General features: G+C 37.4%; 60 protein-coding genes, 1 rRNA gene, 1 pseudogene and 1 riboswitch. Of the genes and pseudogenes, 50 read left to right on the forward strand and 12 right to left on the reverse strand.

Annotated features, from left to right (window positions below):
- Both rrf and ACK4M9_RS11190 read left to right on the forward strand, forming a co-directional pair.
- Positions 1–86, forward strand: a 5S ribosomal RNA gene (gene rrf / locus ACK4M9_RS11185); the annotation flags it as partial.
- Between the two features lie 688 nt (positions 87–774).
- Complete coding sequence (locus ACK4M9_RS11190) at positions 775–1,278, forward strand: GNAT family N-acetyltransferase (RefSeq protein WP_409850404.1); 504 nt, start codon at positions 775–777, stop codon at positions 1,276–1,278.
- A 279-nt stretch (positions 1,279–1,557) separates the two neighbouring features.
- On the opposite strand, the gene ACK4M9_RS11195 is transcribed toward ACK4M9_RS11190, so the two are convergent.
- Positions 1,558–2,652 carry a polysaccharide deacetylase family protein gene (locus ACK4M9_RS11195; protein WP_409850406.1) on the reverse strand — a complete coding sequence of 365 codons (1,095 nt, stop codon included), beginning with the start codon at positions 2,650–2,652 and terminating at the stop codon, positions 1,558–1,560.
- Positions 2,653–2,879: 227 nt separating this feature from the next.
- On the opposite strand from ACK4M9_RS11195, the gene ACK4M9_RS11200 reads away from it, so the two are divergent.
- The 14 genes from ACK4M9_RS11200 (at position 2,880) to purD (ending at position 17,154) form a co-directional block, all read left to right on the forward strand.
- Entirely contained in the window at positions 2,880–3,386 is a 507-nt protein-coding gene (locus tag ACK4M9_RS11200) for a DUF2179 domain-containing protein (protein WP_409850860.1), read from the forward strand.
- Between the two features lie 6 nt (positions 3,387–3,392).
- Positions 3,393–3,596, forward strand: coding sequence for an NETI motif-containing protein (locus ACK4M9_RS11205; protein ID WP_409850408.1), 204 nt, complete (start codon positions 3,393–3,395; stop codon positions 3,594–3,596).
- 89 nt (positions 3,597–3,685) lie between these two features.
- A riboswitch (purine riboswitch) is annotated at positions 3,686–3,787 on the forward strand.
- A gap of 361 nt (positions 3,788–4,148) precedes the next feature.
- On the forward strand, positions 4,149–4,637 hold the full coding sequence (gene purE / locus ACK4M9_RS11210) for a 5-(carboxyamino)imidazole ribonucleotide mutase (protein ID WP_409850410.1): 489 nt from the start codon (positions 4,149–4,151) through the stop codon (positions 4,635–4,637).
- Positions 4,634–5,782 (forward strand): 5-(carboxyamino)imidazole ribonucleotide synthase, encoded by a 1,149-nt coding sequence (gene purK, locus ACK4M9_RS11215; RefSeq protein ID WP_409850412.1) that lies wholly within the window; start codon positions 4,634–4,636, stop codon positions 5,780–5,782. Before purE ends, purK begins: the two co-directional genes overlap by 4 nt.
- Positions 5,779–7,074 (forward strand): adenylosuccinate lyase, encoded by a 1,296-nt coding sequence (gene purB, locus ACK4M9_RS11220; protein ID WP_409850414.1) that lies wholly within the window; start codon positions 5,779–5,781, stop codon positions 7,072–7,074. Before purK ends, purB begins: the two co-directional genes overlap by 4 nt.
- 34 nt (positions 7,075–7,108) lie before the next feature.
- Positions 7,109–7,873, forward strand: coding sequence for a phosphoribosylaminoimidazolesuccinocarboxamide synthase (purC, locus tag ACK4M9_RS11225; protein WP_409850416.1), 765 nt, complete (start codon positions 7,109–7,111; stop codon positions 7,871–7,873).
- Positions 7,861–8,115 (forward strand): phosphoribosylformylglycinamidine synthase subunit PurS, encoded by a 255-nt coding sequence (gene purS, locus ACK4M9_RS11230; RefSeq protein WP_409850418.1) that lies wholly within the window; start codon positions 7,861–7,863, stop codon positions 8,113–8,115. Before purC ends, purS begins: the two co-directional genes overlap by 13 nt.
- The gene (gene purQ, locus ACK4M9_RS11235; protein WP_409850420.1) at positions 8,112–8,795 is read left to right on the forward strand and encodes a phosphoribosylformylglycinamidine synthase subunit PurQ; all 684 of its coding nucleotides are present in this window, start codon (positions 8,112–8,114) and stop codon (positions 8,793–8,795) included. The genes purS and purQ overlap by 4 nt, the downstream gene beginning before the upstream one ends.
- Positions 8,779–10,998, forward strand: coding sequence for a phosphoribosylformylglycinamidine synthase subunit PurL (gene purL / locus ACK4M9_RS11240; RefSeq protein ID WP_409850422.1), 2,220 nt, complete (start codon positions 8,779–8,781; stop codon positions 10,996–10,998). Before purQ ends, purL begins: the two co-directional genes overlap by 17 nt.
- A complete protein-coding gene (gene purF, locus ACK4M9_RS11245) occupies positions 10,983–12,407 on the forward strand; it encodes an amidophosphoribosyltransferase (protein WP_409850423.1) in 1,425 nt (474 codons plus the stop codon). The genes purL and purF overlap by 16 nt, the downstream gene beginning before the upstream one ends.
- Before the next feature lie 205 nt (positions 12,408–12,612).
- Positions 12,613–13,653 carry a phosphoribosylformylglycinamidine cyclo-ligase gene (gene purM / locus ACK4M9_RS11250; RefSeq protein WP_409850425.1) on the forward strand — a complete coding sequence of 347 codons (1,041 nt, stop codon included), beginning with the start codon at positions 12,613–12,615 and terminating at the stop codon, positions 13,651–13,653.
- Complete coding sequence (gene purN / locus ACK4M9_RS11255) at positions 13,650–14,237, forward strand: phosphoribosylglycinamide formyltransferase (RefSeq protein ID WP_409850427.1); 588 nt, start codon at positions 13,650–13,652, stop codon at positions 14,235–14,237. The genes purM and purN overlap by 4 nt, the downstream gene beginning before the upstream one ends.
- A 6-nt stretch (positions 14,238–14,243) precedes the next feature.
- Positions 14,244–15,776 carry a bifunctional phosphoribosylaminoimidazolecarboxamide formyltransferase/IMP cyclohydrolase gene (gene purH, locus ACK4M9_RS11260; protein WP_409850429.1) on the forward strand — a complete coding sequence of 511 codons (1,533 nt, stop codon included), beginning with the start codon at positions 14,244–14,246 and terminating at the stop codon, positions 15,774–15,776.
- Between the two features lie 106 nt (positions 15,777–15,882).
- On the forward strand, positions 15,883–17,154 hold the full coding sequence (gene purD / locus ACK4M9_RS11265; protein ID WP_409850431.1) for a phosphoribosylamine--glycine ligase: 1,272 nt from the start codon (positions 15,883–15,885) through the stop codon (positions 17,152–17,154).
- On the opposite strand, the gene ACK4M9_RS11270 is transcribed toward purD, so the two are convergent.
- Positions 17,151–17,264, reverse strand: a complete 114-nt coding sequence (locus ACK4M9_RS11270; protein WP_409850433.1) for an EYxxD motif small membrane protein — start codon at positions 17,262–17,264, stop codon at positions 17,151–17,153. The genes purD and ACK4M9_RS11270 overlap by 4 nt on opposite strands.
- 175 nt (positions 17,265–17,439) lie before the next feature.
- The gene (locus tag ACK4M9_RS11275; RefSeq protein ID WP_409850435.1) at positions 17,440–17,703 is read right to left on the reverse strand and encodes a YgaP family membrane protein; all 264 of its coding nucleotides are present in this window, start codon (positions 17,701–17,703) and stop codon (positions 17,440–17,442) included.
- A gap of 158 nt (positions 17,704–17,861) precedes the next feature.
- Here ACK4M9_RS11275 and ACK4M9_RS11280 point away from each other — a divergent pair, with 158 nt between their 5' ends.
- From ACK4M9_RS11280 to ACK4M9_RS11295, 4 genes are all read left to right on the forward strand, one after another.
- Positions 17,862–19,604, forward strand: coding sequence for an adenine deaminase C-terminal domain-containing protein (locus ACK4M9_RS11280; RefSeq protein WP_409850436.1), 1,743 nt, complete (start codon positions 17,862–17,864; stop codon positions 19,602–19,604).
- Positions 19,605–19,643: 39 nt separating this feature from the next.
- The gene (locus ACK4M9_RS11285; RefSeq protein WP_409850438.1) at positions 19,644–20,660 is read left to right on the forward strand and encodes a DUF3048 domain-containing protein; all 1,017 of its coding nucleotides are present in this window, start codon (positions 19,644–19,646) and stop codon (positions 20,658–20,660) included.
- A gap of 35 nt (positions 20,661–20,695) precedes the next feature.
- On the forward strand, positions 20,696–21,019 hold the full coding sequence (locus ACK4M9_RS11290; protein WP_409850440.1) for a YerC/YecD family TrpR-related protein: 324 nt from the start codon (positions 20,696–20,698) through the stop codon (positions 21,017–21,019).
- Between the two features lie 256 nt (positions 21,020–21,275).
- Positions 21,276–21,908 carry a histidine phosphatase family protein gene (locus tag ACK4M9_RS11295; RefSeq protein WP_409850442.1) on the forward strand — a complete coding sequence of 211 codons (633 nt, stop codon included), beginning with the start codon at positions 21,276–21,278 and terminating at the stop codon, positions 21,906–21,908.
- Positions 21,909–22,130: 222 nt separating this feature from the next.
- Here the strand turns inward: ACK4M9_RS11295 and ACK4M9_RS11300 are convergent, their stop codons facing one another.
- A complete protein-coding gene (locus ACK4M9_RS11300; protein ID WP_409850444.1) occupies positions 22,131–22,739 on the reverse strand; it encodes a hypothetical protein in 609 nt (202 codons plus the stop codon).
- Between the two features lie 228 nt (positions 22,740–22,967).
- On the opposite strand from ACK4M9_RS11300, the gene ACK4M9_RS11305 reads away from it, so the two are divergent.
- From ACK4M9_RS11305 to ACK4M9_RS11320, 4 genes are all read left to right on the forward strand, one after another.
- Complete coding sequence (locus ACK4M9_RS11305; RefSeq protein ID WP_409850446.1) at positions 22,968–23,234, forward strand: hypothetical protein; 267 nt, start codon at positions 22,968–22,970, stop codon at positions 23,232–23,234.
- A 240-nt stretch (positions 23,235–23,474) separates the two neighbouring features.
- Positions 23,475–23,933 carry an Hsp20/alpha crystallin family protein gene (locus ACK4M9_RS11310; RefSeq protein ID WP_409850863.1) on the forward strand — a complete coding sequence of 153 codons (459 nt, stop codon included), beginning with the start codon at positions 23,475–23,477 and terminating at the stop codon, positions 23,931–23,933.
- 198 nt (positions 23,934–24,131) lie between these two features.
- On the forward strand, positions 24,132–25,292 hold the full coding sequence (locus tag ACK4M9_RS11315) for an agmatinase family protein (protein ID WP_409850448.1): 1,161 nt from the start codon (positions 24,132–24,134) through the stop codon (positions 25,290–25,292).
- A gap of 35 nt (positions 25,293–25,327) precedes the next feature.
- Positions 25,328–26,221: an ATP-binding cassette domain-containing protein gene (locus ACK4M9_RS11320; protein ID WP_409850450.1), complete on the forward strand. Its 894-nt coding sequence runs from the start codon at positions 25,328–25,330 to the stop codon at positions 26,219–26,221.
- On the opposite strand, the gene ACK4M9_RS11325 is transcribed toward ACK4M9_RS11320, so the two are convergent.
- From ACK4M9_RS11325 to ACK4M9_RS11345, 5 genes are all read right to left on the reverse strand, one after another.
- Positions 26,196–26,330 carry a hypothetical protein gene (locus ACK4M9_RS11325; RefSeq protein WP_409850452.1) on the reverse strand — a complete coding sequence of 45 codons (135 nt, stop codon included), beginning with the start codon at positions 26,328–26,330 and terminating at the stop codon, positions 26,196–26,198. The genes ACK4M9_RS11320 and ACK4M9_RS11325 overlap by 26 nt on opposite strands.
- Positions 26,320–26,886, reverse strand: coding sequence for a spore germination protein GerPC (gerPC, locus tag ACK4M9_RS11330; RefSeq protein WP_409850456.1), 567 nt, complete (start codon positions 26,884–26,886; stop codon positions 26,320–26,322). The genes ACK4M9_RS11325 and gerPC overlap by 11 nt, the downstream gene beginning before the upstream one ends.
- A gap of 150 nt (positions 26,887–27,036) precedes the next feature.
- Positions 27,037–27,261 carry a hypothetical protein gene (locus ACK4M9_RS11335; RefSeq protein ID WP_409850458.1) on the reverse strand — a complete coding sequence of 75 codons (225 nt, stop codon included), beginning with the start codon at positions 27,259–27,261 and terminating at the stop codon, positions 27,037–27,039.
- Positions 27,262–27,286: 25 nt separating this feature from the next.
- Complete coding sequence (locus ACK4M9_RS11340; protein WP_409850460.1) at positions 27,287–27,514, reverse strand: spore germination protein; 228 nt, start codon at positions 27,512–27,514, stop codon at positions 27,287–27,289.
- Positions 27,515–27,530: 16 nt separating this feature from the next.
- Complete coding sequence (locus ACK4M9_RS11345; protein ID WP_241657738.1) at positions 27,531–27,755, reverse strand: spore germination protein; 225 nt, start codon at positions 27,753–27,755, stop codon at positions 27,531–27,533.
- Between the two features lie 176 nt (positions 27,756–27,931).
- On the opposite strand from ACK4M9_RS11345, the gene ACK4M9_RS11350 reads away from it, so the two are divergent.
- The 10 genes from ACK4M9_RS11350 (at position 27,932) to floT (ending at position 40,878) form a co-directional block, all read left to right on the forward strand.
- Complete coding sequence (locus tag ACK4M9_RS11350) at positions 27,932–28,378, forward strand: LysM peptidoglycan-binding domain-containing protein (protein ID WP_409850463.1); 447 nt, start codon at positions 27,932–27,934, stop codon at positions 28,376–28,378.
- A 347-nt stretch (positions 28,379–28,725) separates the two neighbouring features.
- A complete protein-coding gene (gene pcrB / locus ACK4M9_RS11355) occupies positions 28,726–29,409 on the forward strand; it encodes a heptaprenylglyceryl phosphate synthase (RefSeq protein WP_409850464.1) in 684 nt (227 codons plus the stop codon).
- Between the two features lie 99 nt (positions 29,410–29,508).
- Positions 29,509–31,761, forward strand: coding sequence for a DNA helicase PcrA (gene pcrA, locus ACK4M9_RS11360; protein ID WP_409850466.1), 2,253 nt, complete (start codon positions 29,509–29,511; stop codon positions 31,759–31,761).
- Positions 31,762–31,844: 83 nt separating this feature from the next.
- Positions 31,845–33,848: an NAD-dependent DNA ligase LigA gene (ligA, locus tag ACK4M9_RS11365; protein ID WP_409850468.1), complete on the forward strand. Its 2,004-nt coding sequence runs from the start codon at positions 31,845–31,847 to the stop codon at positions 33,846–33,848.
- Between the two features lie 57 nt (positions 33,849–33,905).
- Complete coding sequence (locus tag ACK4M9_RS11370; protein WP_409850470.1) at positions 33,906–35,126, forward strand: CamS family sex pheromone protein; 1,221 nt, start codon at positions 33,906–33,908, stop codon at positions 35,124–35,126.
- Between the two features lie 330 nt (positions 35,127–35,456).
- Positions 35,457–35,933 (forward strand): RDD family protein, encoded by a 477-nt coding sequence (locus ACK4M9_RS11375; RefSeq protein ID WP_409850472.1) that lies wholly within the window; start codon positions 35,457–35,459, stop codon positions 35,931–35,933.
- A gap of 13 nt (positions 35,934–35,946) precedes the next feature.
- Positions 35,947–36,390 (forward strand): hypothetical protein, encoded by a 444-nt coding sequence (locus tag ACK4M9_RS11380; RefSeq protein ID WP_409850474.1) that lies wholly within the window; start codon positions 35,947–35,949, stop codon positions 36,388–36,390.
- Between the two features lie 515 nt (positions 36,391–36,905).
- On the forward strand, positions 36,906–38,435 hold the full coding sequence (gene putP, locus ACK4M9_RS11385; protein ID WP_409850866.1) for a sodium/proline symporter PutP: 1,530 nt from the start codon (positions 36,906–36,908) through the stop codon (positions 38,433–38,435).
- A 358-nt stretch (positions 38,436–38,793) separates the two neighbouring features.
- Positions 38,794–39,327 (forward strand): NfeD family protein, encoded by a 534-nt coding sequence (locus ACK4M9_RS11390; protein WP_409850476.1) that lies wholly within the window; start codon positions 38,794–38,796, stop codon positions 39,325–39,327.
- 12 nt (positions 39,328–39,339) lie between these two features.
- Complete coding sequence (gene floT / locus ACK4M9_RS11395) at positions 39,340–40,878, forward strand: flotillin lipid rafts scaffold protein FloT (protein ID WP_409850478.1); 1,539 nt, start codon at positions 39,340–39,342, stop codon at positions 40,876–40,878.
- 139 nt (positions 40,879–41,017) lie between these two features.
- Here floT and ACK4M9_RS11400 read toward each other — a convergent pair whose 3' ends face one another.
- Entirely contained in the window at positions 41,018–42,358 is a 1,341-nt protein-coding gene (locus ACK4M9_RS11400) for a methyl-accepting chemotaxis protein (protein ID WP_409850480.1), read from the reverse strand.
- 358 nt (positions 42,359–42,716) lie between these two features.
- Between ACK4M9_RS11400 and gatC the strand changes: the two genes are divergently transcribed.
- From gatC to ACK4M9_RS11420, 4 genes are all read left to right on the forward strand, one after another.
- Entirely contained in the window at positions 42,717–43,007 is a 291-nt protein-coding gene (gene gatC / locus ACK4M9_RS11405) for an Asp-tRNA(Asn)/Glu-tRNA(Gln) amidotransferase subunit GatC (protein WP_409850482.1), read from the forward strand.
- Between the two features lie 14 nt (positions 43,008–43,021).
- A complete protein-coding gene (gene gatA, locus ACK4M9_RS11410; RefSeq protein WP_409850484.1) occupies positions 43,022–44,479 on the forward strand; it encodes an Asp-tRNA(Asn)/Glu-tRNA(Gln) amidotransferase subunit GatA in 1,458 nt (485 codons plus the stop codon).
- Positions 44,480–44,492: 13 nt separating this feature from the next.
- A complete protein-coding gene (gatB, locus tag ACK4M9_RS11415) occupies positions 44,493–45,926 on the forward strand; it encodes an Asp-tRNA(Asn)/Glu-tRNA(Gln) amidotransferase subunit GatB (protein ID WP_409850486.1) in 1,434 nt (477 codons plus the stop codon).
- Positions 45,927–46,059: 133 nt separating this feature from the next.
- Positions 46,060–46,974, forward strand: coding sequence for a diacylglycerol kinase (locus ACK4M9_RS11420; protein WP_409850488.1), 915 nt, complete (start codon positions 46,060–46,062; stop codon positions 46,972–46,974).
- Between the two features lie 218 nt (positions 46,975–47,192).
- Here ACK4M9_RS11420 and ACK4M9_RS11425 read toward each other — a convergent pair whose 3' ends face one another.
- Positions 47,193–47,657, reverse strand: coding sequence for a hypothetical protein (locus tag ACK4M9_RS11425; RefSeq protein ID WP_409850490.1), 465 nt, complete (start codon positions 47,655–47,657; stop codon positions 47,193–47,195).
- 265 nt (positions 47,658–47,922) lie between these two features.
- Here ACK4M9_RS11425 and ACK4M9_RS11430 point away from each other — a divergent pair, with 265 nt between their 5' ends.
- The 10 genes and pseudogenes from ACK4M9_RS11430 (at position 47,923) to truA (ending at position 54,895) form a co-directional block, all read left to right on the forward strand.
- A complete protein-coding gene (locus tag ACK4M9_RS11430) occupies positions 47,923–48,441 on the forward strand; it encodes a hypothetical protein (RefSeq protein ID WP_409850492.1) in 519 nt (172 codons plus the stop codon).
- Positions 48,434–48,655: a hypothetical protein gene (locus tag ACK4M9_RS11435; protein ID WP_409850494.1), complete on the forward strand. Its 222-nt coding sequence runs from the start codon at positions 48,434–48,436 to the stop codon at positions 48,653–48,655. The genes ACK4M9_RS11430 and ACK4M9_RS11435 overlap by 8 nt, the downstream gene beginning before the upstream one ends.
- Before the next feature lie 276 nt (positions 48,656–48,931).
- Positions 48,932–49,468 carry an RNA polymerase sigma factor gene (locus tag ACK4M9_RS11440; protein ID WP_409850496.1) on the forward strand — a complete coding sequence of 179 codons (537 nt, stop codon included), beginning with the start codon at positions 48,932–48,934 and terminating at the stop codon, positions 49,466–49,468.
- 1 nt (position 49,469) lies between these two features.
- Positions 49,470–50,264, forward strand: a complete 795-nt coding sequence (locus tag ACK4M9_RS11445; RefSeq protein WP_409850498.1) for a hypothetical protein — start codon at positions 49,470–49,472, stop codon at positions 50,262–50,264.
- A gap of 224 nt (positions 50,265–50,488) precedes the next feature.
- Complete coding sequence (locus ACK4M9_RS11450; protein ID WP_409850500.1) at positions 50,489–50,638, forward strand: lmo0937 family membrane protein; 150 nt, start codon at positions 50,489–50,491, stop codon at positions 50,636–50,638.
- Between the two features lie 115 nt (positions 50,639–50,753).
- Positions 50,754–51,346, forward strand: a pseudogene (locus ACK4M9_RS11455) (nitroreductase family protein).
- 164 nt (positions 51,347–51,510) lie between these two features.
- On the forward strand, positions 51,511–51,969 hold the full coding sequence (locus ACK4M9_RS11460) for a hypothetical protein (protein ID WP_409850502.1): 459 nt from the start codon (positions 51,511–51,513) through the stop codon (positions 51,967–51,969).
- Positions 51,970–52,207: 238 nt separating this feature from the next.
- Entirely contained in the window at positions 52,208–53,584 is a 1,377-nt protein-coding gene (rlmD, locus tag ACK4M9_RS11465) for a 23S rRNA (uracil(1939)-C(5))-methyltransferase RlmD (protein ID WP_409850868.1), read from the forward strand.
- Positions 53,585–53,633: 49 nt separating this feature from the next.
- Positions 53,634–54,104, forward strand: a complete 471-nt coding sequence (locus ACK4M9_RS11470) for a hypothetical protein (RefSeq protein WP_409850504.1) — start codon at positions 53,634–53,636, stop codon at positions 54,102–54,104.
- A 53-nt stretch (positions 54,105–54,157) separates the two neighbouring features.
- Positions 54,158–54,895, forward strand: coding sequence for a tRNA pseudouridine(38-40) synthase TruA (truA, locus tag ACK4M9_RS11475; protein ID WP_409850870.1), 738 nt, complete (start codon positions 54,158–54,160; stop codon positions 54,893–54,895).
- 107 nt (positions 54,896–55,002) lie between these two features.
- On the opposite strand, the gene ACK4M9_RS11480 is transcribed toward truA, so the two are convergent.
- Positions 55,003–55,284 carry a hypothetical protein gene (locus ACK4M9_RS11480; protein WP_409850506.1) on the reverse strand — a complete coding sequence of 94 codons (282 nt, stop codon included), beginning with the start codon at positions 55,282–55,284 and terminating at the stop codon, positions 55,003–55,005.
- 192 nt (positions 55,285–55,476) lie between these two features.
- Between ACK4M9_RS11480 and ACK4M9_RS11485 the strand changes: the two genes are divergently transcribed.
- Positions 55,477–56,016: a sigma-70 family RNA polymerase sigma factor gene (locus tag ACK4M9_RS11485; RefSeq protein ID WP_409850508.1), complete on the forward strand. Its 540-nt coding sequence runs from the start codon at positions 55,477–55,479 to the stop codon at positions 56,014–56,016.
- Positions 56,009–57,298, forward strand: a complete 1,290-nt coding sequence (locus tag ACK4M9_RS11490; protein ID WP_409850510.1) for a DUF4179 domain-containing protein — start codon at positions 56,009–56,011, stop codon at positions 57,296–57,298. Before ACK4M9_RS11485 ends, ACK4M9_RS11490 begins: the two co-directional genes overlap by 8 nt.
- Positions 57,299–57,671 lie beyond the last annotated feature (373 nt).

Consider the following 57,671-nt stretch of genomic DNA (forward strand, 5'->3'; position numbering starts at 1 on the left):
GTTCCCATGCCGAACACGATCGTTAAGCTCTTCAGCGCCGATGGTAGTTGGGGGTTTCCCCCTGTGAGAGTAGGACGTTGCTAGGCACAAAAAAACACATTCATTTGCGAATGTGTTTTTTGTTTTGTCATGATAGTAAGTTTTAGTAGGGGGAATAGGTTATTGTGCTCCTGCGGTACTCCTCACGTCGTATCCTCGTCGCAAAGCTGCATGACGATTATCATTGAAGTAACTCACGATGTTAACGAGGTCACCAGCTTGTCTGCGTCTACTAGCGTAGCTTCGAAGTAAGCTTCCTCGACGCAAAGCAGCACGAAGGAAATCAATGAAGTATCTCATGAAGTGATTGAGGTCAGTGGCTTTCCTGCGGTACTCCTCATAACGTATCCTCGATACACACAAACATAAGTGTAAAATTACATATAGATAAACTCAAATAGATCTTTGTAGTTCTCAAATTGAATAATAAACTCACAAGGATATTGGTATTTTATGTTGAAATATAATAGAGATTAATACTGAATTTGTGAAAAATATACATACGAACGAGCAGGATAGTTGTGCGAAACGCTTCTACCCAAAATAGAGAATGGTCACATTACTCAGGTGAAAAGTGGATTAGAGTTGGAACGCCGTATGAGGTGAAAGCTTCAGTACGGTGTGAACGGGGGGGGAAAGGAGGCGATAACTTCAAATCCTTACCTATCTGTATGAAGAATAAATTAAGTTCTTTAATATAAATAAAATAAAGGTAAAAGGGAGGTATGTGGTCAAATGGAAAGTACAATATTTATTGATAAAATGCTCCCAGAAGACTGGGAACAAGTTAGAGAAATCTATCTTGAAGGAATTGCTACTGGAGATGCAACCTTTCAAAGAGAAGCTCCTTCTTGGGAAGATTGGGATAACAGTCATTTGTTAGAATACCGAATAGTTGCACGCACAGAAGGTAAAGTTTTAGGTTGGGCTGCATTAAGTCCTGTCTCAAGTAGATGTGTCTATGCAGGGGTTGCAGAAGTAAGTGTATACGTTAGTCAAATTAGTAAGGGAAAAGGAATAGGAAGTTTACTCTTAAAGTCGTTAATTGAAAAAAGTGAAGAAAATGGACTTTGGACGTTACAATCTGGAATTTTCCCTGAAAATGTACCAAGCCTCAAATTACATTATAAAAACGGTTTTCGAGAAGTGGGACGACGAGAACGTATAGGTAAAATGGATGGTGTATGGCGGGATACTATTTTGTTGGAAAGAAGAAGTAAAAGCGTAGGAGCTAATTAAAATTTTAAGTTAACGAGTAGTATTCTACAGGCTGTTGTTGCTATTGGCATGAAAGATGGGACAATATTTGCGACTTCAGATGAAATATATCATTATTATCTGGAAAATTTTAATTTTTGTTCTTGAAGTAACGAATGCATTACTTTATATTTTCTCTATGGATGAGTTAGTGCAATAAGCAATAATTATATGAAAACATGGCTCAGTTCAAATTTGGACTGAGCCATGTTATGGTTTTTAAAGAATTGTAAATTACAGGCCCTAATCTAGGTCTTAGAATTAATTAGCTAACAGCGTTTGAACAGTAACAAATTTGTATCCTCTTGCTTGAAGTTCTTCGATGATCTTCGGAAGTGCCTGAACCGTTCCATCTAAAAGACGTGCATTTGATTGGAAATTATGCTGAAGGATAATCCCACCTGGCGAAATATCTCGAAGAACAATGTTAACAATTTCATCTCCTGTTAAACCGCTCCAATCAAGAGTGTCAACAGACCACATGATATTCCTCATTCCAAGCTCATTCAAAACAGCAATGTCTGATTTCGTAATGGCTCCAAATGGAGGACGAAATATATCGGGTTTTCTCCCAACCAATCTTTCCATTTCCCTTTGAGTTGCCAATATTTCCTCTCTAACAGTGGCTGTCCAAGTCCTAGTAAGATTTGGGTGATTCCATGTATGGTTTGCGATACCATGATTTTCGTTAACAATCCGTTTCATCTCTTCAGGGAAAGCCTTAATTTGTTTTCCCATAACAAAAAAAGTGGCTGGAACTCCTTTCTCCTTTAGAATGTCAAGAATTTGCGGTGTGTAGTAATCTTCTGGTCCATCATCGAATGTTAGGGCAACAAGTTTTTCTGTTTTGTTCCCTTTCATAATTGTATTAGGTTTAATGACTAAATTACTTCTTATAAATGTACGAGATATATTAGAATCATAGTGCACGCTCATTCCTAACTTTCTGGCAACATCAACTAAAGGAACGAAAGGTTCACCGTTAAATTCGATTGTTGCTGTTGGTAGGGGGCTCCTTTTCCACACGTTTTCCTCTTTAATATAGTCATCTGAATAATTTTTCCCTACCGGTAAAGCAAACAGCTTATCTTTTACTCGAAAAACAATAGACTTATATTGTTCATTCCAATTGACATATGCACCAGTGTGTTTTAGAAAAATGGCAGGAACTAATAGTTGCCCAGCTCTCATCATATATTTTGAAGTGAAGGGCTGACCGTCAATAAATATAGGTGCCTCAGGTAGCTGTGATTCATTAGCATGAATATCCGTTGATAGAGCTGAGATAGTCAAAACTAAAATCAATATAACCCTGAAAGAAAATGTAAGTTTGTTTGCCTTTGTTTGTCTCCTCATTTAACTAGCGCCTCCTTTATTTACTTATCTGCTGTATGTTTCCCATAATGTGTACAGGGTATGATGTTAAAAAGTAGGCTGTTTTGATTAAGTTAAATCCTTTAAAATTTAGTCTAACAATGTTATTCTACCAAGAAGGGTTCAAGCTTATGGGGTTTCTTAGCAAAATAAGGTAAAGGTTAGGAGGTATTCAATTGCTTGATTTTATCCTAAGTAATGCGCTTGGAATGATTACGATCATTTTAGTGATTAACATTGTTTATGTCACCTTGTTTACAATTCGGATGATTTTCACATTAAAGGGTCAACGTTATTTTGCTGCGATCACGAGTATTGTAGAGGTCATCATCTATATTATTGGCTTGGGACTAGTGTTAGATAATCTTGACCGTGTTGAGAATTTAATTGCCTATGCGATCGGTTATTCGATTGGAGTATTAGTTGGAATGAAAATTGAAGAAAAGCTAGCTTTGGGGTATATTACTGTAAATGTAATTACGAAAGAGTATGAGCCAGATATCCCTAATGCCCTTAGAGACAAAGGGTATGGTGTAACAAATTGGGTTGCCCACGGTCGTGAGGGTGAACGGTTAATGATGGAAATATTAACTTCAAGAAAATCAGAAAAAACCTTATATAAAACGATACAAGATTTAGATCCTAAGGCATTTATAATTTCCCATGAGCCAAAAACTTTCTATGGTGGTTTCTGGGTAAAAGGAATTCGGAGGTAGCAAGCAGTGGAGAAGAAACAAAAAAAGAAAAAATTCTTTGTAGAAGAGGGAGAAACGATCTCTCAATGTCTTGATCGAATGGCTTTAGAAGGATACACACCGATAAGACGAATGGAAGAACCAGTTTTTCACGAAGTAAAAACGAACGGAAAGCTCGAAACAGTTGTAAAAGAGCAAAAAGTTGTATTTGAGGGTAAGTTAACGGACTAAAAACGAACGATCATTCAATTTTTTTCACAAAACGTTCGATTTTCGTTGACAAATCTTCTAACAAACTGCTAAGATTAAGTCGAAAAGAAAACGTGAAATTATATTTTCCTCATATAATATTGGGAATATGGCCCAGAAGTCTCTACCTAATGACCGTAAATCGTTAGACTATGAAGAAAAGCAAATATACTTGTAGTTAAAGGCTAATCGACCATTTTAATCAAACGATTGATTAATTTTATGTCTTTGAAAAATATAGTTTTTTTCTGTCTAAATCTAACGATATAGGCGAAAACTGACTTTTTTCTAGAGCCGATAACATATAAATTATATTCATCAGTCCAAGTATTGAATTGCTTCCTCTTCATAGAGCTATAGCATATTGAATCTTGGGCTTTTTGTTTTGTTATTTAATTGAACCCTGGTATCTCTATGCACCATTATAGTGATATCATTTCTAGCTGTTTGGCGATATTGAAAGTTAATCTATTAGATAGTAATTATTATTATTTTAAAATAAAAAAGAGTTTAAAAGAAATGTAGGAGGTCAATATGTCAAAGCCATTAGTTGGTGTCATTATGGGAAGTACTTCTGATTGGGAAACGATGAGTCATGCTTGTAACGTTTTAGACGAGTTGAAGGTCCCGTATGAAAAACGAGTCGTATCGGCACATCGTACTCCTGATTTAATGTTTAGCTATGCTGAGACAGCGAAGGAACGGGGCTTAAAAGTAATTATTGCGGGTGCTGGAGGTGCAGCTCATTTACCAGGTATGGTTGCCGCGAAAACGATCTTACCTGTCATTGGAGTTCCAGTTCAGTCAAAGGCACTTAATGGCCTAGATTCACTCCTGTCTATCGTGCAGATGCCTGGAGGAATTCCAGTAGCAACAGTTGCCATCGGAAAAGCAGGCGCAGAAAATGCGGGGTTACTTGCTGCGCAAATGCTGGCTACAGAAGATAATACAATTGAGGCTGCGGTAACCGAAAGAAGAGCCCAAATTACTAAACGGGTCTTAGAAATGAGTGAAGAGCTGTGAAAAACATAATCTTACCTGGGAATACAATAGGTATTTTAGGTGGTGGGCAGTTAGGACGCATGATGGCGCTATCGGCCCGTGAAATGGGTTTTGGAATTGCGGTGTTAGAGCCGAATGAAAGCTCTCCCTGCGGTCAAGTTGCGGATATTGAAATTGTGGCAGCCTATGATGACTTAGACGGTGCAAAACAGCTATTAAACAATTGCGATGTACTAACCTATGAATTTGAAAATATAGATAGTCAAACTGCTAATTGGCTCGAAGAAAACGGTAACTTGCCACAAGGTAGTAAGTTACTCACAATTACTCAGCATCGTGGCAAAGAAAAGCTAGCGATTGAAGCAGTAGGAATTCGAGTCGCACCATATTATCTAGTTAGTTCATTAGAAGATCTGCGAGACGGTGTGAAGAAATTAGGTTTGCCAGCAGTGTTGAAAACATGTCGTGGTGGTTACGATGGTAAAGGCCAATTCGTAATTAAAAGCGCTGAAGATCTACAAAAAGGTTATGAGGAGTTAACTTCTCATGGTGAATTGGTTTTAGAGAAGTGGCTTACCTTTGAAAAGGAACTTTCGGTTATTGTAACAAGAAACCCTGCAGGTGAAGCCAAAACGTTTCCGTTAGCCGAAAACATTCATCAAAATAACATATTACATATGTCGATTGTGCCAGCAAGAGTTACAACGGAGATCGCAGCTAAAGCGGAGGAGGTTGCCCTTCATTTAGCAAACTCTTTTGAATTAGTAGGAACCCTTGCTGTTGAAATGTTTTTAACGACAGAGGGTGAGATTTATGTAAATGAAGTCGCTCCAAGACCTCATAACTCTGGTCATTATACAATCAATGCGTGTGTCACGTCTCAGTTTGATCAACACATTCGAGCGATCTGTAATTGGCCGCTTGGTCATACAGATTTACTAAAGCCTGCAGTAATGGTTAATATATTAGGTGAACACTTAGCAAAGGTGCTAGAAAATATTCAACATCTTTCTTGTGCGCACTTACATTTGTACGGTAAGGCTGTTGCAAAAAAGGGTAGAAAGATGGGACACTTAACTGTCCTCGCTGAAACGGTTGAAGAAGCACTGGAATTAGTCGATTCACTGCAAATATGGAACGAGGAAAAAATGGAGGTAAGCAAATGATTGAACGTTACACAAGACCTGAAATGGGCGCAATATGGACAGAGGAAAATCGCTTTAAAGCTTGGTTAGAGGTCGAAATAGTAGCTTGTGAAGCTTGGGCTGAGTTAGGAGATATACCTAAAGAAGATGTAAAAAAGATTAGAGATAATGCTTCATTTGACATAAAGCGGATCTTAGAAATCGAACAAGAGACAAGACATGATGTTGTTGCTTTTACTAGAGCTGTTTCAGAAACCCTTGGTGAAGAAAGAAAATGGGTTCATTATGGGTTAACATCAACTGACGTAGTTGATACAGCTTTATCATACTTACTTAAGCAAGCCAATGAAATTTTAGAAAAGGATCTAAACAACTTTATTGAGGTCTTAAAAAATAAAGCGATTGAACATAAAGATACAGTCATGATGGGACGTACTCATGGTGTTCATGCTGAGCCAACAACATTTGGCTTAAAGATAGCGTTATGGTATGAGGAAATGAAACGTAATCTTGAGAGATTTAAGCAAGCAGCTGACAGTGTCAGAGTCGGAAAAATCTCAGGTGCTGTTGGGACATATGCAAATATCGATCCATTTGTTGAACAATATGTTTGTGAAAACTTAGGTTTAGAACGTGCTTCAATTTCAACGCAAACATTACAACGTGATCGTCACGCACACTATATTGGTACATTAGCACTAATCGGAGCTTCTATTGAAAAAATGGCTGTTGAGATACGTGGTTTACAAAAAAGTGAAACTCGCGAAGTTGAAGAGTTTTTTGCTAAAGGACAAAAGGGTTCGTCAGCGATGCCTCATAAACGTAACCCAATCGGGTCAGAGAATATGACTGGTCTTGCCCGTGTTCTTCGCGGCCATATGGTAACAGCCTATGAAAATGTAGCACTATGGCATGAGAGAGATATTTCTCATTCATCAGCAGAACGTATTATCATCCCGGATGCGACAATCGCGTTAAATTACATGCTAAATCGTTTTGGTAATATCGTGAAAAATTTAACTGTGTTCCCGGAAAATATGAAACGCAATATGACAAGAACATATGGATTAATCTACTCGCAAAGGGTTCTGCTTTCACTTATTGATAAAGGAATGGTTCGTGAAGAAGCATATGATCTTGTTCAACCGAAAGCAATGGAAGCTTGGGAACGCGGTGTACAATTCCGTGAACTAGTAGAGGAAGATGAGAAAATTACATCCCTACTAAGTAAAGAAGAAATTACGGATTGCTTTGATTACAATCACCATTTAAAACATGTAGATACGATTTTTGAAAGACTTGGACTTATATAAGTAAGAATGTTCAGTTGTTTGGGAGATTGCATTTATGCTACTCCCGAACGACAAACTTGAATTTGGAGGGCGAACCGTGGGAAAAAATGAGCTTTTATATGAAGGTAAAGCTAAAAGAATTTATTTGACTGACGATCCAGATGTTTTATGGGTGGAATACAAAGATGATGCCACGGCCTTTAACGGTGAAAAGAAGGATAAGATTGCTGGTAAATCAAGGCTAAATAACTTAATTACTTCTCAAATCTTTGAGGCTTTAAAACAAGCGGGTATTAACAATCACTTTATTGAAAAGCTATCGGATACAGAACAGCTTGTTCAAAAAGTGGAAATTGTTCCAATAGAAGTCGTTGTCCGCAATGTCACGGCTGGTAGCCTTGCAAACCGTTTAGGGATGAAAGAGGGAATTTCGCTTGAAGCACCAATCATTGAATTTTACTATAAAGATGATGCCTTAGGTGATCCGCTAATAAATGAAGATCACATTCGCCTTTTAAAGATTGCAACACCTGAACAATTACAAGTCATTCGCGGTATTGCGTTACGAGTTAATGAGTTTTTACTACAGTTGTTTAAAGAAGTTAATGTAAGATTAGTAGATTTTAAGCTTGAATTTGGTGTAAATAATGAAGGAGAAATTCTATTAGCAGATGAAATTTCCCCAGACACTTGTAGACTTTGGGATATTCATACGAATCAAAAGTTTGATAAAGATTTATTCCGTCGTAATCTTGGTAGTTTAACAGAAGGATATGAAGAAATTTTAACGAGACTAGGAGGATCATCATGTACAAAGTAAAGGTATATATCACTTTAAGAGAGAGCGTTCTAGATCCACAAGGAATTGCAGTTCAGTCATCACTTCATGCGTTGACGTATGATGAAGTACAGGAAGTTCGTATCGGTAAATATATGGAACTGACGTTGGCAAAAAGTGAAAAAGATGTTGATGTTCGTGTGAAAGAGATGTGCGAGAAGCTACTAGCAAATACAGTTATTGAAGATTACCGTTATGAAATCGAGGAGGTAGTTCCTTCATGAGATTTGCTTGCATCGTCTTTCCAGGATCAAACTGTGATGTAGATATGTACCATGCGATTCGTGATGAGCTTGGAGAAGAAGTTGAATACGTTTGGCATACTGAAACGGACTTAGACCGTTTTGATGGAATTTTATTACCAGGAGGCTTTTCTTACGGAGACTACCTTCGCTGTGGTGCAATTGCTAGGTTTTCGAATGTAATGGAAGCCGTTAAGGAAGCTGCTCAAGCAGGAAAGCCAATTCTTGGTGTTTGTAATGGATTTCAAGTTCTTCTCGAAGCAGGGCTTCTTCCAGGTGCGATGCGCCGTAATCAAAACTTAAAGTTCATTTGTCGTCCTGTAACGTTAGTAGTAGAAAATAATGAAACTATGTTTACAACAGGCTATGATCAAAAGCAAGAGATTACTATACCTGTTGCTCACGGTGAAGGAAACTACTACTGTGATGCCGAAACACTTAAGTGCCTTGAAGAGAATTCGCAAATTGTTTTCAAATATAAAAACAATCCAAATGGGTCAATTAGTGACATTGCTGGGATTACAAACGAACAAGGTAATGTTCTTGGTATGATGCCACATCCTGAGCGTGCCGTTGATCCGCTTCTTGGTAGTAAAGATGGGTTACTATTATTTAAGTCGATTTTACGAAACTGGAGGGAATCACATGTCCTTACTACTTAAAGAACCAACAGCGGAAATGATTAAAGAAAAAGGCCTTTATCGAGAAATGGGCCTAAGTGACGATGAATTCCAACTAGTAGAAAATATTCTTGGTCGCCTGCCTAACTGGACAGAAACTGGCCTCTTTTCAGTGATGTGGAGCGAGCATTGTTCTTATAAAAATTCAAAAGTATTACTAAGAAAATTCCCAATCACTGGAGAGCGTGTTCTGCAAGGACCAGGTGAAGGCGCAGGAATTATTGATATTAATGATGATCAAGCTGTTGTATTTAAAATTGAAAGTCATAACCATCCATCAGCAATTGAACCTTACCAAGGCGCAGCAACTGGTGTTGGTGGAATTATTCGTGACATCTTCTCAATGGGGGCACGTCCAATTGCGTTATTAAACTCATTACGCTTTGGTGAGCTTCAGTCTCCAAAAGTTAAGTATTTGTTTGAAGAAGTAGTTGCAGGTATTGCAGGTTATGGGAACTGTATTGGTATTCCGACTGTTGGTGGGGAAATTCAATTTGACTCATGCTATGAAGGGAACCCACTAGTAAATGCAATGTGTGTTGGATTAATTAATCATAAAGATATTCAAAAAGGTCAAGCAAAAGGTGTCGGCAACTCGGTAATGTACGTAGGTGCTAGCACTGGACGTGATGGCATTCATGGTGCGACGTTTGCATCAGAAGAATTAGATGAAGACTCAGATGCAAAGCGTCCAGCAGTTCAAGTTGGTGACCCATTTATGGAGAAATTACTTCTTGAAGCTTGCCTAGAGTTAATTAAGTCAGATGCACTTGTTGGAATTCAAGATATGGGTGCAGCTGGTCTTACATCTTCATCTGCGGAAATGGCAAGTAAAGCTGGCTCTGGAATTGAAATGAATTTAGATGAAGTACCACAACGTGAAATAGGTATGACTCCATATGAGATGATGCTGTCAGAATCTCAAGAACGGATGTTAATCGTTGTTAAAAAGGGCCGAGAAGACGAAATCAAAGCTATCTTTGATCGTTGGGGCTTATTATCAAAAGTAGTTGGTACCGTAACGGACGATAAAATGCTTCGCCTTATCTTTAAAGGAGAAGTAGCAGCTGAAGTTCCTGTTGATGCATTAGCAGAAGATGCACCTGTGTATCACAAGCCATCAAGTGAACCTGATTATTTCAGAAGATTCCAACAACAAGAACTTGAAATTCCAAAAGTAGAGGATATGAAAGAAATGCTTTTACAATTGTTAGCACAGCCAACAATTGCGAGTAAAGAATGGGTCTACAACCAGTACGATTATATGGTGCGAACAAATACAGTTGTTTGCCCTGGTTCAGATGCAGCAGTTCTTCGGATCCGTGATACAAATAAGGCGCTTGCGATGACAACAGATTGTAATTCCCGTTACCTTTACTTAGATCCAGAAATGGGTGGTAAAATTGCCGTAGCTGAAGCAGCAAGAAATCTAGTTTGCTCTGGAGCTCAACCACTTGGATTAACAGATTGTTTAAACTATGGTAATCCAGAAAAACCTGAGATCTTCTGGCAACTTGAAAAATCAACGGATGGGTTAAGTGAAGCATGTCGAGTTCTTGAGACACCGGTCATTGGAGGGAACGTTTCGCTTTATAACGAAAGAAGTGGCGTAGCCGTTTACCCGACACCGGTCATTGGTATGGTAGGGCTTATTGAAGATTTAGCTTATATAACAACGCAAAGCTTCAAAAATGCCGGAGATCTAATTTATTTAATCGGTGAAACAAAGCCTGAATTTGGTGGAAGTGAGCTTCAAAAGCTTGTAAATGGTGAAATTTCAGGTAAATCTCCGAGTATTGATTTAAACGTAGAGAAGAAATTACAAGAACAATTATTAACAGCAATTCGCGCAGGACTTGTTGCTTCAGCACATGATGTTGCAGAAGGTGGATTAGCTGTAGCGGTAGCAGAATGCATCATGGATGGTAACGTTGGCGCGAAAGTAACGATTACTGGTGAGACTGTTGCAGCTTTATTTGCTGAGAGTCAAAGTCGTTTTGTCGTTTCTGTCCCTGCTGAGAAGAAAGCAGAGTTTGAGAAATTAGTAGACGCAACTTGTATCGGTGAAGTTGTGAAAGAAGCAGAGCTTTCGATTGTAAACGAAAGTGGTGAGTCGATTATTCAAGTAGAAACTTCAGAGTTACAAGAAGCTTGGAGAGGGGCCATTCCATGTTTGCTGAAATAAAAGGCCTAAATGAGGAGTGTGGGGTATTCGGAGTATGGGGGCATTCTGATGCTGCTCAAATTACTTACTATGGTTTACACAGCCTCCAACATCGTGGTCAAGAGGGAACTGGAATTGTTGTTACTGATGGAGAAACATTAAAAATTCATAAAGGGCTAGGACTTGTTACTGAAGTTTTCTCTAAGGGAGAAATAGACACATTACATGGTAAAGGTGCGATCGGACATGTACGATACTCGACAGCAGGTGGTGGTGGCCTAGCGAATACCCAGCCCTTATTATTTAACTCGCAAACAGGCAGTCTAGCATTAGCGCATAACGGAAACTTAGTTAATGCCAATAGTCTAAAGCGTGAGCTAGAAAGTCAAGGTAGCATTTTTCATACAACGTCAGATACAGAAGTATTAGCTCACTTAATTAAAAGAAGTAGTGATTTGCCAATTGTCGACCGTGTAAAAAGTGCGTTGACCCAGGTGAAGGGTGCGTACGCCTTTATGGTCATGACAGAAGATAAACTAATGGTTGCTTTGGATCCAAACGGGCTACGTCCGCTTTCGATCGCTAGATTAGGTGAAGCCTATGTGATTGCTTCAGAAACATGTGCTTTTGATGTCGTAGGAGCTACCTTTGAAAGAGAAGTCGTGCCTGGGGAATTGATTATTATTGATGATGAGGGGCTACGTTCAGAACGCTTTAGCGAACCGATTCATCGTTCAATTTGCAGTATGGAATATATTTATTTCGCTAGACCAGATAGTAATGTTGATGAAATCAATGTTCATACTGCGAGGAAAAGTCTAGGCAAACAACTTGCTATGGAGTTTCCAATCGACGCTGATGTAGTTACTGGTGTCCCTGATTCAAGTATCTCAGCGGCAATTGGATTTGCCGAGCAGTCTGGAATTCCTTATGAGTTAGGGTTAATTAAAAACCGTTATGTTGGTCGAACATTCATTCAACCTTCCCAAGAATTGAGGGAACAAGGTGTAAAAATGAAGTTGTCAGCAGTTCGCGGTGTTGTCGAAGGAAAGCGAGTAGTTATGATTGATGACTCGATCGTTCGTGGTACGACAAGTAGACGAATTGTTCATCTATTGCGTGAAGCAGGGGCGAAAGAAGTTCATGTCCGTATAAGTGCACCTCCGATAACAAATCCATGCTTTTATGGAATTGATACATCATCAACCTCTGAGCTCATTGCAGCTACGAAAAGTGTCGAAGAAATTCGCCAGGAGATTGGCGCTGACACATTAGCCTTCATAAGTGTCGAAGGTTTACTGTCTGGTGTAGGTAGAAAAACGGATCACGCTAACAATGGTCAATGTCTTGCTTGCTTTACAGGTAAATACCCAACAGCACTTCATGATTTAGAAGAGAAAGAGGAAAAGACGGTAAATAACTGTTGCTAAGAGGATAATTTCGATTCAGAATGTAGAAACTGTGCGCCTCGTATAATTTCTACATTCGAGTGAATTTTATAATTACCAAAAATGAGCCGTATAAAACTATATGTAGTTGCGAGTGGTCTTAAGCGACTGCATATAGTATCTAAATGGCAATAATATAGAATTATGAAATTCATTAATTCTGCATTCATTTAAATTGGAGGTTACTATGTCTAGTGCATATAAACAAGCGGGAGTAGATATTGAGGCTGGTTACGAAGCTGTAGAGCGGATGAAAAAGCATGTAAAAAGGACAATTCGTCCGGAAGTATTAGGTGGATTAGGATCATTTGGGGCGATGTTTGAACTTTCAAGCTTTAAACACCTAAAGGAACCCGTTTTAGTATCTGGTACGGATGGTGTCGGAACAAAGTTAATGCTTGCTTTCATGCTTGATAAACACGATACGATTGGCGTTGATGCGGTTGCAATGTGTGTCAATGATATCGTTGTCCAAGGAGCTGAGCCACTTTATTTTTTAGATTACATAGCTTGTGGAAAGGCAGAACCAGCCAAGATTGAAGCGATCGTTAAAGGAATTGCAGACGGTTGTGAACAAGCTGGGTGTGCACTTATTGGTGGCGAGACAGCAGAAATGCCAGGTTTATATGACGGTGAAGAGTATGACCTAGCTGGTTTTTCTGTCGGTATTGTTGAAAAATCAAAGCTTCTAACTGGTAATACAATTACTGAAGGTGATGTGATTGTAGGCCTCTCCTCTAATGGTCTTCATAGTAATGGCTTTTCACTCGTCCGAAAAGTGCTCTTAGAAGAAGCGAATCTTAGTTTACAAGAAACTTATGGGAATTTAAATAAAACATTAGGCGAAGAGCTTTTAACGCCAACAAGAATATATGTAAAACCGCTCTTAGAAGTACTAAAGCAGTTTCCAATCAAAGGTCTTTCTCACATTACTGGTGGTGGCTTTTATGAAAATATCCCACGCACGTTACCTTCTGGTTTTAAAGCGGAAATTGATTATGGTTCTTGGCCAATTCAGCCAATTTTTGATCTATTAAAAGAGAAAGGGCAGTTATCGTATCAAGACATGTTCTCTACGTTTAATATGGGGATTGGCATGGTACTAGTAATTGCAAAAGAAGATGCAGTTGCAGCAATTAAGGAGTTAGAACGACTAGGAGAGAAAGCCTTTATTCTTGGTCGTGTCAGCATTGGGGAAGGTGTCCATATAGGAGGTCTTTTTGAATGAAAAAGATAGCCGTATTTGCTTCCGGTAGTGGCACTAACTTTCAGGCAATGATCGATGCAAGCCAAAACGGCGAACTTGATACAGAAATCGCCCTTCTTGTAAGCGATAAGCCAAATGCCTTTGCAATCGAGCGAGCAAAACAGCATGGTATTGAAGTCTTTCAATTTACGCCAAAAAACTTCGAATCGAAACAAGCGTTTGAACAAGTTATTTTACAACAGCTTCAAGCGCTAAATATTGAATGGATTATTTTAGCAGGGTACATGAGATTAATTGGTGAAACGCTCCTAGAAGCTTACGAAGGTCGAATCGTTAACATTCATCCTTCGTTATTACCATCATTTCCAGGTAAAAATGCTATTGAGCAGGCTTACGAGGCAAAGGTGAAAGTAACTGGAGTAACAATACACTATGTTGATTCTGGAATGGATACAGGTCCAATTATTGCTCAAGCACCAATATTTATCGAAGAAAACGACTCAATTGAAGAAGTACGAACAAAGATCCAAAAAATAGAGCATCAGTTGTACCCTAAGGTAATAGGGAAAATATTAAATGAACATAAAGTTGAAAGAGAGGTTTAACACTCAATGAAACGTGCCCTTATTAGTGTTTCAAATAAAGAAGGGATTGTCCCTTTTGCTCGTCAGTTAGTTGAACTTGGTGTTGAGATTGTCTCAACAGGCGGAACAAAGAAAGCCATTCAAGAAGCTGGAATCCCTGTCATCGGAATTTCCGAAGTGACTGGATTTCCAGAAATTCTAAACGGACGTGTAAAAACACTTCACCCGAATATTCACGGTGGCTTACTTGCAATGCGTGAGAGTAACGATCACCTAGCTCAACTAGAAAAACATCAAATTCAACCAATTGATTTAGTCGTAGTTAATCTTTACCCATTTCAACAAACAATTGCTAAACCTGACGTAACGTTTGCTGATGCGATTGAAAACATTGATATTGGTGGTCCGAGTATGCTTCGAGCTGCAGCCAAAAATCATAAGCACGTAACGGTGGTTGTTGATCCTACTGACTATGAAGACGTCATTCAACAGTTAAAAACAGATGGTGCAGTTAACGATGAAACACGTGGACGCTTGGCTGCAAAAGTATTCCGTCATACAGCTGCTTACGATGCTGTAATTGCTGAATATTTAACGAGAGAAGTTAAAGAAGATGCGCCAGAGTCTTTAACAGTAACATTTGAGAAAAAACAAGATCTGCGCTACGGTGAAAATCCTCATCAAAAAGCAGCATTTTACAAAAAGCCGTTAGGAGCAGAGAGTTCGATTGCTAACGGTACCCAGTTACATGGGAAGGAGCTTTCATTCAACAATATTAATGATGCTGACGCCGCTTTAGCCCTTATTAAAGAATTTACTGAGCCAGCAGTTGTGGCAATCAAGCATATGAATCCATGTGGAGTAGGTGTTGGTAAAACGATTGAGCAAGCCTATGACAAAGCATATGCAGCTGATCCAGTTTCAATCTTTGGTGGTATTGTCGCACTTAACAAGGAAGTAGATGCCGCTACGGCTTTAAAAATGAAGGAAATATTTTTAGAAATTATTATTGCGCCTTCGTTTACAGAAGAGGCATTAGAAGTCCTAAAGTCGAAGAAAAATCTCCGTTTGTTAACAATACCTTTTACAACTGAGGCGAAAGTTGAAAAGCGTTTAACATCGATTCATGGTGGCCTGTTAATTCAAGATGAGGATACGTATGGTCTTGAGGAAGCAAATGCAACTGTTGCAACAAAGCGTGAGCCAACAGAAGCAGAATGGGCAGCGCTGAAAATGGCGTGGAAAGTTGTCAAACACGTAAAATCTAATGCGATTGTTTTAGTGAAGGATGATATGACAGTTGGTGTTGGTGCTGGACAAATGAACCGCGTTGGCTCAGCGAAAATTGCGATTGAACAAGCTGGCGAAAATGTCGTTGGTTCTGTTATGGGATCTGATGCATTCTTCCCGATGAACGATACAGTTGAAGCAGCTGGTCTTGCTGGTGTAACAGCGATTATCCAACCAGGTGGCTCAATCCGTGACGAAGACTCAATCAAAAAAGCTGACGAGCTAGGCATTGCAATGGTAATGACAGGCGTAAGGCATTTTAAACATTAAAAGATAACTTCAAAATGTAGAATTTAGAAGAGATGATAGTTTAGCTCCGAAAGCTTTACTAAAAGCATTCTAAATTCTACATTTTACATAAAAAGGGGGAACGGTTTTGAAAGTATTAGTTATTGGTAGTGGTGGTCGTGAGCATGCTATTGCTTGGAAATGTGCGCAAAGTAAAAAGGTTGTGCAAGTGTTTGTTGCGCCAGGTAATGATGGAATGACTGATGTGGCAAAACTGGTTCCGATATCTGAGAGTGATACTGCTGGACTGATTCAATTTGCAAAGGATGAAAATATAGGATTAACGATTGTTGGCCCTGAAGTACCTTTGCTTAATGGATTAGTAAATGCTTTCCAAGAAAATGATTTACTTGTATTTGGGCCACGGCAAGAAGCTGCTCTTATTGAAGGTAGTAAAACGTTTGCAAAAGAAATGATGAGAAAATACAATATTCCAACAGGATTTTTTGAAACATTTACGACGTTTGATGCAGCGAAAGCCTATGTGAAAGACAAAGGAGCTCCAATTGTCATTAAAGCCGATGGACTTGCAGCAGGTAAGGGTGTAATTGTTGCAATGACGGAGCTTGAGGCAATCACAGCTCTTGATGATATGTTACAGAAAAATGTTTTTGGTGAGGCTGGAAAGAAAGTAGTTATTGAGGAATTTTTAGCTGGTGAAGAGCTTTCATTAATGGCGTTTGTGAATGATGAGGTTGTCATTCCGATGGTAGGTGCTCAAGATCATAAGCGGGCCTTTGATGGTGATAAGGGACCAAATACAGGTGGGATGGGTGCATATTCACCAGTTCCACAATTTAGCCAGAAGGATGTAGAAGAAGCAGTAGAAAAAGTTTTAGTTCCGATGGCAAAGGCGATGAAGCAAGAAGGAAGATCGTTTACAGGGATTTTATATGCGGGACTTATGATGACAGCAACAGGTGCAAAAGTCATTGAATTTAATGCGCGTTTTGGTGATCCTGAAACACAAGTTGTTCTACCTCGCTTAAAAAATGATCTAGTTGAAGTTTTACTAAGTCTCTTAAATGGAGAGAAAGTCGAGCTGACTTGGTCAAACAATGCGGTTGTTGGAGTAGTTCTTGCTTCCAAAGGTTATCCTGCAAGCTATGAAAAAGGTAAGAAGTTTTCAGGTATAGAGAACGTAACAAAAGAAACATTTGTTTTCCATGCAGGATCGAAAAAAGAGAATGGTGATTTTGTGACGAATGGCGGTAGAGTATTACTACTTGCACATCATGCTCCAACCCTTTTTGAAGCACAAAAAGCGGTTTATAAAGAGCTAACAAAGATACAAACAGAAGCACTTTTTTACCGTAATGACATCGGCAGTAAAGCCATTAAACAAATGCAAAATAGTTAAGGTCTACTACCACGTTTCTTTCTCGTATAAAAATAAACTAAGGCAACAACACAGCCGATTAATAACACATAAATAAACAAGCTATCTAATGCAAACTCAAAATTAAACATATTCGCAACTCCTCTTTCACTTAAGATAGATGAGGCTGTTCCTTAAGTTTAAGCCCACCTGATGTAATAATAGAATTGCATGTTTGTAGACATTCTATTTTTAGTAGATGGTGACTAATACTTTGCTTTAGGGACAGCCTCTTATTTTTAATATAATAATGATGGTAAATTCTACTTAGCTTTGATTAATTAACTCATCAAATTCGTTATTGTTTCCATTTGTCATTTCTGTCATTTTTTCCTCGAAAAGGTATGTTAACGGACAGAAACGTGTGATACCTTCTGCGACTTTCATTGCCCCCATCATTACTACTATTAAAGGTGTGTTACTTAATGGGCGTTTTACAAGCTTTGAAGTACCCCAAGCTAACAAAGTAAATCCACAAGTAATTCTAATTAATGCATTAACGATCCCAATATTTGGTGTTATTTTTCTCATGGCGATTCACAACTCCTTATTTTTTCTATACCAATTAATATTTGTAAAAAAACTTTAATGTGTTAAATGAACAAAATGTGTTACTATAGTGGAAACACATTTTACACAAATAATTGATTTTTCTTTATAAATAATATACTTAGAATTGGGTGATCAAAATGGCAGAAAGGTTTGAGCGCTGGACAAAAAAACAAATTCGTAAGCAGCTTCAAATCATTCGCGGTGAGGTAGCACCAACAATTTGTTTGGTAAATGCGACCTATTTAAATAGTGTGCGAAAGAAATGGCTACAAGCGAATATATGGATATACGAAGATCGAATTATTTATGTGGGCAACGACATGCCTTTAAATATGGAAAGCACAGAAATAATTGACTGCACTGATCGTTTTCTTGTTCCTGGATATATTGAACATCATGCTCACCCGTTTCAGTTATATAATCCCCAGACACTTGCTGAATATGCATCAGTCCGTGGGACAACAACACTGATAAACGACAACTTAGTATGGTTTTTAAATACAGATAAAAAGAAAGCGCTTACAATGATTGAGGACCTAGATAAGTTACCGACATCTATGTTTTGGTGGTGCAGGTATGATGCTCAAACAGAATTGTTACACGAAGAAGAAAAATTTTCTTATTCAAATATGAAAGCATGGCTTGAACATCCCTTAGTTGTTCAAGGAGGTGAGTTAACAGCATGGCCTAAAGTTCTGCACGGTGATGATAGTATGCTTCACTGGATGCAAGAAACGAAAAGAATTTCTAAGCCTATAGAAGGGCATTTGCCTGGAGCGTCTGAACGAACTTTAACCCAGATGGCTTTGTTAGGTGTGAATAGTGATCATGAGGCAATGACGGGAAAAGAAGCGCTAATGAGGTTGGATATGGGCTATACGACATCATTAAGGCACTCTTCGATCCGTCCTGATCTTCCTAGACTATTGGATGAATTATTAGAGCTTGGCCTAGATGATTATAGTAATGTGTTGATGACCACTGATGGATCTCCTCCTAGTTTTTATGAACAGGGATTTATGGACTTATTAATCTCAATTGCTATAGATAAGGGGTTACCTGATGCTGAGGCTTATGCAATGGCCACTTATAATGTAGCGCGTCATTATCATTTAGATGATTGTTTAGGAATGATTGCTCCTGGGAGGATAGCTCATATTAATATCTTAGAGAAGAAAACGAACCCTCGTCCTGTGGCTGTTTTGGCAAAAGGGAACTGGGTCAAGAAAGAAGGAGTAGAATGCTATCCAAAAATAGCATTTCCATGGGCGAATTATGGAGTCACTCCATTGAAGTTAGATTTTGAGTTAACTAGGAATGATATGCATTTTTCAATGCCTCTTGGAATTGAAATGGTCAATGCAGTTATTCTTAAACCTTATCAAATCTCCATTGATGTCACAAAAGATGAGATCGCAGCTGAAAGTGACGAAAGTTTTTTCATGATGATCGATCGTAATGGGCGTTGGATTATTAATACTGTCGTGAAAAGATTTGCAAAAACAGTTTCTGGATTCGCCTCTTCCTATTCAAACACTGGGGATATTATCATTATCGGAAAAAATAAGAATGATATGTTATTAGCTTTCCAGCAATTGAAGAAGCAACAAGGTGGGATTGTCTTAATTGAAAATGGGAGGGTGATAAATAGTATAAAGCTAGAGTTATATGGAGTGATGTCAAACAAACGGTTTGAAGAAGTGATTACGGAAGAAAAACAGCTTGTTCAGGCATTGAAGGTTAGGGGCTACCAATTTGAAGATCCAATTTATAGTCTTTTGTTTTTTTCATCAACGCATTTACCGTATATCCGAGTAACGCAAAGAGGGATTTATGATGTGAAGAAGAAAACTGTACTCTTTCCTTCGATTATGCGTTAAACTATAAAAGGAAGCATTAATGTAAAGGAATGGTAGAGAATGAAAAGGCTTACTAAAGGAATGATTTTTTTACTATTAGTTTTGTTTATGGTTGCTTGTAGTAAGGAAGAACCAAAAGAAGTTCAAGAAGAACCAGTCGAAGTTGATCAACCACCAGAGAAAGAAGTGTATGTTAACAGCTACCCATTAACTGGGCTGGAGAAAGATGATGAAGCCGAATACCGAGCATTCGGTGTAATGATTGAAAATAGTCATGCAGCGAGACCTCAGTCAGGTCTTTATCAAGCTGATTTAGTGTACGAAGTATTGTCTGAAGCGACGATTACTCGCTTACTTGCATTTTTCCATAGTGAAAAACCAGAAATAATTGGACCGGTTCGTAGTGCGAGAGATTATTATATTCATTTAAATAACGGTTACAAGGGAATTTATGTTTCAGCAGGTGGGAGCCCGCAAGCAATTGCGATGTTTGATGAAAAAAAGGTCGATTTTATTAGTGGCTTAAAGTATGATGGTCGCTTTTTCTCCCGCTCATCGGCAAGAAAGGCACCGCATAACATGTATACAAGCTATGAGGATCTGCTCAAGGCTACAGAAAACGAGAAGTACTCATTAGAAGCCGAAGTACCGACATTGCCCTTTTTAGAGGCTGATATAGTCTTGGATGGTGAAAAGGCTCTTCAAGTTAGCATTAATTATGGTAGCGATGCTAATAATGTTATATATGAATATGATCTTGATCAAAAAAAATATATTCGGATTGTTGGAGAAGAACAAAGCGTTGATCTTGAAACCGAAAATCCGGTTCTCATCGACAATATCTTCATTGTTGAAATGAGCCATGAAATTCTCGACAAGCAAGGGCGTAGAGCCATCGATATTTCTTCCGGCGGAGACGGTTTTCTAATCCAAAATGGTGTGTACCAGGCAGTTCAATGGAAAAATGTTGATGGACAAATTTTGCCATTCAAAAATGACCAATCACTTGGTTTCCTAAGAGGGAAAACATGGATTAATGTTGTTCCTGAACTAAATTCTAAAGTAAGTATTCAATAAGTAGGTACAGACATAACACGAAAGGATGAAGTAGTGTGCAAATTGATAAATTAAGAGGAAAAGAATTGGATCAATTATTTTTATCGATCTTAAGTTTGAAAAATTTGGAAGAATGTTATCAATTTTTTGATGATCTTTGTACGATCAACGAAATTCAATCATTGGCACAACGTCTAGAAGTTGCACGGATGCTCCGTGAAGGCTTTACATATCAAAAAATTGAGGCGGAGACAGGTGCTAGTACAGCAACAATTTCCCGTGTTAAGCGTTGCTTAAACTATGGAAATGACGGCTATGAAATGACACTTGAGCGTGTTAAAGAAGTTCAGTTAAACAAGGAACTTAGTACTGATAAGTAAAGATCATTCATGTACTCAAGGGAATAAGTATAGGAGGCTGGGACATAACAAAGTTTCAGACACTGCCAGGAACCGAATATAGACATTTGATAATTTTAACTGTCTATATTTACTAGGGCCTGCGCGTGGTGTCAGATACTTTTTGTCCGAGCCTCTTTTTTCTTAATTGATGAGGATTTTACTTTTTTCTGACGCTATTATAATTTTCATACTATACTACGATTATTAGAGATTTATTTTTTTATAGGAGGTATTCATGCTCAACATTTATTTAACTCGCCATGGAGAAACAAAGTGGAATAGGGAAAATCGTCTGCAAGGTTGGAGAGATTCAGAATTAACAGACGAAGGAGTAGAGAATGCGGTTTTGTTAGGAAATAGGTTATCTGAATTTGAGTTTACAACTATTTATTCAAGTTCAAGTAACCGGGCTTTAAACACTGCAAAATACATATGTTTAGATAGGGAAATTCCAATTGTCGTTGTTGAAGAATTAAAAGAGATCTCCTTTGGCGAATGGGAAGGAAGGACGCAAGCAGAGATTGAAGAAGACTTCCAAGAAGAGTATTCTAACTTTTGGTTGGCACCTCATAAATACAACCATCTCCCCCATAATGCAGAAAGTTTGAGTGAATTCAAAATCCGCGTCGAAAAAGCAATGAAAAATATCCTTGAAACCAATAGTAGTGGAAACATCTTGATTGTCACGCATGGAGTCGTTATTAAGGCCCTTATGTCATTTTTTTGGAATATACCGATCGAAAAAATGTGGGATCCACCATTTATTGAGGGAACAAGCCTTTCGTTAATTAGATGGAACGGCATAGAGTTTCATAAAGAGCTATTAGGAGATACGTTGCATATGAGAAAGCATATAATAGAGAGTTAGGAACCCTCTAGTGAATATATGAACTTGTCTCTAGGGTTATCAAAGCCAACGCACTACAACCAATCCAGCCTCATGGTCGCTATCTTGGTAAATGGTCAAATGATTTTTAAAAGGGTGTAGAAGGTTATTTATTGCCAAGATAGCGAGAGGTATAAATTAAACCGTCGCATAGTTTACGTTAAGAGCGAAATAGATAGAGTCTTTTTTAAATCCCCACGTTTCCTATCTGAAAAATCCACTAAACAGTTTAAACATAGGTCCCATTTGCCCAACAAGGCCTAGTGTTGATTGAACACCGTTCCCTATTTTATTAAAATCGATATTGCCATTTTGATCTCTGATTAGTGAATAAGGGAATTGAGATGGCGCTGCCTGTTGATTATGGCCTGGATTTTGTTGGTTTTGTATTTGTTGTGGAGTTTGGCTTTGAAAAAAATTATTAGAGAATGGGTTTTCTTCTTGAACTGGTTGGTTTTCATAGTTAAACGGGAACGTATTTATACCACCAACCATTGGGCTTTGCTGCATCATATTAAACGGAAACGATTGAGCTCCGCCGGTCATTGTTTTTTGCTTCCCCATCCCCATGTTAAAGGGAGAAGATTGAGCCCCTCCAGGCATTTGATTTTGCTTTGCCATATTAAATGGAAAACCTTGGTTTCCCCCGCCAGCCATTGGATTTTTTGTCATCATATTAAACGGAAACGATTGACCACCATTGGCCATCGGGTGTTTCATCATTTGACTGTGTAATTCAAATGGGTTAAAGCCCATTTGATTATTTTTAAACATAGATGAAAGTGGAAACATCATATTTTTGAATGGAAACATGTTGCCCTCCTTTTTTTCCTTTTATATTAAATAATTTTACATTTCATGAATTTTACACTATCACCCATAGCTTATGTATTTAAAACTAAATTGGTAGGGTGTTTAACTAGTCAATTGATTTTCGGGAGTCTATAAAAAAAATAGGACGAAATTGTTGTAAACACACAGTCAATTGTATGCCTGTTTAAATAATATAGTAGGGAAATAGGACAAATGGAGGGATAAAAAATGACTCATTACTACGAACTATGCTGTAAGCATCGAGGTCAGGTTGTCACGATTTTTGAAAAGTGTGGCAAAAGGCATGTTGGAAGAATTGTAGATGTAGACCATCAATTTGTATATATTGAGCCACTATCTGGTGGAGTTGCTGGTTATAGTTGGGGCTACCCAGGCTGGGGCTGGGGTCCGCGTTGGGGCTTCCGACCGTTTTTCCCAATTGCACTTGCTGCCATTGGTGGTTTTGCATTAGGCGCATCGCTATTCTGGATATAAAAAAAATTGGTGGATACTGGATATATATCTAGTATTCACTTTTTTATTAGCCCAATGATTTGAGCCTACGGATAGTATAGGCAGATCTTTTTTTCAGTTTATAGATCAGTTTATAGATAAGAGAGTATATGCGTTTTCAGTAATAAATGTCGATCTCCTAGCGCCAAGCTACTTTTTGAAGCACACATTGCGCCTAATTTTCATAAACTATGTAGTGAAAAAGGAGGCGAGCGTATAGTGATGAATAAATTTTTCCCGATGAATAGCGGAGGAAGTAATGGCAATGCCAATTGGAAAAAAGCGTTACCAAATTTTTTAGGAGAAGATTTTTTTTCGGACTTTCAAAATATAATTTTTGATAATAATGGTCCTAAACTTAATATTTATGAATCTGGCAACGAGGTTTTATGTATATTTGCTTTACCAGGATTGAAGCTTGAAGAAGTAGACATATATGCACATGAAAAGACTCTTGAGGTAAGAGGTACACTCCATGTCGATTACAGTGGTTTTCGGTTAATTCAGGAGGAGATTACTCAAGGGCCATTTAAACGAACGGTTGAGTTACCGTATCCAGTCAGAGATGATAAGGTTGATGCCTCTTATCAACGTGGTGTGTTAATTATTCACTTACATCGATTAATTAGGTCAACTCCTATTAAGAAAAAGGTAAACATTCAAAATTTAGATGATGAGTAATTGAAGCTGTATTAATATACAGCTTCTTAATTTTTTGAAGAAAAGCGGAAAAAATGGGCTAGTTCCACAGAGAAAAACAGGTTTTTCATAGGCATCATCCAGTGCAATGCCGAATATAATTGTGTTAGTATGTGCTCCTACCTCTAACTTAAATACAACAAGAAGTGCATCGGATCTGAAGAGAAAAGGATGTGATACATGGTGGGTTTTTTCGATAATCATGGCTTAAGCTTTCGAAAGAAAAAAGCCCTAGAAAGTGACCGGACAACTGATTTATTAGGAATTGAACAAGCGCAAAAAGAAGCGAAAATTCCAGAAATTGAAAATCAGAGGATTTTGCAAAGGTCAGTAAAGTATGGTTTAGAAGCTGCTCCGTCTATTGGTGATCGGACAATTTCTACATTCACAAGAGAGCCTAGACCTGCTTATGCAGGGATCCCAACATTTTTAAGAACACCATTTTTAGAAGATGTTCGTAGAGTTGGCGAGTATGATGTTGCATTTATTGGAGTGCCGTTTGACATTGGAACAACGTATCGTGCAGGAGCGAGATTTGGTCCTGAAGCAATGCGCCGCATCTCCAAATTGTATACGAGTTACAGTTATGAAAAAGGCGTTGATTTAGCAGAATCACTAAAAATGTGTGACGTTGGTGACGTCTTTACAATCGCTAATATTGAAAAGAGCTTTGATCAAATTTATAAAGCAGTTTCTCATGTTTTTGCCCAAGGAACGTTACCTGTGATGTTAGGTGGAGACCATGCGATTGGTTACCCATGTTTAAGAGCAATCGCAGAACATGTCGATGGTAAAGTAGGAATTATTCATATGGATCGACATCTCGATTTGCAGGAAAAGGATATGGATGAGCGGATGCATACGACACCTTGGTTCCATGCGACCAACATACCTAATGCCCCACCATCCAACTTAGTTCAAGTAGGGATTGGTGGATGGCAAGTGCCAAGAGAAGCAGTTCAAAATGTTCGAAAGTTCGGTACAACAGCCATCTCAATAGATGATGTTGAAAGATTAGGAATTGAAAAAGTTGCAGAAATCGCTCTTGAAAAAGCATGGTCTGGTGGAGCAAAAGCAGTATACCTAAGTGTAGATATAGATAGCTTTGATGCAGGGTTCGTTCCTGGTACCGGATGGCCAGAACCAGGCGGATTTTTACCACGGGAAGGTTTAAAGTTTTTAGACATTGTTGCTAGGGAAGGTATTTGTGGCATGGAGCTAGTTGAAGTATCACCTCCATATGATGTTAGTGACCAAACCGCATTACTTGGTACGCGGATTATCGCCGATGTATTAGCAGCCATGGTTGATGCTGGAAAGCTTGGCAAGAAGTTCTCATAGCAAAACTGTTCACGGAGGGGTGCCAGGCACCCTTCGTGAACAGTTTTAGTAAAAATGTGCGCCTAGAGTGGACAAACTTAAAGAAGGTGATTGGAATGTATGCGATCGATGTAAAAAATGTTACGTATAGTTATCCTGATACAACTATTGCGATTGAGGATATTTCACTACAAATCCCGGTTGGAGCAAAAATTGCTTTGCTTGGCCCAAATGGTGCGGGCAAATCGACATTCCTTCACCATCTTAATGGGTTAAAATTACCACAACAAGGTTCGATTTCGATTATGGGTATCCCTTTAAATAAAAAAAGTGCGAAAACGATTCGTCAGAAAGTTGGTTTAGTCTTTCAGGATCCTGATGATCAGGTCATCTCTGGGACTGTTTGGGAGGACGTTCAATTTGGCCCAAGGAATTTAGGGATGTCAGAAGATGAGATTGAGGCGGTATGTAATGTAGCTCTAGGTTCGGTAGGAATGTTAGAGTTTAAACAAAAAGCTCCTTACCAGCTTAGCTATGGACAAAAGAAACGGGTGGCTATAGCAGGGATTTTAGCGATGACCCCAGATATCGTAATTCTTGATGAACCAATGTCCTACCTTGATCCACAAGGACAAGATGAAGTTGCTGCGCTTCTTCAAGGCTTGAACTTTATGGGCAAAACAATTCTTCTCTCTACTCATGATGTAGATTTTGCAGTGTCTTGGGCAGACACGATTATTATCATGAAAGATGGTAAGCTTCTTGCGTATGGAGGCCCGGATTTATTAGTTAATGAGGATTGTGTTAGAAAAGCAAACCTTCATTTACCAAGGATCGCAAGGTTGTTTAGAATGATCCCTGATTTAAACCTAGAGAAACTTCCAAGAAATGAACAAGAAGCAGCAAGGTTACTTTATAAATTAATTAATGTCCAAATAAATCAACGTTAATTAAATGTTTAATTAAAAGTGGCTTACCATTAATAATGATTTGGTAAGCCAACTTTATGTTAAATTCTGTCCATTTCTCAAACATCAGCAATTCACTCTTATTGAGCATTAAAGTCCTCCATCTCCTCCATATTTTCCATCGCCTGTGTATCAATGTCATTAAATTTAATTTCCCCTTTTTCCTCGAGTAGCTTTTTCAGGTTTTCAGCATCTGTCAGCGCCGATAGGCCAATATTTAACGTCCCTGATAATTCCTCAACGGTTAACTCCTGAATTTTGTAATTAATATTCTCAATATTAATAGGTTTTATATTTTCAACCTTTTCTTTTAACTCTTCATTTTCTTTTTCAACTTCTTCAATCTTTTGCTGTAAGCTATCAAGGGCCTGAATTACTTTATTGGTATATTCTTGATTAAATATCATCTGGTTGTCATTACTAACTTGTAATTGTTTCAACTTATTATTTTTTTTATTATTTTGGTCGTCAATGTCAAATTGATAATATTGTTGATTTGTATAATGGTCTTCTCCATATTGCTGACTTAATAATTCTTGCATGTACTGTTGCTGATGTTGTTGATATTGACATTGAGATGGATCAGTACATCCCCAATAACAAGATTGGTTGTAATAATAAGTATAAGGCCATTGGTAATAATACATCTACTTCACCCCTAATTTGGTCTCTCCATAGAGTATGAAAATTGGGCTCTAGGCGTTCATAGAAATCGAATTTTCTTTTAAAAAATACACCACTAACTTCAAAAAAATTAGTGGTGTCATTATATAAAGCTTTAGACGAACATTTTAAAATTATGGAATTAAAATCGGTGGTACATTCATTGGTGGATTAAATTCAATGGCCTCCCCATTTTCTTCGCCATCTTCCTCATTGTTTTCAGGCTCTGTTTCTTCATAATTCCCTTTTGGAAATTGGGCACTAGAAGCTCGGTTGTCAGTAAAGACGGTTTTCCCTATATTTAGAGAACCAATCGTACTAATTGAATTTACTCTAATGTTTCTAATGTTGATTTGCATAGGATTTTAGTCCTTTCCATAAAAATTAAATCTGTGCCTGAGCTTGGTCTTGAACATCAGGGTCATTTGTTAAATTGGCATTATTAAATTGTAAAGGTGAGAAGTTAGCATCGCCTGGCTGTAAATAACCAACGTTTGATTTCAGGTTACCTTGGAAGCCTTTCAAGATGGAGTTACCGAAATTTACTGAAGCGTTTGCTGATAAGTTATTCATTCTAATTCCAACGATATTATTCATGTGGGTTAAAAACATAATTACCTCCTAAAGTTTATATTTGAGCTTGAACTTGATCTTGTACGTCAGGATCATTTGTAAGGTTTGCATTATTAAATTGTAAAGGTGAGAAATTCGCATCACCAGCTTGGGCGTAGCCGACATTCATCTTAATATTTGCTTGGTGCCCTTTATGCACGACGTTACCAAAATTTATAGAGGCATTAGAAGAAGCGCTGTTAATTCTGATCCCAAGGATATTGTTCATATGTGTCAACATAAACATCCTCCCATTTTTTGTCCTATACACTTATCGTATGTATTAAAGAGGATGATGACACAGAAAATATAAAACTATTCATAGTAGAAAATAGCCCAAAATTATGACAAAAACCCAATAGATGAATAGAAATATAATGTAATGAATTGAATTTAATTTAGGAGGTTTTTTTTACAGTGAAAATCCATATTACCAAAAGGGGAGAAACCCTATACCAAGTGGCTGACAGATACAAAGTCGATGTCAATGTATTGTATGGGCATAATCAACACATTAGTGACCCACACAATCTTCAAGACGGAATGCAATTAACAATTCCCTCTTTAGTAGGACTAGAGGGCATCATGGATGATAGTTCTGATTGTAAAGGAAATGTTTGCGCATTTGTTTCGGATGAGCCGGTTAAATATAATAAACTAAACATAAAACATTGGCCATCTCAAGATTACTCACAACCAATTTATGGAACACATTATCATGAGAAGGATTTTTCACAGGTAGAAATTTATCCACAGTATCCACACTATCCACAGCACCCGCAATCACCTATACCTGTTCAGCAACAACATCGTTATCCGCAAGAAATGTACCACTATCAACAACCAACCAACTGGAATTACTAAGGAACCGCTCGGCTAAACGTCAACAATGCAGTTAAAAGGTCAATTAATGGTAGTTCTAATTTTATATTAATGAGAAAAGCTAGTTTCCTATACTTATAGGTAATTAGCTTTTTTCTGTGAGATTATTTTCGGTCGAGTTCTTGAGCGAGCCTTTTATACAGGAACTGGATAACAGAGAAGCGAAAGAACTCGCCGATATTCTCAAGCAGGGTTGAGATCGGAAAATCATGAATGTTTCGTATTGGAAAAAAGTTGTTGAAAATAGTCAAGAAGGAATGATGAGCGAGAAAGCTTTTTTTGATATAATAACCGAATGAGGATATGAGTTAAAAAGGGGCTTATAAAAAATGCTTGAATACCATGAATGGAACCATGTATTTAAATTAGATCCTAATAAGGAGATTAGTGATCAACACTTAGAGAGAATATGTGAATCAGGAACTGACGGTTTGATTATCGGTGGTAGTGATGGCCTAACAGAAGATAACATTTTAGACCTACTGATGAGAATTAGACGTTACTCAGTACCATGTGCTTTGGAGGTCTCATCTATTGAAACAGTAACTCCTGGCTTCGATTACTATTTTATTCCTTCTGTGTTAAATAGTCGTTCCACAGCTTGGATCACTGGTCTACACCATCAGGCTGTTAAGGAATTTGGAGCAATTATGAACTGGGATGAGATTGTTATGGAGGGTTATTGTGTACTAAATCCAGAGAGTAAAGTCGCCAAGTTAACAGATGTCAACACAAACATTTCTAATGAAGATATCGTTGCTTACGCACAAATGGCAGAAAAAATGTTTAAGTTACCGATTTTCTACATCGAATACAGTGGTAAATATGGAGACGTCGAAGTTGTTAAGGCGGTAAGTGCGGTCCTTGAGACAACACAACTCTTTTATGGTGGTGGAATTACTAACTTAGAGCAAGCAAAAAAAATGGCTGATTACGCCAATACAATTGTTGTTGGGAATATTATCTATGAAGATATTGAGCAAGCGCTGTCTACAGTGAATATAAAAAAATAGTTTATCAATAAATCATTTCAACTAGACTTTTACATTGATGTTAATAGTACGGTATAATAAAATAAAAGCAGAACATACGTTTTGGTGGTGAGGGTAATAATGAATGTACAAGCGATATTAAATGGATTAAATACTGAACAAAGAGCAGCGGTACAACATACTGACGGTGCCCTATTAATTATGGCCGGAGCAGGCTCTGGAAAGACCAGAGTACTTACGAATCGGATTGCATATCTCATAGGGGAAAAAGAGGTTGCCCCATGGTCAATTTTAGCGATTACATTTACGAATAAAGCAGCAAAAGAAATGAAAGAACGTGTAAAAAAAATTACCGGACCAATTGCAGAGGATATTTGGATATCGACGTTTCACTCAATGTGTGTCCGAATTCTTAGAAGAGATATCGACAGAATTGGGGTAAAGCGAAACTTCACGATTCTTGATCCTGGAGATCAGTTATCGGTCATTAAGCAAATCTTGAAACAAAAAAATATTGACTCAAAGAAGTTTGAACCAAGAAGCTTATTAGGGAGCATTAGCAGTGCTAAAAATGAGTTAAAAACAGTAAAGGACTATCTGAAAATTGCCAAAGGTCCGTATGAATCAACGGTTGCTGATGTCTATGAGGCGTATCAGAAAGAACTCCGTAAAAACCATGCCTTAGATTTCGATGATCTGATCATGACTACGATACAACTGTTTACACAAGTCCCTGAAGTTCTAGAGTTCTATCAACGTAAATTCCAATATATTCACGTTGATGAGTATCAGGATACGAATAGAGCCCAATACATGTTAGTAAAAATGTTAGCAGCGCGCTATAAAAACATTTGTGTCGTTGGTGATTCAGATCAATCAATTTACGGTTGGCGCGGTGCCGATATTTCCAATATATTATCGTTTGAAAATGACTATCCGAAGTCGACAACGATTATGTTAGAGCAAAATTATCGTTCAACAAAGACAATTTTGCGGGCGGCGAACGAAGTCATTAATAATAACTTTAATCGCAAACCGAAAAATTTATGGACAGAAAATCAGTCAGGTGACAATATTGCTTGTTTTATTGGCGATACTGAGCATGATGAAGCTTACTTCGTCGTTGGGAAAATTAAGGAATTGATGAAGGAACATGATTATAAACTAACAGATATGGCTATCTTGTATCGAACAAATGCACAATCGCGTGTCATTGAGGAATTATTAGTTAAATCAAACATCAACTATAACATTGTTGGCGGGACAAAGTTCTATGACCGTAAAGAAATTAAAGATCTATTAGCTTATTTACGAGTGGTAGCAAACCCTGATGATGATATTTCATTACGCAGAATTATTAATGTTCCTAAACGAGGGATTGGTGCAACTACTGTAGACAGAATTGCGGAGTTTGCGGCTTCTCAAGGGATTTCGATCTATCAAGCATTACATGAAGTTGAGCAAATGGGCTTAGCAAAAGGTACGACAAATAAGCTGATTGAATTTATCGACCAAATGCGTGGCTGGGTTCAGTTAGAGGAATATTTATCAGTGACAGAGCTTGTTGAGGAATTACTCGATAAAACTGGTTATCGCGATATGTTGAAAAATGAAAAAACAATTGAAGCACAAAGTCGCCTCGAAAATATTGATGAATTCTTGTCGGTCACAAATGAGTTTGAAAATAAGAACGATGATAAGTCGTTAGTGTCGTTTTTAACAGACTTAGCACTTGTTGCTGATATCGACAAAGTTGATGAAGATGAAAACGAGCAAAAGGATTCAGAACGAGTGTTATTAATGACCCTCCATTCAGCAAAAGGCTTAGAGTTTCCTGTCGTCTTTTTAATCGGTATGGAAGAAGGCGTCTTTCCGCATAGCCGATCTCTGTTTGAGGAAGAAGAGATGGAAGAAGAAAGAAGGCTTGCATATGTAGGAATTACCCGTGCTGAACAGCGGTTGTATTTATCTTGTGCAAAAATGCGGACACTATTTGGACGAACGAATACAAACCCGCAATCGCGTTTTATTAAGGAAATTCCAAGTGAAGTTCTTGATTCGCTCAACGAAGAAAAAGAAGCGCCTGCGTGGGCGAGAACTTCACGCCAAGCGTCTACGCCTACTAGTGGCGTTGGCTTTGCTGCTGGACAACGACAAAGAATGTCGACAACGACAAGACCACAAATGACAACAACAGGTGGAGATCAATTTACTTGGCAAGTTGGCGATAAAGCTGAACATAAAAAATGGGGCATCGGGACAGTTGTTAGCATAAAAGGTTCCGTTGAAAATGTAGAGCTAGATATTGCCTTTCCTCAACCTATTGGAATTAAACGTCTAGCCGCTAAATTTGCGCCAATAAAGAAAGTATAAGTTAAGAACGTAAATGAAGTTGAATAATCCGAAGTATTTGACCATTTACCAATTTCATTTACAAGGTAGAAAGGACGAAAAAAATGGATCGTATTGCAGCTGAAAAAAGAAGTGCTGAGTTAAGGGAGAAGCTTGAAGAATACGGTTATCACTATTATGTTTTAGACAATCCGATTGTCTCAGATGCTGAGTTTGATAAATTAATGCAAGAGCTAATAAAGTTAGAAAGTGACTTTCCGGAGCTTGTAACTGAAGATTCACCTTCAGTTCGTATCGGTGGAAACCCGCTCCCACACTTTGAGAAAGTTCAGCACGAGATACCAATGTTAAGCTTAGGTAACGCCTTTAATGAACAAGATCTGCGTGATTTTGATCGCAGGGTAACAGAGGCTGTTGGCGGACCTGTAGCATACGCTTGCGAGTTGAAAATTGATGGACTTGCAGTGTCGTTGAAATATGAAAACGGTCGGTTTATCCTTGGTGCAACAAGAGGCGACGGGACAACTGGTGAAAATATTACAAATAATTTAAAAACGGTTCGATCGATTCCTATGAAATTAAAAGAGGCTGTAGATATTGAGGTTCGTGGCGAAGCGTTTATGCCAAAACAATCATTTGAAAAGTTAAATGAAATAAAGCGAGAAGCAGAAGAAGAACCATTCGCAAATCCAAGAAATGCTGCTGCAGGTTCGCTAAGACAATTGGATCCAAAGATTGCTGCGAAACGAAACTTGGATATTTTCCTTTATGCAGTCGCCCAAATTAAAGACAAAGTTTTACCAACTCATACAGCAGCACTCCAATATATGAGTGATCTCGGGCTAAAAACAAACAAAGAAGCAAAGCATTGCAAAAATATTGATGAAGTAATCGGATATGTGGATAGTTGGTTAGAGAAACGTCCACATCTCGCTTATGAAATTGATGGAATTGTTATTAAAGTGGATTCCCTTGAAGCACAAAAAAAATTAGGTTTTACAGCAAAAAGTCCAAGGTGGGCGATTGCATATAAATTCCCGGCTGAAGAGGTTGTTACAACTCTTGAAGGAATTGAGTTGAGTGTTGGCCGTACCGGAGTAGTCACTCCAACAGCCTTATTGACACCTGTTCAAGTTGCAGGTACAACGGTGAAGCGAGCATCACTGCATAATGAAGACTTAATTCGTCAAAAGGATATTAAGATTGGTGACCAAGTCGTTATAAAAAAAGCAGGAGACATCATTCCCGAAGTTGTGAATGTCCTTGAAGAGTTACGGACTGGTAAAGAACAAGACTTCCACATGCCGACACATTGTCCAGCATGTGAAAGTGAGCTTGTCCGCCTAGAAACGGAAGTGGCTCTACGATGTATTAACCCTAAATGTCCTGCTCAAATTCGTGAAGGTTTAATCCACTATGTCTCTAGGAATGCGATGAATATTGATGGCCTCGGCGAAAGAGTCATTACACAACTATTTGATCATGGACTAATCAAAGATGTTGCCGATATTTATAAGCTACAAAAAAGCGAGCTTCTAAGCCTTGAAAGAATGGGCGAAAAATCAGTTGATAACTTGATAGGTGCAATTGAAGCTTCGAAAGAAAATTCATTAGAAAAGCTTTTGTTTGGCCTTGGAATTCGTTTTGTTGGAGCGAAAGCCGCAAAAACATTAGCACAGTACTATGAAACAATTGACGCTCTTCAACAGGCTTCAGAAGAAGAATTGAAATCAATAAATGAAATTGGTGTAAAAATGGCCGAGTCGGTCGTCCGCTATTTTAATACACCTGTTGTTTCCGAGCTAATAAATGAGTTGAAAGCTTCTGGAGTTAACACCGAATTTAAAGGGCAAAAGCTAGCAATTACTAGCGATTCAATATTTACAAACAAAGTGATCGTTTTAACTGGTAAGTTAGAGATCTTGTCAAGAGAAGAAGCGAAAGAGAAGATTGAAGCATTTGGTGGAAAAGTGACAGGAAGTGTAAGTGCCAAAACTGACCTATTAATTGCTGGGGAAAAGGCAGGCTCTAAGCTGACAAAAGCAGAAAGCCTAGGAATTGAAGTTTGGAATGAAGAAAAATTAATCGAGGAACTAAATAAATATTAACGGTTAGACAGTTTAAGCTGGTTTCCGTTACTAATGTTTTACTGGAGGAGGGTTGTCATGAAACGTATAATAAGTCCTATACTACTAGCTACAATGGTATTATCAGGCTGCATCGGAATTATTGAAAAAGAAGAAGAGATAATTGTCATTGAAGAAACGGAAGATAACGACCAGGTAATTGTCAGCCCAAACTTGAATACGCCTGAGAACTATTATCGAACAGTTTTGCATGAAGGGGATTATCGACAAAGTGAAGCAAGAGGATTAGTAGCAGCCGCTATTAGTAATCGAATCGATATTAATCAACTAGAGATTGGCTTAATGGAGTTAGCTCAGACAAGATTTCCTCCAGATCAATATTACTTTCAAGAAGGTCAGCATTTAGAGGGGAAATTAATACAGAGCTGGTTGCGTAAGTATGATGAAGATAAAGCTCGTGAAGGATTAAATCCAGCCTTGCCAGAACGCGAATACCCACCTTTAACAGCTGAAAAAGCACAGCTTTCAGATAGTGCTCGTGCAGAAAGGGTGCGATATGAAAGAGAGCTCCATGAGGCATCACCATCATATTTATCACATATAATGGAGCATAACTATTTAAAGGATTCCGGTGATGGTAATATTGAGCTTGGTGGTTTAGTTTTAGGTATTTCATTAAATACTATTTACAACTTTAGTATTCTGGATGAACTAGGGCGTTCCTACCCATTTGAAGTAGCTTTAGAAGAAGATAAAATTATTGAGGTAGGAAAACAAATTGCGATTGAGGTTTTAAATCGCGTTCGTGAAAGAGATAACTTGGCTAATGTGCCGATTATGATCGCCTTGTATAAAGAAGAAAGGCGCCAAGCAATTGTGCCTGGAACATTTATCGCTTTAACAGTAATTGAACCTGGTAAGCGAATTGAACGTTGGGAAACTGTTAATGAAGCGCATTACTTCTTCCCTTCGAGGGATGCAACAACTGACTATCGCGAAGATGCCAATCGATTTGCTAGCTTTAAACAAGATATAGATGGTTTTTTTGATAACTATGTAGGTCTTGTTGGAAAAGGTCGTTACAAAAACAATCAGTTACAAGAATTGACAGTAGATATTAATCTACAAACCAATGGAAAAGCTGAAGTGATTGCACTGACCCAGTACATTACCGATCGTCTTAAAAAGCACTTTCCAGCAGAATTGACAGTACAAATTTATATAACCTCACTAGAAGGTGCGGAAAGTGTCATCGTAAGGCACGCAAATGAACAGCCGTTTGTTCATATTTACCGGTAGATTATTAAGCATAGTTCTGTTTTCGTGGAGAATATAAGAATATCAAAAGTAGAGGCTATCCCAAAGCAAAGTATCAGTCACCTCGCCTACTATAAATGGATTTTGTGCTATACACTTCTATTCTATAGTATAACTTCGAGGTGCTCTGACACTTATGGGACAGCCTCTTTTCTAATTATCTAATATTAACCTTCCTAAGGTCACTTGAGCTTTTTGTATAGTATTCTGATATTTCTGTATATTTGTGAAACTTTTACAGAACTGATTCGTACATATGTTATGAAGGGCACTTTCACGATCTCAAAAATATATTTATGAGAGGATGATTGGATGCAAGAACGATGGGTAAATAAACTTCTCGATGAAAAGTACTATGCTGGTTTTTGGACGCGAATTATTGGGGTGTTTTATGACATTATCACATTGTCCGTTGCCTTAGTTGTGGTCGGAACAATCACTACAAGGTGGATGTTTGGCCAAACCCAAGCTCCCGATTTAAATGATATGGTATTAGTTCGTCAATATATGTGGGAGCATGAGATTCATTTGTTTGTCATTAACTGGCTTGTATTAGCAACAGTAGCTATTCTAATTCAATTTGTCTTTCCGACTATTTCTAGACAAACAGTTGGGATGAAGATGCTGGGACTCTATTTACGTGATGAGCATGCCAAAGAAATTAGTAAACGGCAATATCTAAAACGAGAGTTGATGAAATTATACTTGTTTCCGACAATTGTATTTTCCTTACAAAATCGGAAGCGGCCATTATACGATGAAAAGTCAAAAACGTATTTATTGAAATAGAGGGGTGAAAGCAATGTCTATCTTCCAAAAAAGTCTTTATGGCATCGCAACTCTATTTTCACTTTTCTTATACCTCACGTTCGTTTTTCCACACGATTTCTCAGGATCCCTTGAAAACCACATGCTCATTCAAGGATTGATTTTTTTGCTTATATTACTGTTCCCAATGGTTATTGCTTGGCTATTTGTAACAAGGGGGAAAGTGGCTTTCTTTATTTCACTCCCTTTTTATTTACTTGGTTTATTTTTCTTATATCGGGGCTTCTATCTAACGGGGCAATTTTCAATGATAGATTACCTATTTCAAAGAATTCAAAGTGTGAGTGGAAATGAAACTTCAAGAAGTGTATCAGGATTATTTATAGGTATAGAAAGTTTTCTCTTCTATATTTTTGTTAGCGAGTTTGGGATTTTATTAGGATATTTTTTATGTAAACCAATAAAAAAACATCAGTAGGTTTCACGGAAGCAATCTAATTTAGATATGCTTCTTTTTTTATCTCCTATTTTAGACAAGATTGCATCTAATACTTTTTATGAAGCAATGTATAAATGTGAGGTGTGAGGTCATTTTCCAAATTTATTTTAAAAAGTTCAACTTATTTAAATTTATTACATTGAATATATATGCCTATATAGCATTGATAGCGTTTAATATAGCTTACCGAACGAATTTATATACATAAAAAAAATAATGGTATAATATTATGAATGTTCTAACTTTAATTATGTGTTATATTTTCAAGTGCTTACCTATAAGTATAAATTATTAGTAAAGAATGAATTTTCACTTAAATGCATAAAGGTGAATAAAGTTTGTTAGACGAAAGGTTAGGAGAGAATGGGGGTGGAAATATGGAGCACGCATTAACAGCTGCAACATGGTTTTGGTTGTTCATTCCGATGCCATTATTGATTGTCATATCTATTGTCACTTATTTTATTGAAGGGAGAGAGTAAAAAATGGTTAATATGGAACCTGCAACGTTAATTACATTTATAATTTATTTAGTAGGAATGCTAGCCATTGGGGTTATTGCATATCGGATGACTAGCAATCTATCAGACTATGTTTTAGGAGGGAGAAGGTTAGGAGGAGGTGTCGCTGCATTAAGTGCTGGGGCCTCTGATATGAGTAGCTGGCTTTTATTAGGGTTACCAGGTTACGCCTATGTAGCCGGGATGGAAGCAATATGGATTTCTGTTGGTTTAGCAGTAGGTGCTTATTTAAACTGGCAGTTCGTGGCAACACGTCTCCGTAAATATACAGAAATTGCTGGAGACTCGATTACAGTTCCAGATTTTTTAGAAAATCGTTTCAGAGATAAATCTAAGGCATTAAGAGTGATTTCTGCATTTGTAATCTTAATTTTCTTTGCTTTCTATACTTCATCAGGTCTTGTTGGTGGAGCGAAGTTATTTGAAGCGTCATTTGGGTTTAGTTATACACAAGCTTTATGGATTGGTGCGATCGTCATTATATCCTATACATTTTTAGGAGGATTTTTAGCCGTAAGTTGGACTGACTTTTTCCAAGGGATCTTAATGTTTATAGCGTTAATACTTGTTCCAATTGTCGCTATTTCTGAAATGGGTGGTTGGAGCGAAACTGTTAATGCAGTAGGGAATGTTAACCCGGAGTTTTTAGATGTATTTAATGGTGTAACGGCATTAGGGATTATATCTTTAGCTGCATGGGGCTTAGGTTACTTCGGGCAACCGCATATTATTACACGTTTTATGGCAGTTAAATCCTCAAAGGAAATTCCAAAAGCAAGATTAGTAGGTATGACTTGGATGGTTCTAGCTTTAATGGGAGCGATCTTCACTGGTTTTGTAGGGATTGCATACTTTTCAGCGAATGGACCTGCAGATGCCATTGCCGACGGTGCTCACGAAACGGTGTTCATCCTGTTTACACAATTATTATTTAACCCGTGGGTATCAGGGTTTTTACTAGCAGCCATTCTAGCAGCTATTATGAGTACAATTGATTCGCAGTTACTTGTATCATCAAGTGCAATTACAGAAGACTTCTATAAAGCGATTTTCAGAAAGAATGCTAGTCAAACAGAATTAGTGTGGGTAGGAAGATCAGGGGTTATATTAATTGCGATTATAGCAATTGTCTTAGCATACGATCCAGATCGCTCGATACTTGAGCTAGTATCATATGCCTGGGCAGGCTTTGGTGCAGCCTTTGGTCCTGTCATTATTCTTGCATTGTTTTGGAGACGTATGACTCGTAATGGTGCGCTAGCAGGAATGGTTGTTGGTGCCGTGACGGTTGTCGTTTGGAAACTTTTATCGACACCACCAATTGACCCAGTTACTGAACAAAGCATGGCACAAGCCGATGCTGTTATTCCGTTTGCCCTTTATGAAATTGTTCCAGGTTTCATATTGGCTTGGCTTGCGATTATGGTTGTTAGTTTAGTTGGTAAAGAACCATCAAAAGAAATCTTAGAAGAATTTGATAGCGTAAAAACAAGTAAGATATAGTAACGGAAAATCAGTGGTTTTAACTGCCACTGATTTTTTTTGAAACTTATTTAGTAAATTTCCGTAAATAATAGGTGATTAAGGAATAAATTGCTTTTTATTGAAAAACATATTAAATTTAGGAGGGGTTTATTAATTTGAATTTTTCAAAAGGTTAAGTACAGAGTTTGATATTTTGCTTGAAAAAGTAAAAGATCACAAAAGATGTTAGACTTTTATGTTAAAAAAATCAGTATTAATAAGGGAGGTGCAAGTCGAAAAATAAAATATTTAAATTAGCTATAGGTTATGAAAAGACAACGGATGGAACTGTACTTGTATATTTAAGAACAAACTTCAAAATGAATGAGGGTAAAAAATGGAACTTTTCGGCTATTCTTTAGAGACAATCTATTTGATCACGCTTATTGTCAGTGGGAGCTTAACATTACTGTATATTTTATTTGGTGATTTAGTAGAAGGACTATTCGATGGACTCTCTGAAGGTCCTGTAAATCCAACAGTTATTTTAGCTTTTCTGACAATTTTTAGTGCGATGGCTTACTTAATGGAGAAGTTAACAGCTGTTCATAGTTTCATAATTATTATTTTCTCACTTATTACCGCTCTAATTTTAGTAACAATGTTAAATGTCTTCATCCTTATCCCCCTTTCAAAAGCTGAAGCAACGCTTGCTTATTCTGATGAAGATTTGAAGGGGCGAGTTGGAAAGGTGATTACATCAATACCGATTGATGGTTTTGGTGAAGTAATTATTCAAGGGTATGGCGGGACAATCGCCAAATCCGCAGTGAGTTTTGAGGAAGAAGCCATTCCTTATGACACGGATGTATTAGTAATTGAGGTTAAAAATGGGGTATTACATGTGGTTCCTCATGAAAAATTTAATTAAGTGGAGGTTATTATGGATTTAATTTATATTGTAGTAGGTATAGTAGCATTTTTAATTTTAGCTCTTATTGGTGTATTTGTAACGAAGTATCGTACAGTTGGCCCAGACGAGGCGCTGATTGTAACTGGTAGTTATTTAGGTGGAAAGAATGTTAATATTGATGAGTCCGGAAACAAGATAAAAATCGTTCGCGGTGGTGGTACATTTGTATTTCCGGTATTCCATCAAAGTGCATCGTTAAGTCTATTATCTAGTAAAATTGATGTTTCTACTCCTGAGGTTTACACAGAGCAGGGTGTACCTGTTATGGCTGATGGAACAGCGATCATTAAAATTGGTGGATCAATTGGAGAAATTGCCACAGCTGCTGAGCAATTTTTAGGTAAAACAAAAGCAGACCGTGAAAATGAAGCAAAAGAAGTGTTGGAAGGTCATTTACGATCAATTTTAGGTTCGTTAACGGTTGAAGAGATCTACAAAAATCGTGAGAAATTCTCGCAAGAAGTACAACGTGTTGCATCACAGGATTTAGCTAAAATGGGTCTTGTCATTGTTTCATTTACAATTAAAGATGTTCGCGATAAAAATGGTTACTTAGAGTCATTAGGTAAGGCACGTATTTCCCAAGTCAAGCGTGACGCGGACATTGCAACCGCAGATGCTGATAAAGAAACAAGAATTAAGCGTGCTGAAGCTGACAAAGAAGCAAAACGTGCTGAATTGGAAAGAGCAACGGAAATTGCTGAAGCAGAAAAGGTGAATAAATTAAAAGTTGCCGAGTTCCGTAGAGAACAAGATGTAGCAAAAGCCCGAGCTGACCAAGCGTACCATCTAGAGGAAGCTCGTTCGAAACAAGAAGTAATGGAACAACAAATGCAAATTCAAATTATCGAGCGTCAAAAGCAAATTGAATTAGAAGAAAAAGAGATTCTTAGACGTGAGAAGCAATATGATTCAGAAGTGAAGAAAAAGGCAGATGCCGATCGTTATGCAGTCGAGCAGGCAGCTGAAGCAGATAAAACAAAACAATTTACTGAAGCAGATGCGCACAAATACCGTATTGAAGCAATGGCGAAAGCCGAAGCTGAAAAAATTCGTCTTGATGGTACAGCGAAAGCTGCAGCTGAAAGAGCGAAGGGTGAAACAGAAGCTGAAGTTATTCGCTTGAAAGGTCTTGCTGAAGCAGAGGCTAAAGAAAAAATTGCTGAAGCTTATGAGAAGTACGGTCAAGCAGCAATGCTAGATATGATTTTAGAAATGCTTCCTACTTATGCGAGAGAAGTTGCAAGTCCGTTATCAAATATCGATAAGATTACAATTGTTGATACAGGTTCAAGTGGTGAAAACGGTGGTGCTAATAAAGTGACAGGTTATGCAACAAACCTAATGTCAACGTTGCAAGAATCTTTAAAGGCATCTTCAGGAATTGATGTAAAAGAGTTAATTGAGAACTTCTCAGGGAAAGCGAATGTAAGAGCAAGTATTGATCAACTTTCAAATGAATTGGCAGCGTCTAAGAGTTCCTCTTTAGAGAAAAAAATAGAAGAGTAAGTTGAATAAGCCGGCATGAATGCTGGCTTTTTTCAGTGGTGAAAGTCCGAGTGATTTACTTGCATAAAAACAGGAGCCGCCTGAGAGTTCATTGAACGATCAGGCGGCTCCTGTTTTTGATTACTAATAGCAAAATAATTTAAAGATTTAATGAAACTTCAGTAATTTTATGTTTCATTTCAGAAATATTACTTTCTAATTCTCTCGTTTCAGATTGAACTCTATTTACACTTCTTACAATCTCGTTTAGCTTTTCATAAGTATCTGCAGTAGCCATTGCTTGTTTTTCGATGATTGAAGAAATGTCTGTAATATCATCGTTCATCGAAGTGATCTGTGTTAACAAGCTTGTCAATGTAAGGGTAGCTTCATCTGCTGAAGAGACTGTTTTTTCAATTTGATCAGTTGTTTCTTGTGATTTTTGATGGAAGTTTTCTATCTCTGTTTCAATTAGTTGGAGTGATTCGTTAATATGACCTACTGATGTAGAGGTTTGCTCAGCTAATTTACGGACTTCGTTAGCAACAACACTAAAACCAAGTCCTGCATCTCCAGCTCTTGCCGCCTCAATTGAGGCATTTAAAGCAAGTAAATTAGTTTGTGCAGCAATTGACTCGATTAGTTCTACAATTTGTCTCATATTTTTCATCTGGTCGAGTAAATTTTTGACTCTAGAATTGGTAGCTACCGTTTCCCTAGATACATCCAAAAAGTCTTGAATAATTTGTTCAATTTTAATTTTTCCGGCTTCGGTTGCTTTTGTCATTGTTTCAGCTTTCGTGGCAACATTTATAACATTTACTGAAATAGAGCTAATTGATTGCGACATTTCATCACTTACAATTATTACACCTTCACTAGTTTGGAGGGCGTTTTCAGTTGCATCTAGAACCTCTTGAATTTGTTGTTCTTGTGATACTGCCGAGACTATTGAAGTGATCGTTTCCTTCATTTCTTTATCGGCTTTTTCATGGAAACCGTCTAAAGCACATTGAGCATCAACTGCAAATATCTTTTGCAAAGCAAGAAGCATCTTTGCTAATTTTTGTGGTTTTGACCGATATTTATCGACAAGAATTGGAGTTACAAACTCTGTAATGCGAATTTCACTTCCAGTACACCAGTCCGGGGTTGCATTGATTGATTTTAAATAACGCCCACGTTCTTTGCGTGCTTCTAAGTACTTTGAAGTAAAAGGCTTTTCTTTAAAACTACGAATATAGGAACGAAAATGCTCAATGAGGTTGTGTTCAGCCATAAACTGATCAACACCCGGAAACAATGATAGAACGGCTTGATATTTATTTACAATCTCATCTTCATATTTAACAATCCATTCACTAGCTTCTTCCATTAATAATACATCTTCGTCTGTTATCTGATAAAACTTAATCCTGTTATTCACTACCTCATTTTCGCTAATGTAGCTCTCAGTGTTAATGTTTGTAAATGATGAAAAGTCAATTTTTTTAGTAAACATGTTAACTCTCCTCTTGGATTCGTCAATTATCGCAATATACACATACTTTACCACAATCTAACGAAATTAGAATAGCTTATTTCGCACGGAAAATGTTAATTTTCGACAAATAAATTAATATAAAGATTTTACAGGGGATCGAGAGGTTATTAGTAATGGCAAAATAATAGTAGACCTAAAATTATACATTCAGAATGGGGGTAATTGATTTACATAATCAATTGTAAATGTTAATTTAATCAATCAATCGTTTAATTAATTTTGTTATCTCGAGGCTTTATTGAATTAAAGCCTTTTGTTTGGTATTATCTATTTATTGCGAAAAATGGTAAAGTGAATAAATTACGGAGGTGGGATTATGGCTCGAATTACAAAAGAACAAGTAAAGCACGTCGCTCACTTAGCACGCCTTTCAGTATCGCAAGAAGAAGTTGAGCTTTTTACAGAACAGCTTGATGCAATTATTGGGTTTGCCGAGCAACTTAATGAGTTAGATACAGCGGGAATTGAACCGACAACACATGTCCTAGATATTAAAAATGTTCTAAGAGAAGATGTTGTAAGAGAATCATTAAAAAGAGAAGATGCATTAAAGAATGCACCAGACGAACAAGATGGACAAGTAAAAGTTCCATCTATTATGGAGTAAAGGGGGTTTTGTCGTTGTCATTAATTGAACAAAGTGTCCAAGCAATACATAAACAGTTACGGGAAAAAGAAATAACGGTTACGGAACTAGTCGATGCATCATATAAGCGAATTGCCCAAGTAGATGACAAAGTGAAGGCATTTATTACCCTTGATGAGGAGAATGCGCGTAATTACGCAAAGCAACTAGATGAGGCGTTAGTCGGAAAAGTAGAAAAAGGGCTCTTATATGGTCTTCCAATTGGGATTAAAGATAACATTGTCACAAAAGGCCTGAAAACAACATGTGCGAGTAAAATTTTAGGGAACTTTGAACCAGTTCACAATGCAACAGTTATGGGGAAAATTCGTTCCTCAGAAGCGATTATGATCGGTAAATTGAATATGGACGAGTTTGCGATGGGGTCTTCTACAGAAAACTCCGGTTTCTTTCAAACGAGAAATCCTTGGAATCTTGACCATGTTCCAGGTGGCTCTAGTGGTGGGTCGGCAGCTTCTGTTGCAGCTGGAGAAGTTTTATTTTCATTAGGTAGCGATACGGGCGGTTCAGTCCGTCAACCAGCATCATATTGTGGAGTAGTCGGTTTAAAACCAACATACGGACGAGTTTCTCGTTTTGGACTTGTTGCTTTTGCATCTTCACTTGACCAAATTGGTCCTATTACAAGAACTGTTGAAGATAATGCTTATTTAATGCAAGTCATCGCAGGCTATGACAATATGGATTCAACAAGTGCTAATATTGATGTACCTGACTATTTATCTAGTTTTACTGGTAATGTTCAAGGCTTGAGAATTGCAGTGCCAAAGGAATATTTAGCTGAAGGTGTAAATGAAGATGTTCGACAAAAAGTGCTAGAGGCATTAAAGGTATTAGAGGGTCTAGGAGCAACATGGGAAGAAGTATCGCTGCCACACTCTAAATATGCTGTAGCTACATACTACTTACTTTCTTCATCAGAAGCATCAGCTAACTTAGCGCGCTTTGACGGAGTTCGATATGGAGTTCGCTCAGACAATGATAAAAATTTAATTGAAATGTATAAAGAGAGTCGTAGCCAAGGCTTTGGCAATGAAGTTAAACGTCGTATTATGCTTGGAACGTTTGCGTTAAGTTCTGGGTATTATGATGCTTATTATAAAAAAGCACAGCAAGTCCGGACATTAATTAAAAAAGATTTTGATGACGTACTTTCCACGTTTGATGTGATTATTGGTCCGACAGCACCAACAACAGCGTTTAAAATTGGTGAAAAGACGAAAGATCCACTTACAATGTACGCAAATGATATTTTAACGATTCCTGTAAACTTAGCAGGCGTTCCAGCTATTTCTGTTCCTTGTGGGCTGTCAAATGGCTTACCTGTTGGCTTGCAAATTATCGGAAAACATTTTGATGAGTCTACGGTGTATCGTGTAGCACATGCTTTTGAGCAAGCGACAGTACATCATCAGGCGAAACCACAATTGTAAGGGAGGGAAAAGCATGAACTTTGAAACGGTTGTTGGATTAGAAGTCCACGTTGAACTTAAAACGAATACGAAAATCTTTTGTGGTTGTTCTACGGAGTTTGGAGCGCCACCTAACAGTCAGACTTGTCCGATTTGTTTAGGTCACCCAGGTGTACTACCCGTGTTAAATAAACAAGCAGTGGAGTTTGGTATGAAGGCGGCAATGGCACTAAATTGTGAAATTGCCTCAATAACAAAGTTTGACCGAAAAAATTACTTTTACCCAGATAGCCCCAAGGCCTACCAAATATCGCAGTTTGATAAGCCGATTGGTGAGCATGGTTGGATTGATATTGAAGTCAACGGCGAGAAAAAACGAATTGGTATTACAAGAATTCATTTAGAAGAAGATGCTGGCAAGCTCACCCACTCAGAATATGGTGATTATTCGCTAGTAGACTTTAACCGTGTTGGTACACCGTTAATTGAAATTGTGTCTGAACCGGATATTCGCACGCCTGAAGAAGCGTATGCGTACCTTGAAAAGCTAAAAGCAATTCTGCTCTATACAGAGGTATCTGATTGCCGTATGGAAGAAGGGTCGCTTCGGTGCGATGCCAACGTTTCTTTACGTCCAGTGGGACAAGAAGAGTTTGGCACGAAGGCAGAAATTAAAAACTTAAACTCTTTTGCCCATGTGCAAAAAGGGTTAGCTTATGAAGAAATTCGCCAAGCTGAAGTTTTAAATTCAGGTGGAGAAATTCAACAGGAAACACGACGATGGGATGATGTAAATAAAAAGACAATTTTAATGCGCGTCAAAGAAGGTTCAGATGATTATCGTTACTTCCCAGATCCTGATTTAGTTGACTTTCATATTGATGAAGCCTGGAAGGAACGAGTTAGAGCAACAATCCCTGAGCTTCCTGATGCGCGTCAACAACGCTATATGAGCCAATTGGGCTTATCGAGCTATGACGCTGGAGTACTTACACAATCTAAGGCAATGGCTGAGTTTTTTGAAGTAGGCTTAACGTATGACGCCTCGCCTAAGCTACTTACGAACTGGTTAATGGGTGAAGTGAATGCCTATTTAAAAGCAGCTGACAAAGAAATCGGCGATGTTCCGTTAACTCCTGAGGCTTTAGCACAAATGATCGCCCTTATTGAAAAAGGAACAATTTCTAACAAGATTGCCAAAGATGTCTTTAAAGAGTTGATTGAGAAAGGCGGCAACCCTGAAACAATTGTTAAGGAAAAAGGTCTAGTGCAAATCTCAGATGAAGGTGAAATTCGCAAAATGATTATGGGTATTCTAGACCAAAATCAGCCTTCGATTGATGATTTCAAAGCCGGGAAAGAAAAAGCAATAGGCTTCTTAGTGGGACAAGTGATGAAAGCCTCAAGAGGCAAAGCCAATCCACAATTGGTAAATCAGATCTTACTAGAAGAGATTAAAACAAGATAACTTTAAAAAGGTGCCACGCACCTTTTTTCTTTTGGTGCTAATCCTTTTCATATTCTGTTCGATCAGTTAAAATATAAGTTGTACATGTTAAATGATGGAATTTATAAGATGAATACTAAAGGGGACGTTTTTTATGAAACGGGCACGTTTAATTTATAATCCTTCAGCTGGTAGGGAGCACGTTAAGCGGCAACTACCTTATATATTAGATAGACTTGAAGGTGTTGGCTATGAGGCGTCAGCCCATGCGACAACAGGAAAAGATTGTGCAAAGAGGGCAGCGAGACTTGCTGCAGAGAGAGGTTTCGACCTCGTCATCGCGGCTGGAGGCGATGGCACAATTAATGAGGTAGTTAATGGTTTAGCTGAACTACCATATCGACCGAAGCTAGGGATTATTCCTGCAGGTACAACAAATGATTTTGCAAGGGCGATTGAAGTGCCGAGGTCAACAATCGAAGCTGCTTGTGATGTGATATGTAATGGCTATGAAATGCCAATCGATATTGGTAAAGTTGGAGATCAATTTTTTATTAACATTGCTGGTGGTGGTACGTTAACAGAGCTTACGTATGAAGTCCCTAGTAAACTGAAAACAATGATCGGTCAGCTTGCATATTATGCAAAGGGAATTGAAAAACTCCCTAAAATACATCCTGTCAATGTGAGAATTGAGTATGACGGTAAATTGTTCGAAGGCGAAATTATGCTCTTTCTCGTTTCCAATACGAATTCGGTAGGTGGCTTTGAAAGACTGGCACCAGGGGCCTCATTGAATGACGGTATGTTTGACCTCCTTATCTTAAAGAAAACAAGCTTGGCAGACTTTGTTCGTGTTGCAAGTGCAGCTGTCCGTGGTGATCACCTTAATGATCCTGCTGTCGTTTATGTCCAGGCAAATCGGATTAAAGTTTTCGTAGATGAAGTTGTTCATTTAAATTTGGATGGTGAATATGGTGGAATGCTCCCAAGTGAGTTTGTCAACTTAAGACATCATCTGCAAATGCTTGTTCCAGAGAAGCAGATGAGAAAATACTTAGGAACATAATCACTTAAAAATACTAGTATAACCTAATAACATTAAAAGCCATGGTAATTTCAGATAAAGAAATCACCATGGTTTTGTTTTTACTAAACCACTTCAGGGTTTACGAGGGACGGAGATTTTTCAGGAGATATCATAGGGTGCCAGGCACCAAAAAAATCGGTGCCTGGCACCCAAATAATAGAAAAATCAACTGAAGAGTCAGTTGATTTTTTTGATGATTAAACAGCTTGTTTTCGCATTTTTTCGAAAATATTTTGTAGTCCGTACAACAGGAACGATTTAAAAAAGAAGAGCATCATTAATTGCCAACGTTTCAGTCGCACGGTTGATCCAAGACCCATTTTTTTAAACAAATCCATACCAGGGTAGGCAAATATTAAATGAACGATTGAATTTAAGATGACAAACAGAAAGAACTTTCGATATGTAGCTTTTAATACCCAGAGACTGCCAACTAAAAATGGTCCTAATATAAGTGGGATTTCACCAATTACTTTTGGGAAAAGGTTTTTATATACCCACCACCAAGTTCGTTTTCTGGCGATATAACTTTCAATTACAACGATGAGTGACATAATCATCGAAGCTGGAAAAAATCTTTTCAACGATTGTTTCCCTAAGAAAGGGACACTCAACCACGGTACTGTCATCATAGCAATTAAGAATAATCTCCACTGTTTCATTACTCTTCACCCCTTTGCGTCTAGCTTGTGTAGATTTTTTGAAAATATTAACTATAAATTAGAAAAGTAACCCACAGTTATATGTGGTCGCATCCATCTTTGCCGGAGGATTAGCGATGTCAGGTGTTGCAGCTAAACTCGGAAGTGAATTCTTTGCTTTGTTAACTTACATTCTTAATAAAAAGCGGGATTTATTCTCGTATTTTTTTTATGTTTTTAATTACTTAAATATGGTAAAATCAATTAAAAATTGGGGGTAGTTTTCTTGGCACACAAAAATACTACATACAAGTTTTTACCGCTAACCTTTAGTGTCATTCTTGGATTGTCCTTGATGTCTCTTCTTATTTATGTCTTTGTTTATTTTTTTGTTGGTGGTTTTGTAACTGAGGAAGACAAAGAAAAAGTTCTGGTTCGTTCCGAAAGATTTATAAATGATATTTATACAGAATCAACCACAACTATTTATAGTGAGTTTTTTTCAGAAATCCCTAACAAACAATCTCATAACTTAGTAGTAAAATTAATCTCCGAAATGAGAGAATATAATTTAATTAGAGTCTATATAGATACTGTTGAATTAAAAGACATAGACAAAGGGAAACAAAGAGGGAGTTCTGAGGGAGAAAAATATTCATTTGATACTTATTATGTAACGATTCAAACCCTTGTAGAAAAAGATGGTCACACCAAAATAATAGAATGGGATTTTATTTGGGCGCATATGGGAGATAGACTAATGTTAGTTGAAATGCCAGAATTGGAGGAGATTACGAATGACTGAAATTCCTTATGGATTGTTAGCACTTATTTTTCTTTCTTCACTTGGACTTTTCTTATCAATTAAATTGAAAGAGGTAAAAAAAGCAAACCAGCAATACGTAGATAATTTAACTAATTCTGCTTTAGAGAGACAAGACCAACAAATGAAACTTCTAGAAGAAATAAGGAAAGACCAAAAGAAAATAATAGAAAAACTAAAGCTAGAGGAGAAATAACCCTCTAGCTTTCTTTAATTGAACAGGACTAAACGTAGGATTTAAGTAAGTGTCTTAGAACGTGGTTAATTATGTTAATAATCAATATTGAAAGCGAAACATGTAATTCATTGTTTACTTTCGGCTATCATTACGATTCTCTAGCAGTTCTACAGGGATAGTCATACCGTTATTTCCGATACATAAAAATATATTTTTTGTTTTCGAAAACTTTTTCGTCCTTAGTTAGGTATATAAAGTAAAAGAATAAGCGACAAAGCGAAAGGAGTGGACAGATTGAAGGATGTAGAAATTATTAAGAAAATCCAAAACGGTGATAACAGTGCCTTTAGAGAGTTATATGATCTGTACTATGACTATGCAATTCGTGTTGCTACGGTAGTGATGAACCGCAATGCAACGCACTCAGCTGATGCTGTACAAGAAACATTTGTCCGTGTCTATCAAAATATCCATTTATATCAAGAGGATCGGCCGTTCAAACCATGGTTTTATAAAATTCTTTTAAATGAATGTAATCGCATTTTGAAAAAAAACTCAAAGGTAGTTAGTGTCGGAGAAATCATTGAACGGCAACAAGCAAAAACAGAAATAGATAACCAGCAGTCAGTTGATTATGAGGATTTGTATCAGGCGATTGGTGCACTAGAACCTCATAATCGAATACCAATCGTCTTGAAATACTTAAATGGATTTAAGGAACAAGAAATTGCAAACATTCTAGAGGAAAATTTAAACACAATCAAATCTAGATTATTTAAAGGAAGACAAAAGCTGAAACAGTTTTTAGAGGCGAAAGAGGAGGCGAATTAAAATGGACGATAAGCATGTAGATAAAGAAATTAAAGAAAGTTTATTAAAAAATACAGATCATACTTCGAAACAGAAAGAAGATCTTTGGAAAAATATCGAAAGTAGATTAGCTTTAGGAGAAGAGTCAACAAGAAACAACGTTACGCACATGGAGGCGAAACAGATGAAACTAGAGCCAACTAAACGTAAGTCAAAGAGCTGGTTAACAGGATCGATTGCAGCAGCTGTTTTGATTGGAATTTTTACGACTGCTACCGATACTGGTCAGGCGTTTGTAAATAATGTGAAAGAATTATTTGCACCTGAGAAGCAAGTTGTTCGGGAAATCGAAGGCATGCCAGAAGAGCAAGAGGTCATTTTGAATGAAGGGAAGGCAGGCTACATTATCTATATTGATGAAGAAAGATATACGTTAATCGAAGAAGAAAGCTTAGACAGAATTGTCTTAAAAGAAAAGTTAGACGATATGTATCCAGAAGTTTCAATGACTATTCAACAAGTAGCTGACAAAACACCAATAGAACTTGCAGCAGAAATTTCTGCAGAATTAAAAAAATCATTTGCAACAGTGAAGGAAGTTGAAGTGGTCACAAATCCAATCGACGGCCTACTGATATCTGCAATTGATGGTGATGAATGGGATAGCCTAGTTACACAAGTGTATATTGTCTCAAATGAAAAAGAAGGAAGCTTTATCATCCAACAAAATTACTTCCTTGAAGCTTCAGAAGGTCATGGGGCAAGATTTAATCAAATGTTAAAAGATTTTACAATCTTAGAAAATACAGAAGAATAAGTCATGGATATAAAAAGGGTAGGGAGTTATTTCTCTACTCTTTTTTACTTGTCTTACAAAAGGCTAGAAAATACCTGTGACTATCAATATAAGGTATGAAAAAGGTTTTAACTTTCAAATAAAATGTTTGCAATCTTATAATCACGGGTAATTATTTCAGCAAGACAAACTTTCTAAGAAAAAATATCTGTTCTGATACAGAACGTTTAAAGGAGTGTTTGCAAATGCTTTGGACGATATTTACAATCCTTTTGATCATGTGGCTATTCGGATTTGTTTCGGGTAATCTCTTTGGAGGCTTTATACACCTATTGTTAGTTATTGCTATTGCAATGATGCTAATTCGTATTATTCAGGGGCGTAGACCATTCTAGAAAGGTATAAAAATAACGAGGTGTACAGGCTCTTGAATGAGCCACCAGCTTACATAAATTACAATGGAAAAAGCCAAACTACGGAAGTAGTATTACATAGAAGGAGGAAATAACTATGGATTTTTATTCAGCAGTAGAAAAAAGAAGATCTATTTACGGAATTAGTAAGGATATTGACGTAGCAGATGATCGAATTCAAGAAGTGATTAATCATGCGGTTAAGCATACACCATCATCATTTAACTCGCAAAGTGGTCGTGTTGTCGTCTTATTAGGGGAGCACCATAATAAGCTTTGGGATATTACTACAGAAACATTGCGGAAAATTGTCCCCGCAGATTCTTTTTCAGCAACAGAGGAGAAAATGAATGGCTTTAAAAATGGGTATGGTACTGTCTTATTTTTTGAAGATCAAGCAGTTGTTGAAGGACTACAAAAACAATTTGAGCTATATAAAGATAATTTTCCAGTTGGTCAGAGCATTCAAACGGAATGTTACAATACGTGATTTGGACAGCCCTAGAAATTGAAGGTCTTGGAGCAAATCTTCAGCATTACAACCCTATTATTGATGATGAAGTAAAGCAAGAGTGGAATGTACCTTCAAACTGGAAGCTAATCGCGCAAATGCCATTCGGTAAAAAGGTGGCAGAGGCTGGCGATAAGGATTTCATGCCATTAGAAGAACGTATTAAAGTTTTTAAATAAACGTTTAATTAATGATGTTCTAATTGAAAGAGTATCGGAGTCATTAACAGATCTAGTTATCGGGAGGAACTTAGAAAATTTAAAATGATGTTTCGGCATATGAAATGCTAGTGGAATAATTGAATATGTAAAGGAAAACTATAAGAAGTAAAGGGGTGCTTCTTATGTTATCAAAAAGAAAATTAATATTTAATATTGGCATGCTTCTAATACCCTGGTTATCACTATTGCTTTTGGAAAAGAAAGACATAAGACGCTTTTTTCCAGCTGCATTTATCGTTATAATTTTGGAAATGATCACTGAAAAAATAGGTCAAAAGCGTAAGTGGTGGATCTTTTATTCTAATCCGAACAAATTTGTTCTGAATGAATTGTTTTTTAGTATGGGGCCTTTTCTAATCGGTTCCATCTGGATACTTAAATTAACATACGGAAACATAAAGAATTTTATATTGGTAAATGCTGCTGCAGATGGTTTTTTTGCATTTGTGTTAACCCGTATCCTCAAAAAAATAAAAATTGCTAGGTTAGAAAGGTTTAGTGAATTTCAATTCTTTATATATATGTTCTGCAAAGTACCTTTCCTTTATGGTGCACAATATCTTTTTGATAAGAGAATGTGAATAAAGTAAATCTATGCTTGAGATTTAACAATATTAGAGAAATCGTACAGGTTAATCTGTGCGATTTTTATATTGTTTTTAATTTTATTTTACGGTAACACTTTTTCTCTCCAAACAGATCCTGTATTACGTTATGTTTTCTTATTTTTCAGAGGGCAAGATTTATAGCATTCGCAACGGCGGTATGGTTATGATAAAATCAACACTAGTTAAATTGAACGAAAAGGAAGTTGGACGAATGTCAAAAGGAAACACACCAGTGGCAAAAAATGAGATCATTGAAGTGACAATCGAAGATCTCACACATGAAGGGGCAGGAGTCGCTAAGATTGACGGGTATGCTCTTTTTATTCCGAAAGCTTTACCAGGTGAGCGGGCGAAAGTAAAGGTAATCAAAGTAAACAAAGGGTATGGCTTCGGAAGATTATTAGAAGTAGTGAAAAAAAGTGAAGATCGCATTGATGAACCAGCTTGTTCAATTTTTGAGCAATGTGGTGGCTGCCAGCTTCAACATTTAAGCTACGAAGCTCAGCTAAAACAAAAACAAAAACAAGTTCGTGACGTCCTTGAACGAATTGGGAAGATTACTGATGTTGTCATTCATCCGACTCTTGCGATGAGTGATCCATGGCGCTATCGCAACAAGGCTCAAGTCCCTTTTGCAGATCGTGAAGGTGGATTAGTTGCTGGCTTTTACCAAGAAAGAAGCCATGAGATTATTGATATGGATCGTTGTTTAATTCAACATGAACAGAATGATCATGTCGTTCAAGTAGTCAGGGAAATAGCAACTAAATATGGTATTCGTGGCTATGACGAAGCAAATCATCGAGGCACATTACGCCATGTTGTGGCTCGTTATGGGGTTAATACAGGTCAACTAATGGTTGTGTTAGTGACCAAATCGCGAGAGATCCCTCATAAAAATGAAGTGATTAAAGCAATAAAAGAAAGGATACCTCATATTACATCAATCGTCCAAAATGTAAATTCGAAACGAACAAACGTTATTTTTGGCGATGAAACTGTTGTTTTATCAGGTGAGGAGTACATTTACGACACGATTGGAGACGTCAAATTCGCAATCTCAGCACGCTCCTTTTACCAAGTGAACCCAGAACAAACAAAAGTGCTCTACGATCAGGCACTTCAATACGCCGATTTAACAGGTTCGGAAACAGTTATTGATGCGTATTGTGGAATTGGAACGATCTCGTTATTTTTAGCGCAGCGAGCCAAACATGTCTATGGAGTTGAAATTGTTCCAGAGGCGATTGACGATGCCAAACGAAATGCAAAGTTAAATCACATGGAAAACGTTGACTTTGCTGTTGGCCAAGCTGAAAAAGTAATCCCATGGTGGTATGCCCAAGGAATTCGTGCCGATTGTATCGTCGTTGACCCACCACGAAAAGGCTGCGATGAGGCATTATTAGAAACCATTATAAAAATGAAGCCGAAGCGAGTCGTTTATGTGTCATGTAACCCAGCGACATTGGCGAGAGACTTACGAGTGTTAGAAGACGGTGGCTATAAAACCTTAGAAGTTCAGCCAGTTGACATGTTCCCTCATACAACACACGTTGAGACAGTCGCGTTGATAGAGTTGAAATAAGAATAGCACAAGACGTATAGGGGATAATAAACAAAAAAGGATTTTTCTTATGGTCGGACTTATACTTGCTATTATTCTTTTTAATGTAGTTGCGTTCACTACTAATAAACGGCTTACAAAAAATCAAATCGTACATATTTGGGCATTTACTATTGTTTTGCAATTGCTTTTTGATGGGTACATTGACCATAAATATCAAGGTTATTGGTATTTCGATAAAGAGATTGGATTGTTTGATTTTCTTCCTGTGACAGTTCTAGTTCCGCCTGTAAATATGATGTTTCTGAATTGGTATCCTTTTAACTCAACATTATTGAAGAAAGCTTTGTATTTTCTTTATTGGTTGATAGCGATAGTGGCCTATGAAGTGATAGCATTACTTCCAGAACCTTGGGGGTACTTTAATTATGGTTGGTGGAAATTGGAGTATTCAATACTCATTGACCCTTTCTTATTAATCATTTTAGTGATGTATTATAAGTGGATATGTAAAATAGAAAAAGTGTCCTTATTAAAGTAACCGTTTTTTATGTTTTCTCGACGTTATCGAGATACTTATAGAAGGAGAAAATGATGAACAATTATAAATTAACAATTCAATATGATGGTGGGCGCTATAAGGGGTGGCAGCGACTTGGTAATGGTGAAAACACAATCCAAGGGAAAATTGAAGCTGTCTTAACAGAGCTTGCGGGTAGACCAATCGAAATTATTGGTTGCTCTAGAACAGATGCTGGTGTCCATGCTTATGCGCAAATTGCTAACGTAAAACTAAACGTGAAGCTATCTGAAGCCGAAATAAAAAATTATCTGAATAAATATTTGCCACAAGATATTAGTGTCACAGAGGTGGCTTTAGTACCTGAACGCTTCCATGCACGCTACAACGCGAAGGATAAAACCTATTTGTATAAAATTTGGAACGAGGACTATACAAACCCATTCATGCGTAAGTACAGTATGCATGTCGAAAAAAAGTTAGATATAACCAACATGAAAAAAGCCGCCCAAGCTTTTATTGGTGAGCACGATTTTACAGCCTATTCGAATGCTAAGTCAAAGAAAAAGACGATGGTTCGAGAAATACATGCCTTGGAAATTGAAGAAAGATCCGGATTTATCTACATTCGAGTGAGTGGTAATGGTTTTCTTTACAATATGGTTCGCAAGATGGTCGGAACGTTGATCGAAGTAGGTTTAGGCCAGATTGAAGCGGAAATGATTCCAACAATTTTAGCATCGAAAGAACGAAATCAAACTGGTCTAATTGCTGAGCCAGCTGGTTTGCACTTGGAGGGAATAAATTTTTAAGTAAGCATCAGGATCGTAGTAGTGATAGCAAAAAAAGAAGCAGCGTTTTAAGCTGAAAAGGAGCCATTCGGCTCCTTTTTTTGTGCTGACTTCTCAAGAACATTATGTCACATTCTTTCAAGCTCTCTTCCATTAAACCAAACGATAATATCACTACGTTTATCCGTAATGATCTCTGGCTTTTTCTTAAGGAAATATTGATAATAAAGAAAAATAGTTAAATTATAGACGAGTCCAATACCGACAACGAACAAACGAAATTGCAACAGTCTTAGTGGAGTAACGAAAAATCCCAAAATGAACGATATGAAAATTAACACGGCAAATACGAATGCGCCAAGCCAGTACAATTTCTTCTCGTGATCTGTCAGTTGAATTTCGTTATTCATGAAAAACACCCCTTGGTTTGTCCTAAACGACAGAATACCAGTTATTTTTATATAGATATGTTGTAATGCTAGAGAATAGAACCAGGGAAATCGTTAATTGATATTGCCTAAAATTTTTTTTCGTAAAAAAAGAAAGAAGAAAATGAACTATTTATCATAAGTAATACTCTTATAAGGGAGAGAGGTGAGGTCATGGAAGTGTATCGCTTAGTGAAAAAAGCGAAAAAAGGCAATAAAGAAGCGTTACTTCAATTAATCTTCAATAAAAAAGATGAATTCTATAAGCTTGCGTTCACTTATATGGGGAATGAACATGATTCAATGGATGCCATGGAGGATATGATCGTAAAACTTTACGAAAAAATTGACCAATTAAAAAAAGACGAAGCTTTTTATAGTTGGAGTAAAACGATTTTAGTGAATAGTTGCAAAAGCATACTTCGAAAACGTAAAAAAGTAGTACTAATGGATGAGTGGAACCAGGAGCTTGAAGCAGAAGCAAGACCTGTAACCAATCCTTATCAAACGAGCGAGCAACAAATTGACCTTCAACAGCTATTAAATCATTTAAATGAATCGCAAAAGGAAGCGATACAGCTTAAATATTTTCATGATTTTGATTACCAAACAATAGCAGATATCACAAATGTTTCAATTGGAACTGTTAAATCGAGGATCTTTCAAGGGCTTAAGAAACTAAAAGATCAATATGGAGGGAATGGCGATGAATAACATTGAAAAACGGTTAGAAGAACAGAAAAAGCTCATCGATACCATGACTGCACCAGAACAATTAGAAGCAAGATTAAGAAGTGCGCTACAAGATAAGACGCGTAAGCCTAAGCAGTTTTTACCGGTCTGGAAGTTAGCAGCTGTCGCCATATTTTTTATGATGGTTGTTGGGTATAACTACAATGCCTTTGCCTACTATGGTAAAAAATTATTAGGCTTTGATGAACTAATTAACGGCACCTTACAAGAGTTGAACGATGAAGGCTTGGGGCAAGTTGTTGGTAAACAAGCGACGTTAATGGATGGAACAGAGCTAACGATTAATGGGATCATGGCCGATGCTAATCGAACGATTTTGTATTACACCTTAACGAATCGTAATGGGATCGAGGATGCTTACGACTATAACTTATTTCGTCCATCAAAAATTACTGGATTTTTTACGGATGCAGATTGGTCAAGTGGTACTGCCATACTGGGTGAGGATGGTACTGAACTTAAAGGGACCTATGATTTTGAAGCGGTTAGTCCGTTTTCAAAAACATTAACCCTTCACTATTGGCAGCAGTTAGAAAATGGTGTTTCGAAAGAAGAGAGTATTACGTTTCCGTATAACCCAAATAAAGCCATGGAAAAAACGATTAAGAAATCAATTAAGAAAAAAGTAACCGTTGATCAAGGGACGATATCCTTTAAGTCCATGCAAGCAACACCTACAATGACCGTTATTACTGGCACTGTAAATGTCGATAATTATGATCGAGTTAATCTTGCCTTACATGGAATTGAATTAATCGCTAATGGAGCGCCAGTAGAAATACTTGGTAGTAGTAGTGGCTCTTCATTTACAGGGACAAAATTCGATATTAAATATGACGCTTTGCCAAAAGAGCTCAATTCATTGGAGCTCATTGTTAAAGAATTTGCCGGATACCAACAGCTCAATACATCGATTTCGCTACACTCTAGTTTCGATACTGCCTATAATCTTAGTGGGAAAGACCTCTGGATAAATGGTGTATCAGTTACAGAAAAAGGGGTTGAGATTAGGATTGCAACCGATGAAGATGTGATGCTTGATGGCGTGTCGATAAAAACCAAAAACGAGCATATACCGCTTAAAACAATCATCAGACAAACAGAGACTATGCAGCGAGATGGACGACTAATGAAAGATCGTACACTTATTTTTGAAACAAAGCAAGAACCAGAACAAATTCTCATCGAAGGTATGCACTACATGAAACCGTACAATATAAAGATAGAAATGCCAGTTAATTAGGTATATATAGGTTTAGAGACTGTCCCAAAAGTTTCTACGCTGTAAATAGTATCTACCGGAAAGTTCACTTTCTTCGGTTGGATGTTTTGTGTGGATCATATTTACATCCGTGTTGATGAAAGTGAACTTTCATTGGTTTCTGACATTTTTTTGGGACAGTCTATCTTATTGGATTATTGCAGTACAACTGAGAGTAAATAGGTTTGTAACTTTTTGCAAAAAATAACGACTTATTAAGTACCTTACTTTTTTTAGACCATATAGAATGCACCGATTTAACGATTTGTAGCGTTATTTGGCGTTTTTGAAAAAAACATGTTGAAAGAAATGGGGATAAAAAGGCGAATTATAGAAAAATTATACAAAATATGGT

Source organism: Anaerobacillus sp. (assembly GCF_046314235.1).
Taxonomy (GTDB): Bacteria; Bacillota; Bacilli; order Bacillales; family Anaerobacillaceae; genus Anaerobacillus.

What these genes read in the sequence shown, in the direction of transcription:
- ACK4M9_RS11190 (WP_409850404.1), top strand. Translation starts at nt 775, where the DNA reads ATGGAAAGTACAATATTTATTGATAAAATGCTCCCAGAAGACTGGGAA.
- ACK4M9_RS11195 (WP_409850406.1), bottom strand. Translation starts at nt 2,652, where the DNA reads ATGAGGAGACAAACAAAGGCAAACAAACTTACATTTTCTTTCAGGGTT.
- ACK4M9_RS11200 (WP_409850860.1), top strand. Translation starts at nt 2,880, where the DNA reads ATGATTACGATCATTTTAGTGATTAACATTGTTTATGTCACCTTGTTT.
- purE (WP_409850410.1), top strand. Translation starts at nt 4,149, where the DNA reads ATGTCAAAGCCATTAGTTGGTGTCATTATGGGAAGTACTTCTGATTGG.
- purB (WP_409850414.1), top strand. Translation starts at nt 5,779, where the DNA reads ATGATTGAACGTTACACAAGACCTGAAATGGGCGCAATATGGACAGAG.
- purC (WP_409850416.1), top strand. Translation starts at nt 7,109, where the DNA reads ATGCTACTCCCGAACGACAAACTTGAATTTGGAGGGCGAACCGTGGGA.
- purS (WP_409850418.1), top strand. Translation starts at nt 7,861, where the DNA reads ATGTACAAAGTAAAGGTATATATCACTTTAAGAGAGAGCGTTCTAGAT.
- purQ (WP_409850420.1), top strand. Translation starts at nt 8,112, where the DNA reads ATGAGATTTGCTTGCATCGTCTTTCCAGGATCAAACTGTGATGTAGAT.
- purL (WP_409850422.1), top strand. Translation starts at nt 8,779, where the DNA reads ATGTCCTTACTACTTAAAGAACCAACAGCGGAAATGATTAAAGAAAAA.
- purF (WP_409850423.1), top strand. Translation starts at nt 10,983, where the DNA reads ATGTTTGCTGAAATAAAAGGCCTAAATGAGGAGTGTGGGGTATTCGGA.
- purM (WP_409850425.1), top strand. Translation starts at nt 12,613, where the DNA reads ATGTCTAGTGCATATAAACAAGCGGGAGTAGATATTGAGGCTGGTTAC.
- purN (WP_409850427.1), top strand. Translation starts at nt 13,650, where the DNA reads ATGAAAAAGATAGCCGTATTTGCTTCCGGTAGTGGCACTAACTTTCAG.
- purH (WP_409850429.1), top strand. Translation starts at nt 14,244, where the DNA reads ATGAAACGTGCCCTTATTAGTGTTTCAAATAAAGAAGGGATTGTCCCT.
- ACK4M9_RS11270 (WP_409850433.1), bottom strand. Translation starts at nt 17,264, where the DNA reads ATGTTTAATTTTGAGTTTGCATTAGATAGCTTGTTTATTTATGTGTTA.
- ACK4M9_RS11275 (WP_409850435.1), bottom strand. Translation starts at nt 17,703, where the DNA reads ATGAGAAAAATAACACCAAATATTGGGATCGTTAATGCATTAATTAGA.
- ACK4M9_RS11280 (WP_409850436.1), top strand. Translation starts at nt 17,862, where the DNA reads ATGGCAGAAAGGTTTGAGCGCTGGACAAAAAAACAAATTCGTAAGCAG.
- ACK4M9_RS11285 (WP_409850438.1), top strand. Translation starts at nt 19,644, where the DNA reads ATGAAAAGGCTTACTAAAGGAATGATTTTTTTACTATTAGTTTTGTTT.
- ACK4M9_RS11295 (WP_409850442.1), top strand. Translation starts at nt 21,276, where the DNA reads ATGCTCAACATTTATTTAACTCGCCATGGAGAAACAAAGTGGAATAGG.
- ACK4M9_RS11300 (WP_409850444.1), bottom strand. Translation starts at nt 22,739, where the DNA reads ATGTTTCCATTCAAAAATATGATGTTTCCACTTTCATCTATGTTTAAA.
- ACK4M9_RS11305 (WP_409850446.1), top strand. Translation starts at nt 22,968, where the DNA reads ATGACTCATTACTACGAACTATGCTGTAAGCATCGAGGTCAGGTTGTC.
- ACK4M9_RS11310 (WP_409850863.1), top strand. Translation starts at nt 23,475, where the DNA reads ATGAATAAATTTTTCCCGATGAATAGCGGAGGAAGTAATGGCAATGCC.
- ACK4M9_RS11315 (WP_409850448.1), top strand. Translation starts at nt 24,132, where the DNA reads ATGGTGGGTTTTTTCGATAATCATGGCTTAAGCTTTCGAAAGAAAAAA.
- ACK4M9_RS11325 (WP_409850452.1), bottom strand. Translation starts at nt 26,330, where the DNA reads ATGCTCAATAAGAGTGAATTGCTGATGTTTGAGAAATGGACAGAATTT.
- gerPC (WP_409850456.1), bottom strand. Translation starts at nt 26,886, where the DNA reads ATGTATTATTACCAATGGCCTTATACTTATTATTACAACCAATCTTGT.
- ACK4M9_RS11335 (WP_409850458.1), bottom strand. Translation starts at nt 27,261, where the DNA reads ATGCAAATCAACATTAGAAACATTAGAGTAAATTCAATTAGTACGATT.
- ACK4M9_RS11340 (WP_409850460.1), bottom strand. Translation starts at nt 27,514, where the DNA reads ATGTTTTTAACCCACATGAATAATATCGTTGGAATTAGAATGAATAAC.
- ACK4M9_RS11345 (WP_241657738.1), bottom strand. Translation starts at nt 27,755, where the DNA reads ATGTTGACACATATGAACAATATCCTTGGGATCAGAATTAACAGCGCT.
- pcrB (WP_409850464.1), top strand. Translation starts at nt 28,726, where the DNA reads ATGCTTGAATACCATGAATGGAACCATGTATTTAAATTAGATCCTAAT.
- pcrA (WP_409850466.1), top strand. Translation starts at nt 29,509, where the DNA reads ATGAATGTACAAGCGATATTAAATGGATTAAATACTGAACAAAGAGCA.
- ligA (WP_409850468.1), top strand. Translation starts at nt 31,845, where the DNA reads ATGGATCGTATTGCAGCTGAAAAAAGAAGTGCTGAGTTAAGGGAGAAG.
- ACK4M9_RS11370 (WP_409850470.1), top strand. Translation starts at nt 33,906, where the DNA reads ATGAAACGTATAATAAGTCCTATACTACTAGCTACAATGGTATTATCA.
- ACK4M9_RS11375 (WP_409850472.1), top strand. Translation starts at nt 35,457, where the DNA reads ATGCAAGAACGATGGGTAAATAAACTTCTCGATGAAAAGTACTATGCT.
- ACK4M9_RS11380 (WP_409850474.1), top strand. Translation starts at nt 35,947, where the DNA reads ATGTCTATCTTCCAAAAAAGTCTTTATGGCATCGCAACTCTATTTTCA.
- putP (WP_409850866.1), top strand. Translation starts at nt 36,906, where the DNA reads ATGGAACCTGCAACGTTAATTACATTTATAATTTATTTAGTAGGAATG.
- ACK4M9_RS11390 (WP_409850476.1), top strand. Translation starts at nt 38,794, where the DNA reads ATGGAACTTTTCGGCTATTCTTTAGAGACAATCTATTTGATCACGCTT.
- floT (WP_409850478.1), top strand. Translation starts at nt 39,340, where the DNA reads ATGGATTTAATTTATATTGTAGTAGGTATAGTAGCATTTTTAATTTTA.
- ACK4M9_RS11400 (WP_409850480.1), bottom strand. Translation starts at nt 42,358, where the DNA reads ATGTTTACTAAAAAAATTGACTTTTCATCATTTACAAACATTAACACT.
- gatC (WP_409850482.1), top strand. Translation starts at nt 42,717, where the DNA reads ATGGCTCGAATTACAAAAGAACAAGTAAAGCACGTCGCTCACTTAGCA.
- gatB (WP_409850486.1), top strand. Translation starts at nt 44,493, where the DNA reads ATGAACTTTGAAACGGTTGTTGGATTAGAAGTCCACGTTGAACTTAAA.
- ACK4M9_RS11420 (WP_409850488.1), top strand. Translation starts at nt 46,060, where the DNA reads ATGAAACGGGCACGTTTAATTTATAATCCTTCAGCTGGTAGGGAGCAC.
- ACK4M9_RS11425 (WP_409850490.1), bottom strand. Translation starts at nt 47,657, where the DNA reads ATGAAACAGTGGAGATTATTCTTAATTGCTATGATGACAGTACCGTGG.
- ACK4M9_RS11435 (WP_409850494.1), top strand. Translation starts at nt 48,434, where the DNA reads ATGACTGAAATTCCTTATGGATTGTTAGCACTTATTTTTCTTTCTTCA.
- ACK4M9_RS11445 (WP_409850498.1), top strand. Translation starts at nt 49,470, where the DNA reads ATGGACGATAAGCATGTAGATAAAGAAATTAAAGAAAGTTTATTAAAA.
- ACK4M9_RS11450 (WP_409850500.1), top strand. Translation starts at nt 50,489, where the DNA reads ATGCTTTGGACGATATTTACAATCCTTTTGATCATGTGGCTATTCGGA.
- ACK4M9_RS11460 (WP_409850502.1), top strand. Translation starts at nt 51,511, where the DNA reads ATGTTATCAAAAAGAAAATTAATATTTAATATTGGCATGCTTCTAATA.
- rlmD (WP_409850868.1), top strand. Translation starts at nt 52,208, where the DNA reads ATGTCAAAAGGAAACACACCAGTGGCAAAAAATGAGATCATTGAAGTG.
- ACK4M9_RS11470 (WP_409850504.1), top strand. Translation starts at nt 53,634, where the DNA reads ATGGTCGGACTTATACTTGCTATTATTCTTTTTAATGTAGTTGCGTTC.
- truA (WP_409850870.1), top strand. Translation starts at nt 54,158, where the DNA reads ATGAACAATTATAAATTAACAATTCAATATGATGGTGGGCGCTATAAG.
- ACK4M9_RS11480 (WP_409850506.1), bottom strand. Translation starts at nt 55,284, where the DNA reads ATGAATAACGAAATTCAACTGACAGATCACGAGAAGAAATTGTACTGG.
- ACK4M9_RS11485 (WP_409850508.1), top strand. Translation starts at nt 55,477, where the DNA reads ATGGAAGTGTATCGCTTAGTGAAAAAAGCGAAAAAAGGCAATAAAGAA.
- ACK4M9_RS11490 (WP_409850510.1), top strand. Translation starts at nt 56,009, where the DNA reads ATGAATAACATTGAAAAACGGTTAGAAGAACAGAAAAAGCTCATCGAT.